Source organism: Modestobacter roseus, from assembly GCF_007994135.1.
Lineage (GTDB): Bacteria > Actinomycetota > Actinomycetes > Mycobacteriales > Geodermatophilaceae > Modestobacter > Modestobacter roseus.
Window position 1 is genome coordinate 1,890,121 of sequence record NZ_VLKF01000001.1, and the last position, 55,728, is coordinate 1,945,848.

56 protein-coding genes and 1 pseudogene (2 of these 57 cut by a window edge) are annotated in these 55,728 nt (G+C 73.9%); 22 read left to right on the forward strand and 35 right to left on the reverse strand.

What is annotated here, in order from left to right; all coding sequences use genetic code 11:
• From JD78_RS09015 to JD78_RS09060, 10 genes are all read right to left on the reverse strand, one after another.
• Window positions 1-396 carry the 5' end (the start) of a glycoside hydrolase family 127 protein gene (locus JD78_RS09015; RefSeq protein WP_153358823.1) on the reverse strand. 1,548 nt of this gene lie to the left of the window's left edge, so the window shows 396 of its 1,944 coding nt (coding positions 1-396); the start codon lies at window positions 394-396; its stop codon lies off the left edge, out of view.
• Window positions 397-399: 3 nt separating this feature from the next.
• Entirely contained in the window at window positions 400-1,218 is an 819-nt protein-coding gene (locus tag JD78_RS09020) for a carbohydrate ABC transporter permease (protein ID WP_153358821.1), read from the reverse strand.
• Complete coding sequence (locus JD78_RS09025) at window positions 1,215-2,192, reverse strand: carbohydrate ABC transporter permease (protein WP_153358819.1); 978 nt, start codon at window positions 2,190-2,192, stop codon at window positions 1,215-1,217. The genes JD78_RS09020 and JD78_RS09025 overlap by 4 nt, the downstream gene beginning before the upstream one ends.
• Before the next feature lie 35 nt (window positions 2,193-2,227).
• Window positions 2,228-3,484: a sugar ABC transporter substrate-binding protein gene (locus tag JD78_RS09030; RefSeq protein WP_153358816.1), complete on the reverse strand. Its 1,257-nt coding sequence runs from the start codon at window positions 3,482-3,484 to the stop codon at window positions 2,228-2,230.
• Window positions 3,485-3,557: 73 nt separating this feature from the next.
• Window positions 3,558-4,598, reverse strand: coding sequence for a LacI family DNA-binding transcriptional regulator (locus JD78_RS09035; RefSeq protein WP_153358814.1), 1,041 nt, complete (start codon window positions 4,596-4,598; stop codon window positions 3,558-3,560).
• A 183-nt stretch (window positions 4,599-4,781) separates the two neighbouring features.
• Window positions 4,782-5,552, reverse strand: coding sequence for a MerR family transcriptional regulator (locus JD78_RS09040; RefSeq protein ID WP_153358813.1), 771 nt, complete (start codon window positions 5,550-5,552; stop codon window positions 4,782-4,784).
• A gap of 25 nt (window positions 5,553-5,577) precedes the next feature.
• Complete coding sequence (locus tag JD78_RS09045) at window positions 5,578-6,342, reverse strand: ABC transporter permease (RefSeq protein ID WP_153358812.1); 765 nt, start codon at window positions 6,340-6,342, stop codon at window positions 5,578-5,580.
• Window positions 6,339-7,115 carry an ABC transporter ATP-binding protein gene (locus tag JD78_RS09050; RefSeq protein WP_153358811.1) on the reverse strand — a complete coding sequence of 259 codons (777 nt, stop codon included), beginning with the start codon at window positions 7,113-7,115 and terminating at the stop codon, window positions 6,339-6,341. Before JD78_RS09050 ends, JD78_RS09045 begins: the two co-directional genes overlap by 4 nt.
• Window positions 7,116-7,244: 129 nt before the next feature.
• Window positions 7,245-8,342 (reverse strand): maleylacetate reductase, encoded by a 1,098-nt coding sequence (locus JD78_RS09055; protein ID WP_153358810.1) that lies wholly within the window; start codon window positions 8,340-8,342, stop codon window positions 7,245-7,247.
• Window positions 8,339-9,235 (reverse strand): intradiol ring-cleavage dioxygenase, encoded by an 897-nt coding sequence (locus JD78_RS09060; RefSeq protein ID WP_153358809.1) that lies wholly within the window; start codon window positions 9,233-9,235, stop codon window positions 8,339-8,341. Before JD78_RS09060 ends, JD78_RS09055 begins: the two co-directional genes overlap by 4 nt.
• Before the next feature lie 133 nt (window positions 9,236-9,368).
• Between JD78_RS09060 and arr the strand changes: the two genes are divergently transcribed.
• Entirely contained in the window at window positions 9,369-9,800 is a 432-nt protein-coding gene (arr, locus tag JD78_RS09065) for an NAD(+)--rifampin ADP-ribosyltransferase (protein WP_153358978.1), read from the forward strand.
• 6 nt (window positions 9,801-9,806) lie between these two features.
• On the opposite strand, the gene JD78_RS09070 is transcribed toward arr, so the two are convergent.
• From JD78_RS09070 to JD78_RS09090, 5 genes are read right to left on the reverse strand one after another with little or no spacing between them, the layout of a single operon-like run.
• The gene (locus tag JD78_RS09070; RefSeq protein WP_153358808.1) at window positions 9,807-10,313 is read right to left on the reverse strand and encodes a hypothetical protein; all 507 of its coding nucleotides are present in this window, start codon (window positions 10,311-10,313) and stop codon (window positions 9,807-9,809) included.
• A 19-nt stretch (window positions 10,314-10,332) separates the two neighbouring features.
• Window positions 10,333-11,649: an ABC transporter permease gene (locus tag JD78_RS09075; RefSeq protein WP_208104058.1), complete on the reverse strand. Its 1,317-nt coding sequence runs from the start codon at window positions 11,647-11,649 to the stop codon at window positions 10,333-10,335.
• The gene (locus JD78_RS09080) at window positions 11,646-12,368 is read right to left on the reverse strand and encodes an ABC transporter ATP-binding protein (protein ID WP_166521097.1); all 723 of its coding nucleotides are present in this window, start codon (window positions 12,366-12,368) and stop codon (window positions 11,646-11,648) included. Before JD78_RS09080 ends, JD78_RS09075 begins: the two co-directional genes overlap by 4 nt.
• On the reverse strand, window positions 12,365-13,969 hold the full coding sequence (locus JD78_RS09085; RefSeq protein WP_208104059.1) for an efflux RND transporter periplasmic adaptor subunit: 1,605 nt from the start codon (window positions 13,967-13,969) through the stop codon (window positions 12,365-12,367). Before JD78_RS09085 ends, JD78_RS09080 begins: the two co-directional genes overlap by 4 nt.
• 1 nt (window position 13,970) lies before the next feature.
• Window positions 13,971-14,966, reverse strand: a complete 996-nt coding sequence (locus JD78_RS09090) for a hypothetical protein (protein WP_153358807.1) — start codon at window positions 14,964-14,966, stop codon at window positions 13,971-13,973.
• Between the two features lie 233 nt (window positions 14,967-15,199).
• On the opposite strand from JD78_RS09090, the gene JD78_RS09095 reads away from it, so the two are divergent.
• From JD78_RS09095 to JD78_RS09115, 5 genes are all read left to right on the forward strand, one after another.
• The gene (locus JD78_RS09095; protein WP_153358805.1) at window positions 15,200-15,595 is read left to right on the forward strand and encodes a DoxX family protein; all 396 of its coding nucleotides are present in this window, start codon (window positions 15,200-15,202) and stop codon (window positions 15,593-15,595) included.
• A gap of 94 nt (window positions 15,596-15,689) precedes the next feature.
• Window positions 15,690-16,202 carry a peptide-methionine (S)-S-oxide reductase MsrA gene (msrA, locus tag JD78_RS09100; RefSeq protein WP_153358804.1) on the forward strand — a complete coding sequence of 171 codons (513 nt, stop codon included), beginning with the start codon at window positions 15,690-15,692 and terminating at the stop codon, window positions 16,200-16,202.
• 219 nt (window positions 16,203-16,421) lie between these two features.
• Window positions 16,422-17,270: an alpha/beta fold hydrolase gene (locus JD78_RS09105; RefSeq protein WP_153358803.1), complete on the forward strand. Its 849-nt coding sequence runs from the start codon at window positions 16,422-16,424 to the stop codon at window positions 17,268-17,270.
• Entirely contained in the window at window positions 17,263-17,850 is a 588-nt protein-coding gene (locus tag JD78_RS09110; RefSeq protein ID WP_228395041.1) for a TetR/AcrR family transcriptional regulator, read from the forward strand. The genes JD78_RS09105 and JD78_RS09110 overlap by 8 nt, the downstream gene beginning before the upstream one ends.
• Complete coding sequence (locus tag JD78_RS09115; RefSeq protein WP_153358802.1) at window positions 17,847-18,269, forward strand: DUF4260 domain-containing protein; 423 nt, start codon at window positions 17,847-17,849, stop codon at window positions 18,267-18,269. Before JD78_RS09110 ends, JD78_RS09115 begins: the two co-directional genes overlap by 4 nt.
• Window positions 18,270-18,285: 16 nt before the next feature.
• Here the strand turns inward: JD78_RS09115 and JD78_RS09120 are convergent, their stop codons facing one another.
• The gene (locus JD78_RS09120) at window positions 18,286-19,314 is read right to left on the reverse strand and encodes a helix-turn-helix transcriptional regulator (RefSeq protein ID WP_153358801.1); all 1,029 of its coding nucleotides are present in this window, start codon (window positions 19,312-19,314) and stop codon (window positions 18,286-18,288) included.
• A 98-nt stretch (window positions 19,315-19,412) separates the two neighbouring features.
• On the opposite strand from JD78_RS09120, the gene JD78_RS09125 reads away from it, so the two are divergent.
• Complete coding sequence (locus JD78_RS09125; protein WP_153358800.1) at window positions 19,413-19,844, forward strand: VOC family protein; 432 nt, start codon at window positions 19,413-19,415, stop codon at window positions 19,842-19,844.
• 78 nt (window positions 19,845-19,922) lie between these two features.
• On the opposite strand, the gene JD78_RS09130 is transcribed toward JD78_RS09125, so the two are convergent.
• Together JD78_RS09130 and JD78_RS09135 are read right to left on the reverse strand one after the other, a co-directional pair.
• The gene (locus JD78_RS09130; protein ID WP_153358798.1) at window positions 19,923-20,669 is read right to left on the reverse strand and encodes an alpha/beta fold hydrolase; all 747 of its coding nucleotides are present in this window, start codon (window positions 20,667-20,669) and stop codon (window positions 19,923-19,925) included.
• 29 nt (window positions 20,670-20,698) lie between these two features.
• On the reverse strand, window positions 20,699-21,052 hold the full coding sequence (locus JD78_RS09135; protein ID WP_153358796.1) for a nuclear transport factor 2-like protein: 354 nt from the start codon (window positions 21,050-21,052) through the stop codon (window positions 20,699-20,701).
• Window positions 21,053-21,115: 63 nt separating this feature from the next.
• On the opposite strand from JD78_RS09135, the gene JD78_RS09140 reads away from it, so the two are divergent.
• The 4 genes from JD78_RS09140 to JD78_RS09155 all read left to right on the forward strand — a co-directional run bounded on the left by JD78_RS09140 (window position 21,116) and on the right by JD78_RS09155 (window position 26,007).
• Window positions 21,116-21,928 (forward strand): MerR family transcriptional regulator, encoded by an 813-nt coding sequence (locus JD78_RS09140; RefSeq protein ID WP_208104060.1) that lies wholly within the window; start codon window positions 21,116-21,118, stop codon window positions 21,926-21,928.
• A gap of 114 nt (window positions 21,929-22,042) precedes the next feature.
• Window positions 22,043-23,779, forward strand: a complete 1,737-nt coding sequence (locus JD78_RS09145) for a DUF429 domain-containing protein (RefSeq protein ID WP_153358793.1) — start codon at window positions 22,043-22,045, stop codon at window positions 23,777-23,779.
• Window positions 23,780-24,020: 241 nt separating this feature from the next.
• Window positions 24,021-25,667 (forward strand): RCC1 domain-containing protein, encoded by a 1,647-nt coding sequence (locus tag JD78_RS22570; RefSeq protein WP_166521098.1) that lies wholly within the window; start codon window positions 24,021-24,023, stop codon window positions 25,665-25,667.
• A 184-nt stretch (window positions 25,668-25,851) separates the two neighbouring features.
• Window positions 25,852-26,007, forward strand: coding sequence for a Zn-dependent oxidoreductase (locus JD78_RS09155; RefSeq protein WP_153358791.1), 156 nt, complete (start codon window positions 25,852-25,854; stop codon window positions 26,005-26,007).
• A 229-nt stretch (window positions 26,008-26,236) separates the two neighbouring features.
• On the opposite strand, the gene JD78_RS09160 is transcribed toward JD78_RS09155, so the two are convergent.
• The 4 genes from JD78_RS09160 to JD78_RS09175 form a co-directional block, all read right to left on the reverse strand.
• Window positions 26,237-27,124 (reverse strand): LLM class flavin-dependent oxidoreductase, encoded by an 888-nt coding sequence (locus JD78_RS09160; RefSeq protein ID WP_208104061.1) that lies wholly within the window; start codon window positions 27,122-27,124, stop codon window positions 26,237-26,239.
• Between the two features lie 614 nt (window positions 27,125-27,738).
• Window positions 27,739-28,194: a nuclear transport factor 2 family protein gene (locus JD78_RS09165; protein WP_153358790.1), complete on the reverse strand. Its 456-nt coding sequence runs from the start codon at window positions 28,192-28,194 to the stop codon at window positions 27,739-27,741.
• A 220-nt stretch (window positions 28,195-28,414) separates the two neighbouring features.
• Entirely contained in the window at window positions 28,415-29,347 is a 933-nt protein-coding gene (locus JD78_RS09170) for an NADP-dependent oxidoreductase (RefSeq protein WP_166521099.1), read from the reverse strand.
• Between the two features lie 67 nt (window positions 29,348-29,414).
• On the reverse strand, window positions 29,415-30,269 hold the full coding sequence (locus tag JD78_RS09175; RefSeq protein WP_153362636.1) for a helix-turn-helix domain-containing protein: 855 nt from the start codon (window positions 30,267-30,269) through the stop codon (window positions 29,415-29,417).
• A 227-nt stretch (window positions 30,270-30,496) separates the two neighbouring features.
• Between JD78_RS09175 and JD78_RS09180 the strand changes: the two genes are divergently transcribed.
• The 5 genes from JD78_RS09180 to JD78_RS09200 are packed head-to-tail and all read left to right on the forward strand — an operon-like array spanning window position 30,497 to window position 35,464.
• A complete protein-coding gene (locus JD78_RS09180) occupies window positions 30,497-31,441 on the forward strand; it encodes an NADP-dependent oxidoreductase (RefSeq protein ID WP_153356323.1) in 945 nt (314 codons plus the stop codon).
• Between the two features lie 46 nt (window positions 31,442-31,487).
• Window positions 31,488-32,438: an alpha/beta hydrolase gene (locus JD78_RS09185; protein WP_153356320.1), complete on the forward strand. Its 951-nt coding sequence runs from the start codon at window positions 31,488-31,490 to the stop codon at window positions 32,436-32,438.
• Window positions 32,439-32,491: 53 nt separating this feature from the next.
• Entirely contained in the window at window positions 32,492-33,034 is a 543-nt protein-coding gene (locus JD78_RS09190; RefSeq protein WP_153356318.1) for an SRPBCC family protein, read from the forward strand.
• A gap of 38 nt (window positions 33,035-33,072) precedes the next feature.
• Window positions 33,073-34,146, forward strand: a complete 1,074-nt coding sequence (locus JD78_RS09195) for an alkene reductase (protein ID WP_153356315.1) — start codon at window positions 33,073-33,075, stop codon at window positions 34,144-34,146.
• Window positions 34,136-35,464, forward strand: a complete 1,329-nt coding sequence (locus tag JD78_RS09200) for an FAD-binding oxidoreductase (RefSeq protein WP_166521100.1) — start codon at window positions 34,136-34,138, stop codon at window positions 35,462-35,464. The genes JD78_RS09195 and JD78_RS09200 overlap by 11 nt, the downstream gene beginning before the upstream one ends.
• Window positions 35,465-35,546: 82 nt before the next feature.
• Here JD78_RS09200 and JD78_RS09205 read toward each other — a convergent pair whose 3' ends face one another.
• The gene (locus JD78_RS09205) at window positions 35,547-36,230 is read right to left on the reverse strand and encodes a TetR/AcrR family transcriptional regulator (RefSeq protein ID WP_153356309.1); all 684 of its coding nucleotides are present in this window, start codon (window positions 36,228-36,230) and stop codon (window positions 35,547-35,549) included.
• An 80-nt stretch (window positions 36,231-36,310) separates the two neighbouring features.
• Between JD78_RS09205 and JD78_RS09210 the strand changes: the two genes are divergently transcribed.
• Both JD78_RS09210 and JD78_RS09215 read left to right on the forward strand, forming a co-directional pair.
• Window positions 36,311-37,054 carry an SDR family NAD(P)-dependent oxidoreductase gene (locus JD78_RS09210; protein ID WP_153356306.1) on the forward strand — a complete coding sequence of 248 codons (744 nt, stop codon included), beginning with the start codon at window positions 36,311-36,313 and terminating at the stop codon, window positions 37,052-37,054.
• The gene (locus tag JD78_RS09215) at window positions 37,051-38,415 is read left to right on the forward strand and encodes an FAD-binding oxidoreductase (protein ID WP_153356303.1); all 1,365 of its coding nucleotides are present in this window, start codon (window positions 37,051-37,053) and stop codon (window positions 38,413-38,415) included. Before JD78_RS09210 ends, JD78_RS09215 begins: the two co-directional genes overlap by 4 nt.
• 355 nt (window positions 38,416-38,770) lie before the next feature.
• Here the strand turns inward: JD78_RS09215 and JD78_RS09220 are convergent, their stop codons facing one another.
• On the reverse strand, window positions 38,771-39,454 hold the full coding sequence (locus JD78_RS09220) for an SDR family NAD(P)-dependent oxidoreductase (protein ID WP_153356300.1): 684 nt from the start codon (window positions 39,452-39,454) through the stop codon (window positions 38,771-38,773).
• Window positions 39,455-39,592: 138 nt separating this feature from the next.
• Between JD78_RS09220 and JD78_RS09225 the strand changes: the two genes are divergently transcribed.
• A complete protein-coding gene (locus JD78_RS09225) occupies window positions 39,593-40,450 on the forward strand; it encodes a helix-turn-helix domain-containing protein (RefSeq protein ID WP_153356297.1) in 858 nt (285 codons plus the stop codon).
• Between the two features lie 357 nt (window positions 40,451-40,807).
• On the opposite strand, the gene JD78_RS09230 is transcribed toward JD78_RS09225, so the two are convergent.
• Window positions 40,808-41,344 carry a TetR/AcrR family transcriptional regulator gene (locus tag JD78_RS09230; protein WP_153356294.1) on the reverse strand — a complete coding sequence of 179 codons (537 nt, stop codon included), beginning with the start codon at window positions 41,342-41,344 and terminating at the stop codon, window positions 40,808-40,810.
• Between the two features lie 91 nt (window positions 41,345-41,435).
• Between JD78_RS09230 and JD78_RS09235 the strand changes: the two genes are divergently transcribed.
• The gene (locus tag JD78_RS09235) at window positions 41,436-42,155 is read left to right on the forward strand and encodes an SDR family NAD(P)-dependent oxidoreductase (protein WP_153356291.1); all 720 of its coding nucleotides are present in this window, start codon (window positions 41,436-41,438) and stop codon (window positions 42,153-42,155) included.
• Between the two features lie 185 nt (window positions 42,156-42,340).
• Here JD78_RS09235 and JD78_RS22875 read toward each other — a convergent pair.
• Window positions 42,341-42,436: pseudogene (locus JD78_RS22875) on the reverse strand (hypothetical protein); the annotation flags it as partial.
• A gap of 76 nt (window positions 42,437-42,512) precedes the next feature.
• Here JD78_RS22875 and JD78_RS09245 point away from each other — a divergent pair.
• Complete coding sequence (locus JD78_RS09245; RefSeq protein ID WP_153356289.1) at window positions 42,513-43,502, forward strand: amidohydrolase family protein; 990 nt, start codon at window positions 42,513-42,515, stop codon at window positions 43,500-43,502.
• Window positions 43,503-43,718: 216 nt separating this feature from the next.
• Here JD78_RS09245 and JD78_RS09250 read toward each other — a convergent pair whose 3' ends face one another.
• The 4 genes from JD78_RS09250 to JD78_RS09265 all read right to left on the reverse strand — a co-directional run bounded on the left by JD78_RS09250 (window position 43,719) and on the right by JD78_RS09265 (window position 48,082).
• Window positions 43,719-44,666 (reverse strand): fumarylacetoacetate hydrolase family protein, encoded by a 948-nt coding sequence (locus tag JD78_RS09250; RefSeq protein ID WP_153356287.1) that lies wholly within the window; start codon window positions 44,664-44,666, stop codon window positions 43,719-43,721.
• 17 nt (window positions 44,667-44,683) lie between these two features.
• Complete coding sequence (locus tag JD78_RS09255) at window positions 44,684-45,637, reverse strand: MBL fold metallo-hydrolase (protein ID WP_153356284.1); 954 nt, start codon at window positions 45,635-45,637, stop codon at window positions 44,684-44,686.
• Window positions 45,634-47,055, reverse strand: coding sequence for an amidohydrolase family protein (locus tag JD78_RS09260; protein ID WP_153356281.1), 1,422 nt, complete (start codon window positions 47,053-47,055; stop codon window positions 45,634-45,636). The genes JD78_RS09255 and JD78_RS09260 overlap by 4 nt, the downstream gene beginning before the upstream one ends.
• 100 nt (window positions 47,056-47,155) lie before the next feature.
• The gene (locus JD78_RS09265) at window positions 47,156-48,082 is read right to left on the reverse strand and encodes a LysR family transcriptional regulator (RefSeq protein WP_208104062.1); all 927 of its coding nucleotides are present in this window, start codon (window positions 48,080-48,082) and stop codon (window positions 47,156-47,158) included.
• Between the two features lie 128 nt (window positions 48,083-48,210).
• Here JD78_RS09265 and JD78_RS09270 point away from each other — a divergent pair, with 128 nt between their 5' ends.
• Complete coding sequence (locus JD78_RS09270) at window positions 48,211-49,182, forward strand: quinone oxidoreductase family protein (RefSeq protein ID WP_153356274.1); 972 nt, start codon at window positions 48,211-48,213, stop codon at window positions 49,180-49,182.
• A gap of 82 nt (window positions 49,183-49,264) precedes the next feature.
• On the opposite strand, the gene JD78_RS09275 is transcribed toward JD78_RS09270, so the two are convergent.
• The 5 genes from JD78_RS09275 to JD78_RS09295 form a co-directional block, all read right to left on the reverse strand.
• The gene (locus JD78_RS09275; RefSeq protein ID WP_153356271.1) at window positions 49,265-50,221 is read right to left on the reverse strand and encodes a VWA domain-containing protein; all 957 of its coding nucleotides are present in this window, start codon (window positions 50,219-50,221) and stop codon (window positions 49,265-49,267) included.
• A complete protein-coding gene (locus JD78_RS09280) occupies window positions 50,218-51,183 on the reverse strand; it encodes a DUF58 domain-containing protein (protein ID WP_153356268.1) in 966 nt (321 codons plus the stop codon). The genes JD78_RS09275 and JD78_RS09280 overlap by 4 nt, the downstream gene beginning before the upstream one ends.
• A complete protein-coding gene (locus tag JD78_RS09285) occupies window positions 51,180-52,487 on the reverse strand; it encodes an AAA family ATPase (protein WP_153356265.1) in 1,308 nt (435 codons plus the stop codon). The genes JD78_RS09280 and JD78_RS09285 overlap by 4 nt, the downstream gene beginning before the upstream one ends.
• 174 nt (window positions 52,488-52,661) lie before the next feature.
• The gene (locus tag JD78_RS09290; protein ID WP_228394881.1) at window positions 52,662-54,044 is read right to left on the reverse strand and encodes a C40 family peptidase; all 1,383 of its coding nucleotides are present in this window, start codon (window positions 54,042-54,044) and stop codon (window positions 52,662-52,664) included.
• Window positions 54,045-54,346: 302 nt separating this feature from the next.
• Window positions 54,347-55,728, reverse strand: the 3' portion of a protein-coding gene (locus JD78_RS09295) for an AMP-binding protein (RefSeq protein WP_153356262.1). 157 nt of this gene lie beyond the right edge of the window; 1,382 of the gene's 1,539 nt are visible here — the last part of the coding sequence; its start codon lies off the right edge, out of view; the stop codon is at window positions 54,347-54,349.

Genomic DNA, 55,728 nt, shown 5'->3' on the forward strand with positions numbered 1-55,728 from the left:
GTTCAGGTAGCCGTCCTCGTCCTGCGCCGCAGCGACCCGGGCGGACAGTGCCTCGAACAACTCGCCGGGGGCCGGGTCGCCCGTGCGTCCGTGCTCCCAGGCCAGGGCCTCCATGAGCTTGTAGACCTCGGAGTCGGAGAACTGCCAGCCCGGTCGCGGCCCGTCCGTCGCGTCCTCCGCGACCCGGTCGAAGTTCGCCAGCCAGCCCAGCCGTTCCATCCAGTCCAGGCAGTGCTGGAAGGTGGCGGTCGCGTTGGCGTGCTGCATCCGCCCCCAGAAGCCGGAGCCGGCCAGCTGCAGTTCCTTCAGCCCGGCCCCGCGGCGGGTCGACCGCCGGGGCACGACCGGCTGCGCCGCGGTCCGGTCGCTGGACGTGTGCGTGTCGTGGTGCGTCACCGATCAGTCCTTCACCGCGCCGGCGGTCACGCCGGCAGCCACGTAGCGCTGGGCCACGACGAGCAGGAGGGCGGCCGGGATCGAGGCCACCACGGCAGTCGCCATGATCGAGTTCCACTCCGTCGTGTTGTTGCCGATGTACCGGTAGATGCCGAGGGTGATGGGCACGTGGTCGCCGTTGCGGTTCAGGGTCGAGGCGAAGATGAAGTCCGACCAGGCCCAGAGGAAGGCGAACAGCGACACGGTCAGCACCGAGTTCCGGCTGACCGGCAGCACGATCGACCAGAAGGTGCGCCAGGTGCCGGCGCCGTCCATGGTCGCGGCCTGGAGCAGTTCCTTCGGGATGCCGGACATGAACGCCGTGAAGAGCAGGACCGCGAAGGGCACGGCGATCGTGGTGTCGGCGACGATCAGCCCCCCGAGCGTGTTGAGCGCACCCAGCCGGACGTAGATCGCGTAGAACCCCATCCCCATCACCACGGCGGGGATCATCTGGGCGACCAGCAGCAGGAAGTTCAGCGTGCCGGCGCCCCGCAGGCGCAGCAGGGCCAGGGCGTATCCCGCCGGCGCGGCGATCAGCAGGGTCAGCACGACGCACCCGAACCCGACGACCAGGCTGGTCGCCAGCGCCGGCAGCTGTTCCTGCAGGACGTTCGCGTAACCATCGAGCGTCGGGTTCCACGGGAACCAGTGCGGTGGGTCGCGCCGCAGGTCGCTGGTCCTCGTGAGCGAGACGTTGACCATCCAGTACACCGGGAAGAGCATCACCGCGGTGAACAGCAGCCCGAGGGCCGCCTTCCACGACCACCGCGTCCGGGTCATGACCGCTCCTGACGACGTTGGGTCCAGAGGTAGACGAACCCCAGGACGAGGGCGAGGAGGATCAGCAGGTTGCCGACCGCGGCGGCCGGCGAGAAGTCCGGGCGCCCGGTGCCGAATGCCTCCCGGTAGGACCACACGGCCAGGGTCGTCGAGACGTTGCCGGGGCCACCGGTGGTCATGATCCAGATGACGTCGACGACCTTGAGGGTGTAGACGAGCCCGAGCAGCACCGTGATGGCCGAGACGGGGCGAAGCAGCGGCAGGGTGATGTGCCGGAACTGCTGCCAGGCGGTGGCGCCGTCCAGGGAGGCCGCCTCGTAGGTCTCACCCGGGATGTTCTGCAGCCCCGCGTAGAGGATGACCAGGTTGAACGGGATCCCCAGCCAGATGTTGGCGATGATCACCGAGACGAGCGCCCACTGGGGTGAGGTCAACCAGTTGATCTGACCGACGCCGAACGCTCCGAGGACCGAGTTCACGATGCCGTTGTCGCTGGCCAGCATCCACGCCCAGGTGGACGCGGAGACGATCAGCGGCAGCAGCCAGGGCACCAGGAACAGGGCACGCAGGAGCTCCGACAGCGGGAAGTGCTTGCGGAAGAAGACCGCGAGGCCCAGCCCGATCGTGTACTGGAACGCGATGGACACGAAGGTGAACAGCGCCGTGTTGAGCAGCGCCCTGGGGAAGTCGCCGGACCCGAGCACCTGCGCGTACACGTCGAAGCCGACGAACTCGGCGTTCCCCTGCACGAACGCGCGGATCGTGTAGTCGTGCAGGCTCAGATCGATGTTGCGGTAGAGCGGATAGGCGTAGAACAGCAGCAGGTAGGCGATCAGTGGCGCGGCGAACGCGATCGCCGCCCACTGGGTGCTCCGCACGCGGCGGCGCCGCGGAGGCGGCGGGGCGGCCGGCTCGACACCGGCCGCCCCTGCCTCCCCGCCCGCGGTGCCGAGCGCCACGGGGGTGGATGGCATGCTCGCTCCGATCTGGTCAGAGGGCGGCTAGGACCTCAGTTGGTGCCCGACTCGGCGTCCTGCTGGGCCTCGGCGAGGGCTGCCTCCGGGGACTGCACCCCGGACAGCGCCTCCTGGACGGCGGTCCAGAGCGCCTCGGAGACCACCGGGTAGTCGGTGCCCAGACCGTCGCCGGTCCGGCCCCGGGCCTCGCGGACGGCGTCCACCCAGACCTCCAGGTCCGGGTTCTCCGCGAGCAGCTGCTCCTGCCCCTCGTCCGTCGGCGGGATGTAGTACGCGAAGGTGGTGGCCGTCTCGACGAACCCCTCCGGGGTGGTCATGCACTCGACGATCTGCGTGGTGGTCTCGTAGCGGGCGTCGTCGTCCTGGACCGGGGCGACGATGAACTCGCCACCCGTGGGCGCCGGAGCCGCCCCGCCGTCCTGCGCCGGCAGCTGGATGATGCCGGTCTCGAAGTCCGCCTCGGCCGCGCTGTTGACCTGCCAGGTGCCGTTCTCGGCGAAGGCGAAGTTCCCGGTCAGGAACTCCTCCCACACCGTGTTCTGCGAGTTGTTGATCACCGAGTTCGGTGCGTAGCCGGCGTCCAGCCACCCCTTCCAGAGCTGCAGGGCAGCCAGCGCCTCGGGCGAGTCCAGATCACGCAGGTCCGCCCCCGCGCCCCAGAACCACGGCAGGAACTGGAAGGAACCCTCCTCGGTACCGATGCCGGCGAACGTGATCCCGCCTGCGCCGGTCGCGGTGACCGCCTGCAGCGCGGCGGTCAGGGAGTCCCAGTCGGTGATGCTCGCCGGATCCACGCCGGCGGCGTCCAGGACCCCCTTGTTGTAGTACAGCGCGAGCGTGTTGGCGCCGATCGGGATGCCGTAGGCCTCGCCGTCGACGACCCCGGCGTCGAGGAGGTTCTCCTCGATGCCGGCGGGGTCGAAGCCCAGCTCGTCCATCGTGGTGAGCATCCCGGTGTCCGCCAGGGTCGAGACGGCGGGGTTGTCGAGCAGGATGACGTCGGGAGACGTCCCCTCCTGCGCCGCGAGCAGCGCCTGGTTGGTCAGCTGGGTGGTGTCGTAGGCGGTGCGCTCGATCGCCACGCCGGCCTCGTCGCCGCACGCCTGGACCCGCTGGGCCCAGGCCGAGCTGTCGTTGTGCTGCGGGTAGGGGTCCCACCACGTGTAGGTCGAGTCCGATGCCGTCCCGGACCCGGCGTCGTCCGAGGACGAGCAGGCGGCCGTACCGGCCAGCAGCAGCGTCGTCAGTCCGGCGACACACGCACGACGGGAGTTGAGGTGACGCGTCATTGCGGATTTCCTCCTTGGTGTGCCGACGGCTCCTGGCTGGCCGCCGGGCTGGCTGGGTGGTGGTGCCGCCCGATCAGCGGCCGTGCCCGGTGGCCGCGGCGCGGGGAGCGGCGACGCTCCCCCGGTCGACGAACTCGGGATCGACGAGGCGGACGACGTGGCCGCCCACCGCCTCGTTCGACTGCTCGATGCGCCGGACGAGGTGGTCCACGGCCATCCGGCCGAGACGGTCCGGCGCGCTCTCGATGAACGAGAACGGCAGGGAGAAGGACTTGGCGAACTCGTCGGAGTACCGGCCGATCACCGACAGGTCACCGGGTGAGCCCAGACCTCGGGTGTGCAGGACCGTCGGCAGTGCCGCCGCGGCCGCCTCGTTGTTCAGCAGCAGGCCGGTCGCGTCGGGGTGCGCGTCCAGGAGGGCGTTCAGCTCGGCCCCGATGTGCGGCTGCTGCGAGGAGCCGAAGACGGCGTGCACGGTGATGCCCCGCTGCCGGGCGTGCTCGACGGCCGCGTTCCGCAGCCGCCAGACGTAGGCACCGCCCCGCTCGACCACGTGCTCGGGCTGGGAGACCAGGATGAGCTCCCGGTGGCCGAGCCGGTGGAGCCGCTCGACCATGAGCCGGCCGGTCGCCTCGAAGTCCAGGTCGAAGACGTCGACCCCACGCGGGTCTCCGGGCAACCCGACCAGTGCACCGGGCTGCCCGGCGCTGCGCAGGATGTCCAGCCGGTCGTCGTGCTCGGCGACGTTGAGCAGCACGACGCCGTCGACCATCCGGGAGTCGGTGATCCGGCGGAGAGCCCGGGTGCCGTCCTCCTCGGTGACCAGCAGGATGTCGTACCCGAGCTCCCGCGCGGAGTCCGAGACCCCGAGGATGTACTGCATCATCGCCGGCGCGAACTCGTCGCGGAGGAACTGCGCGAGCAGCCCGATGACCATGGTCTGCGACGTGGCCAGCGCCCGCGCCCCCGCGTTGGGCGTGTAGCCGAGCTCGCGCACGGCAGCCGCGACGCGCTCCCGCACCTCGGTCGAGATCGACCGCTTGCCCGAGAGCGCGTACGACGCCGTGCTCCGTGACACTCCCGCGACACGGGCGACGTCCCCGATGGTGGCCACGCTGCCTCCACTGTCGAACCGGTTCGACGTTCGAACCGGTTCGACTATGACACGTCGTCCCGATCCGCGGCAAGGACCTGATCGGACTGCCCACGCCGGACTGACCACGCCGGTCCGGGTCGCGCGCTCGCCGGCTCCACCACTGCCCCCGGCAGCGGTGGAGCCGGACCGGGGAACGACCGGTCAGGCCGGCGGGCAGGTGCGGTGGATGTCAGTCCAGCCGGTGTATCCGCGCCGCTGCAGGATCTGCAGCAGCCGCGCCGCCCACGGGAACGACTGCACGAACGCCGCGTCCAGCAGGGCGACCAGCTCCTCGCTGATCGGCTGCTCCTCGGCACCGGCGGAGACGGCGGCCGCCTGCGCGAGGAACACCTCCACCCGGTCGGCGAGCTCCGGCAGCCTCGGGTCGTCGGGCCCGCAGTCGGCCAGCTCCCCGATGTCCAGGTAGAGGCGGCGCAGCGTCGGGTCCTCGAGTTGGCGGTGCTTGATCGCCATCATCGGCTCGACCTGCTCCGGCACCTGGGCCGCGATCAGGATCCAGCTGTCCCGCTCGATCTCGACCAGCCGCTCGGGGAAGCCCAGCTCCCGCATGCGGTCGAGGTAGGCGACCGCCACTGGAGGCAGCACCAGGCTCTCCCCCGCGGTGAGCTGGGCGACCCGTGCCCGGTGCCGCTGCCGGTCGCGGATCTCGGCGCGCAGGCGGCGGTCGACCGCCTCGACCGCCGCCGCGAACTCCGCCTCGCCGGCCGTCAGCAGCTCGCGCACCCGCGCCAGCGGCACCCCGGCCTCGGCGAGGGTCCGGATCCGGATCAGCTCCACGACGGCCGCGGCGTCGTAGCGCCGGTACCCGGAGGAGTCCCGCTCGGGCTCGGGCAGCAGCTCCTTCGCGTGGTAGTGCCGGACGGCGCGCACCGTCACCCCGGCGTAGGACGCGAGCTGGCTGATGGTCAGCACGGGCCTGTCCCCTCCCTCGTCGTCGTCAGCCGATCTTCCGCCGGTAGGTGCGCATCGCGAGCAGGTAGGCCACCAGCAGGAGGCCGACGCACCAGGCGACGGCGATCCACCCGTCGTCGCCGACCGGCTGCTCGGCGAACAGGTTGCGCAGCGTGTTCACGATCGGCGTCACCGGCTGGTGCTCGGCGAACCAGCGCACCGGGCCGGGCATGCCCGCGGTGGGCACGAACGCCGAGCTGATGAACGGCAGGAAGATCAGCGGATAGGAGAACCCGCTGACCCCGTCGAGGGAGGTCGCGGTCAGTCCCGGGATGACCGCCAGCCAGGTGAGCGCCAGCGTGAACAGCACCAGGATCCCGAGGACGGCGAGCCACGCGAGCGGCCCCGCGCCGGTGCGGAAGCCCATCGCCACGGCGACGAGGACGACGAGCACCAGCGAGACCAGGTTCGCCACCACCGAGGTCAGCACGTGGCCCCAGAGCACCGCCGAGCGGGCGATCGGCATCGACTGGAACCGCTCGAAGATGCCGCTGGCGACGTCGGTGAAGAGCCGGAAGGCGGTGTAGGCGATCCCGGAGGCGATGGTGATGAGCAGGATCCCGGGCAGCAGGTAGTCGACGTAGGACCCGTCGCCGACCTCGATCGCGCTGCCGAAGACGTAGACGAACAGCAGCAGCATGGCGATCGGCGTGACCGCCGTGGTGATGATCGTGTCCGGGCTGCGCAGGACGTGCCGCAGCGACCGCTTGAGCAGCGTCGTGGTGTCGCGGACGACGTAGGTGGTGGTCATCGCTGCGTCCCCTCCTGCTGGTCGCCGCCGACGATGGCCAGGAAGACGTCCTCCAGGGACGGCTGCTTCTCCACGTACTCGACGGTGGCCGGCGGGAGCAGCTGCCGGAGCTCGGCGAGGCTGCCCTCGGCGATGATCCGGCCCTGGTGGAGCACGGCGATCCGGTCGGCGAGGTGCTCGGCCTCGTCGAGGTACTGGGTGGTGAGCAGCACCGTGGTGCCGCGGCCGGCGAGCTCCCGGACGGTCGCCCAGACCTCGAGCCGCGACTGCGGGTCCAGCCCCGTCGTCGGCTCGTCGAGGAAGAGCACCGGCGGCTCGCCGATGAGGCTCATCGCGATGTCCAGGCGGCGCCGCATGCCCCCCGACCACGTCGACACCCGGCGGCCGGCCGCGTCGGTCAGGTCGAACCGGGCGAGCAGGTCGTCGGCCGTCCGGCCCGGGTCGGGCAGGTGCCGCAGCTGGGCGACGAGCACCAGGTTCTCCCGCCCGGTGAGGAGCTCGTCGACGGCGGCGAACTGCCCGGTGAGGCTGATCGAGCCACGCACCTGCGCGGGCTGGGTGGCGACGTCGTAGCCGTTGACGGTGGCCGTCCCGCCGTCGGCCCGGAGCAGGGTGCACAGGATGCGCACCGTCGTGGTCTTGCCCGCGCCGTTGCTGCCGAGCAGGGCGAGGACGGTGCCGGCGGGGACGGTCAGGTCGACGCCCCCGAGCACGGTGGAGTCGCCGTAGGACTTGGTCAGCCCGGCGATCTCGATGGCTGGTGAAGTGGTCATGGCGGCAGCGTCGGGCCTTGACGCTGCGTCAAGGTCAAGCCCCGGTCACCCCGTCGCAGCACTGTGCGCCCACTGCCCGTTCCCGAGCCGGAGTGGGCACGGGGCGCACAGTGCCCAGGTCGTCAGGCGTCAGCGACGGGTCGCGGCCGGCGACCCCTCGGGCGCGCTCGGCGGCGCCCCTGCCCAGGCGGCCCGGAGCAGCCGCTCGACGCCGTCGCGGGTGACCGGCCGGGGGTTGGCGCCGCCGCCCGAGACGGCCAGCTCGGCGATCCGCGGGACGTCGTCGGCCGCCATGCCCAGCTCGGCCAGCGACCGCGGCGCGCCCAGGCGGCCGGCCAGCTCCCACAGCTCCCGGGCCGGGTCGTCCACCCCGCCCAGCGCGCCACCCAGGGCCCGCACCGCCTCGGCCGCCGCCGGCCCGTTGTACGCCAGGGCGTGCGGCAGCACCACGGCGTGCGTCGGGCCGTGCGGCAGGTCCAGCGCCCCGCCCAGCACGTGGCACAGCCGGTGGTGCAGCGACATCGTCGTCGCGCCGAGCACCGCGCCGCACAGCCAGGCCCCGTACTGGGCGCCGGCCCGGGCGTCCCGGTCGGTTCCGTCCGCGACGACCCTCGGCAGCGCCGCGACCAGCGCCCGCACCCCCTCCGCGGCCATCAGCGACACGAGCGGGGTGGTGTCCGGGGCGTAGAGCCCCTCGACCGCGTGCGCGATCGCGTTCAGCCCGCTCACCACCGACGTCGACGCCGACAGGCCCAGGGTGAGCTCGGCGTCGTAGACGACGGTCCTGGGCAGCACCCGCGGGTCCCGGCCGGTGCGCTTGCGGCCGCCCTCGGTCAGCCCCCACACCGGGGTCATCTCCGAACCGGCGTAGGTGGTCGGGACGGCGACCAGCGGTGGACCGTCCGCCAGCGCGACCGCCTTCCCCAGCCCGATCGCCGAGCCACCGCCCACGGCCACGCAGCCGTCGGCGCCCAGCTCCGCCACCCGAGCGGTGGCCCGCCGGGCGACCTCGACCGGCACGTGCATGCGCGCCTCGGCGACCACGCCGGCCGCCCGCTCCCCCAGCCCGGCCGCGACCGCCCGTCCGGTGGCCTCCTGCCCCGGGGTGCAGAGCACCACGACCCGGGTCATCCCCAGCGCCGCGACCTCCTCGGGGAGCCGGGCCAGCGAGCCCGCGCCGAAGACCACCCGCATCGGCAGCGCCTGGTGGGTGAACGGCCCGATCACGGGGCGCCCGGCTGCACCCGGTCGTCCCGCAGCAGCGACAGGTCGACGGTCAGCGTGCGGAACGGGTTGGTCAGGCCCAGCTCCGCCGCCCGGGCCGGGTCGTCGACCTCGGGCACCTCCCGGACCAGGCTCTCCTTCACCCCGAAGACCGCGTCGGAGTCCAGGTAGGGGCTGTCGGCGACGAACACGTGCGTGGTCACCGTGCGGTGGCCGGGTGCGGCGACGATGACGTGCAGGTGCGCCGGCCGGTAGGGGTGCCGGCCGGTGGCGGCGAGCAGCTGCCCGACCGGCCCGTCGTCGGGGATCGGGTAGTACCGCGGCACCACCGAGCGGAACCAGAAGCGCCCGTCGCCGTCGACGGTGAACATGCCGCGCAGGTTGCCCGCCGGCTGCACGTCGGGCTGCTGGACGTCGTAGAAGCCGTCCTCGTTGGTCTGCCAGACGTCCACCGAGGCGCCGGCCAGCGGCTCGCCGCCGGGGCCGGTCACCCGGCCGGACACCAGGCAGGGGGTGCCCTTGCCGTCCAGGGCGATGTCGTCGCCCAGCGCCCGCGGCGGGGACTCGACCACGTGGAAGGGGCCCAGCACCGTCGACTCGGTCGCGGTGCCGCCGCTGCGGTGGTTGATCGTCTCCACCAGCATCGAGACACCCAGCACGTCGGAGAGCAGGATGAACTCCTGGCGGACGTCGTCGCTCAGCTGACCGGTGCGGGTCAGGAAGTCGATCGCGACGGCCCACTCCTCCTCGGTCAGCTCGACGTCCTTGACGAAGGCGTGCAGGTGCTGGACGAGCGAGGTGAGCACCTGGCGCAGCCGCGGGTCCGGGGTGTCCGCGAAGCTGGCGGCCACGACCTCGGCCGAGTGCTCCTCGCTGAACAGTCCGCTCGTGCTCACGCCTGCACCTCCGACCGGCCGGGCGACGCGCTCACGTGGCCCGGGTCATAGGCTAGCCAGGCCTCCCGGGACCGGAGCAGAGTGGAACACCGTGACGCCCGACCAGGAGCCGACCGGCGCGGACCGCCTCGCCGTGACCTACGAGCACCACGACCACGTCCCGGGCCCGTTCTTCCACGGGACGAAGGCGGCGCTCGACGCCGGCGTCGAGCTCGTACCCGGCCGGGGCTCGAACTTCCAGCAGGGCCGGGTGTCGAACCACGTCTACTTCACCGCGGTCGTGGAGACCGCCGTCTGGGGTGCGGAGCTGGCGACGGCGCTGGCCGGCACCGGCGAGCGGGGGCACGTCTACGTCGTCGAACCGCTGGGCCCCTTCGAGGACGACCCGAACGTCACCGACAAGCGCTTCCCGGGCAACCCGACGCAGTCCTACCGCACCCGCCACCCGCTGCGCGTCGTCCGCGAGCTGGACGACTGGACCGGTCACGACCCGGCCACGCTGGCCGGGATGCTGGACCACCTGGCGCGGCTGCGGGAGCAGGGCCTGGACGTGATCGAGGACTAGCCGCAACTAGTCGATCGGCCCGCTGGGCCAGCGGCCGCACAGGGAACCCGGGCCGGACAGCGGTGCCGCCGGCGCGCCGGGGGCGGAGACCGTGAGGGCCGCAGCCGGAGGGCAGGGACCGTCCGTGTCCGCGATGGCGACCGCTGCCCCGCCGGGCAGCGCGTCGACGGGGATGGTGACGTCGACGGTCGCCGTCGACCGGTCACCCGTGGCGTCGATCCGGGTGAGCTCGATGGACCGGTCGGCCTGGAGGAAGAGCACTGCGGCGTCGGTCCAGGGCTGCTCCACCTCGCCGCTGCCGTCGTCGCAGCCGGACCGCAGCCATTCGCCGGAGACGGTCACCGTCTCACCCGGGGCGGCGGTGGGCTGGGAGATGGACACCAGCGGGCCGACGCACGAGGCGGCGGCGTTGCCGCCCATGACACCCGAGCAACCGCTGGTGGTCAGGGCCAGCGTGACGACCAGGAGTCCAGCCCGGGTGACCATCGCGTGCGGGTGCCCGTCGTTCCTCATGGCCGGTCCCCGCGCCATCTCAGGTGCCGCCGCGCAGCGCGTCGACCGGTTCGATGGCGGCGGCCCGGCGGGCCGGGAGGCCACCGGCGACCAGCCCGAGCACGGCGCCGAGCAGGGCGCCGCCGACGGCGATCCCCGGGTCGATCACCGGCGTCCAGTCGCGCACGACGGAGATGCCGATGACGGCGAAGACGCCGAGCGTGGCGCCGATGAGCCCGCCGAGCAGGCCGATGACCACCGACTCGGCGACGAACTGGCCGGCGATCTGCCGCCGGGTGGCGCCGATCGCGCGGCGCAGCCCGATCTCGCCGACGCGCTCCATCACCGACAGCATCGTGACGTTGGTGATCCCGACGCCGCCGGCGAGCAGCACGATGACCGACAGGATGACGAAGACGCCGTTCACGTCGGCCTGCACGTCGCGCCCCAGCTCGGAGCGGCCGTCGGGGGCGCTGACCTCGAGGCTGTCCGGTTCGTCGGGGGCCAGCGCCAGCGCCGCCTGGGTGCGCAGCTGCGGCCCCGCGCCGATGGCGATGCGGGCCCGGGCGTCACCGGGAGCGCGCAGGCCGAGGTCGGCCCGTGCCGTGCCGGTGGGCACGAGCACCGCGTTGAGCAGCTCGGCGCGGACGTCGAAGGAGTCGACGACGCCCAGCACGGCGTAGGCGATGCCGTCGATGAAGATCGACGGCTGGGTGTCGACCCGGAGCACGCCCAGCCGTTCGGCCGCCCGCGCACCCAGCACGACGACGCGGTCGGCGCGTGCGTCGTGGCCGGCGTCGAGGAACCGGCCGGTGGCCAGCCGCCCGCCGACGGTGTCCAGCAGGTCCGCCGAGGCCGCGTAGACCGGGGGCGCCGCGGTGGGCGGCTGCGACGGGTCGTTCACCGGCACGGCCGTGATCACCGCCTCGGGCAGCGGCACCTCGGTGAGCAGCGCGGCCGACTCGACGCCGGCCAACCGCTCCAGCCGGGCGACCGAGTCCCAGGGCAGCGTGCCGGCGGCGACGGTCGTGCCGCCGCGGGTGTCCGCGGTCGACGGGGTGACGACGAGCTGGGTGGCCGCGGTGCGGTCGAACTGCCGGGCGATCTGACCGGCGGCGGTCTGCGCGAAGCCGATGGTGGCGATCAGCGCGGCGATGCCCAGCACGGTGCCGACGATCGTCGTCACCAGGCGCCCGGGGCGGGAGCCGATGTCCGCGGTCGCCTCACCGAGCAGGTCGCCGAAGCGGAAGCGGTCGGCCGGGTCGACCGGCCGGATGCCCGGCGTACCCGCCGCGGGCCGCGAACGGCGCAGCCGGGCCGGGACGCGCAGCCAGGCCGGGCGCCGGGCGCCGGTCACCCGACCTCGCTCACGCGGCCGTCGGCGAGCCGGATCCGGCGGGAGGCCCGCCGGGCCACGGCGCCGTCGTGGGTGATCACCACGAGGGTCAGCCCGTCGGCGTGCAGCTCCTCGAACAGCGCCATGATCTCCGCCGACGTCGTCTGGTCCAGGTTGCCGGTGGGCTCGTCGGCCAGCAGCACCCGCGGACGGGAGGCCACCGCGCGGGCCACCGCCACCCGCTGCCGCTCACCGCCGGAGAGGGTGCCGGGCAGGAATCCGATGCGGTGGTCCAGCCCGACCCGGTGCAGCGCCTCGCGGGCGCGTGGCTCGCGCTCGGCGCGGGGCGTGCCGTTGTAGAGCATGGGCAGCAGCACGTTCTCCAGCACGGTGCGCCGGGACATCAGGTGGAAGGCCTGGAAGACGAAGCCCAGCTGGCGCGCCCGCACGGCGGCGCGCTCGTCCTCCCCGAGCGCACCGGTCAGCACCCCACCCAGGCGGTACTCCCCCACCGTCGGCCGGTCGAGCAGGCCGAGGATGTTGAGCATCGTCGACTTGCCCGATCCGCTGGGGCCGATGATCGAGACGTACTCGCCGTCGGCGACGGAGACGCTGACGCCCTTGAGCGCCTGCACCTCCGGCGGGCCGGGGAACGACCGGGTGACGTCGCGCAGTTCGATGGCCGGGACCGTCCCCGGGGTGGTCGCCGGCAGCGGTTCGGTGGCCGGCGCCGCCGTCATCGGCCGACCACGACCAGGTCGCCCTCCGCCAGGTCGCCGTCCGCGGGCCGCACCTCGACCGCGCCGTCGGCGGCCAGTCCGGTCTCAACGGTCACCAGGTGCGTCTCGGCCCGGGCACCGTCGCGGGGGTCGCCGTCGACGACCTCGACGCGGGACTCCCCACCCGGACCCGCGGTCAGCGCCGCCAGCGGCACGGAGAGGACGTCGCCCTCGGTGGCGCCGACCGGGATGCCCACGCGCACGTTCGTGCCCTGCAGCTCGGTGACCTGCTCCGGGGTGAGCGGCGCCGGTTCCAGCGCCACGGTCCAGCGGGCGTCCTCGCCCTCCCCCGGGGTGACCTCGGTGATCGTCGCCGCGTGCTCGCCGCCGTCGGGCAGCTCGAACGAGGCGGGCATCCCGGCGCTGAGCAGCCGGGCGTCGGCGGTGGCCACCGTGCCCGACAGCGCCAGCGTCGCGCCCGACACCGTCATGGCCGCACCGTCGAGCACCGACCCGCGCTTCGCCGCCACGGCGTCGACCCGCCGGGGCAGCTGCGCCAGGTAGAGGACCTCCCCGGCGGGCAGGACCGGGAGCACCGCCTCCCGGGCGGCGGCGAGGTCGTCGCGGGCCTGGTCGAGCTGGTCCTGCGCGGCGGCGAGCTGGGCGCGCTGCGCCGCCGTGTCCGGCGCGGCGTCCAGTTCCCGGCGCCGCAGCTGGGCCAGGGCCAGGGTGTCGCGCAGGTCGCCGATCACCACCCGGTCGTCCGGGGTGGTGGCCTGGGCGGCGTCCAGGGCGCGCTGGGCGCTGGCGACGGCGTTGTCCGCCTCGCGCACGTCGACGGCCGACGGTCCGCCCTGGGCACCCGCGAGCTCGACCTGCGCGGCGGCCACCGCCTGCTCCGCGCCCCGCACGGCGTCCTGCGCGGCGCCCACCCCCTCGGCGGCGCCCTCCTCGGGCTCCGGCCGCGGGTAGCCGGCCTGGGCGTAGAGCTCGGTGACCGCGGCGGCGGCGCGCTGGTCGAACACGGCGTCCGCGGGGTCACCGGCGTCGATGCCGACCGCGCGCATGGCCTCCTTGAACTGGACGACGTCCGGCCCGGAGACCCCGATCCGCAGGGTGCGGTAGGCCGGCAGCTCACCGGGCAGCACGACGACCGGCCGGCCGGCCACCTCCAGCGCGACCGCCAGCGGGCCCAGCTCGGCGCCGGTCTCCGGCACCTGCCCGGTGACCACCGCCGGGCCGGAGATGGCCGAGGTGTCCAGGGTGACCTCGACGGAGTCCGCGTACCCGATCTCGCCGCGGATCGTCACGTCGTTGCTCAACGCGCCGAACTCGACGGGCACGGTGACCAGACCGGGCGTGGGTGCCTGCGCCGCGGCGGGGTCGGGTGCGACCACGAAGCGGCCCACCACCAGCCCGGCGACCAGCGCCACCACCGCCACCGCGGCGGTGATCCACAGCGGTCGGTTGCGCTGGAGGGACGCCGGCCAGGTGAGGCGCCGCCCGCGGCGCCCGCCGGTCGCCGCCGCCCCGTCCGCCGCTGCGTCGTCCGGGCCGACGTCGTCCGGGCCGGCGGCCCGGGCGACGACGTCGAAGTGGCTGGTGTTCTCCCGTTCGCTCACGTCAGTCCTGCTCGGCGGCGGCCTTCATGGCCTCCAGCTCGCTCTCGTGGTCGTCGACGAACTGCTGCTCCGCCTCCCGGTTGACCTCGGCGGCGCGGTCGCGGTAGTCGGTCTCCTCCCGGCAGTCCAGGTCCGCGAGAGCCAGCTCGACCTCGCGCTCCGCCAGCGCGTCGCGGGCGGCCTCGTCGGGTTCGCCGGACACCTCGCCGTCCTCGGTGGGCACCATCTCCTCGTAGATCGCGTTGAGGTCCTCGTAGATGGAGTCCTGCGCCTCGTACTGGGTCGCGAAGCCGCCGTGGCCGGCCGCGTCCATGCAGGCGGCCCACTCGGCCTCCAGCTCGGTCATGCCCGGCCAGGACGACATCCCCTCGTAGAACTCGTTCATCGCGTCGAAGAGCGGCTTGAACTCGTCCGACTGGGAGACGTCCTCGCCCTCCACCTCGTGCTGCGCCGCCCCCTGGCACCCGGCGGTCTGCCAGTCGTACTCGTACGAGCCGTCCTCGCCGATCTCCTCCTCGGTGGGCTGGGGACCGTAGAGGGCCTCGTAGAACGCGGCCTGCTCGGACTCCGACAGGCTCATCACGTAGTCGCCGTTCGGGTCGACGTACTCCTCTTCCGGCTGGACCGGCTCCTCGCTGAACGGGGAATTGACCGCGCCGTAGCCGTACTGGCTGACCCACTCGCGGTCGTCGGGTTCCCACTCGGTCCCGTCGCCACTGGAGAACGACGACGACTGGGTGTCGGGGGTGTACTCGAAGCCCTGCTCCTGCATGCACTGCGCGACGAGCTCTTCCCGCTCCGCCTGCTGCTCGGTGAACTGCTGCTCCTGCTCCTCGGGAGAGAGGTCACCGCCGTAGACGGCGTTCATGTACTCGGCGAGCGGGGACTCCTGCTCCGCGGCCGCGGGATCGTCCTCCGATCCTCCCGAACAACCGGCCAGGACCACGGCCAGAACGGTGAATGCCGACAGAGCGGCCGAGGTGCGGCGAATGCGCATGAGATCTCTCCCTGGGGGCTGTTGGCGCAGACCGTAGCGGGCATGGGCGACCTTCCACGCCATTCCCGAGTCGGATATCTCGCGTCGGTTCCTACGACCTGCGGATGACGCTGTCCGGGGCGCTGACCAGGGGCGGGTTTCCCCTGCGGCCCCCCGCGGGGAGACAGCGGACCTGCCCGTCGGAGGCGCCGCACCCGCGCTGCCGCCGTCCCGACCCGACCCGTGGAGGACCCGTGACCGACCAGAACCGCCTGCGCTCCATCGCCCGCATCGCCCTGGGGTCCACGCTGGTGTTCGCCGGCACCAGCCACCTGACGTTCGCGCGGGAGGAGTTCCGCGCCCAGGTGCCGCCGTGGGTGCCGCTGGACGTGGACGACGTGGTGCTGATGTCCGGCGTGGTGGAGGTGGGCCTCGGCGCGATCCTGGTCGCACTGCCCCGTGAGCAGCGCCGGATCGGCGCGCTGGCTGCGGCGTTCTTCACCGCGATCGTGCCGGGGAACGTCGCCCAGTACACCCAGCACCGCGACGCCTTCGGGCTGGACACCGACGCCAAGCGGGCCCTGCGCCTGCTCGGTCAGCCGGTGCTGGTGGCCTGGGCGTGGTGGTCGACGCGCACCCGCACGCCCTGATCTCGCGAGCCAGCCGTGCGCCCCGGTGCCCGGGAAGCACGGACGCCCCTCGCGGTGTTCTGCTGTCGACGACCGATCGAAGAGGAGAGACACGTTGAGCACAGAGACCGCGATCCTCGCCGGCGGCTGCTTCTGGGGTGCCCAGGACCTGCTGCGCAAGCGTCCCGGGGTGATCTCCAGCCGGGTGGGCTACTCCGGTGGCGACACCCCCAACGCCACCTACCGCAACCACGGTGACCACGCCGAGGCCGTCGAGATCGTCTTCGACCCCCAGGTGATCTCCTACCGCGAGCTGCTGGAGTTCTTCTTCCAGATCCACGACCCGTCGACCAAGGACCGGCAGGGCAACGACGTCGGCCGCAGCTACCGCTCGGCGATCTACTACACCTCCGAGGAGCAGCAGCGCGTCGCCCTGGACACGATCGCGGACGTCGACGCCTCGGGCATCTGGCCGGGGAAGGTCGTGACCGAGGTCGAGCCGGCCGGCGACTTCTGGGAGGCCGAGGAGGAGCACCAGGACTACCTGCAGAAGATCCCGTTCGGCTACACCTGCCACTTCGTGCGGCCGGACTGGGTGCTCCCCCGCCGCGAGGCGCACACCGCCTGAGCCCGGCGACCGCGGCCGGCCCGACTCCTCCGTCGGGCCGGCCGCGTCGTCACGCCTGGACCTCGATCATCCGGCTCGCTGTCCCGATGGGTCACGACTGTCTTCCCGGCGCCGTCGACGGCGCAGGGCAAAGGTGCGGACAGTTGACAGGTCGGCTAATGCTGCTAGCTTCTAGCTAACGCAGTAAGCCACTGCGGCATCGCATGCCGGGAGGCAGCCATGACCGAACACCTGACGCTCGACGGCGGCACCCTCGCCTACGACCTGACCGGGACAACCGGGCCGCTCATGGTGCTCGCCCACGGCATGGGCGACAGCCGGGAGGCCTTCCGGTTCCTCGTCCCCACCCTGGTCGAGGCCGGCTACCGGGTCGCCGCGGTGGACCTGCGCGGCTGCGGTGAGTCCAGCGCCGCGTGGGCGTCCTACACGCGCACCGACATCGCCGGCGACCTCCTCGCGCTGGTGCGCCATCTCGGCGGCCCGGCCGTGCTGGTCGGCCACTCCATCGCCGGTGGCGCGGTCACCATCGCCGCCGCAACGGCACCGGAGCTGGTCACGGCGATCGTCGAGCTGGCGCCGTTCACCCGCAAGCAGTCGATGAGCCTCCGCGATCTGCGCGTCGCCTCGTACCGCCGCGGCATGCGCCACCTGCTCGGCACCACCCTGCTCGGCAGCACCAGACAGTGGGCGAAGTACCTCGACGTCGCCTACCCCGGCCCCAGGCCGGCCGACTGGGACACCCGGCTCGGCCAGATCACCGCGATGCTGGCCGAGCCGGGACGGATGAAGGCCATGCAGGCGATGGGCAGGACCCCGCCCGTCGACGCCGGGGAGCAGCTGCGCAACGTCCGCTGCCCGGTCCTGGTCGTCGAGGGCAGTGCCGACCCCGACTGGGCCGCACCGCAGGCCGAGGGCGAGGCCATCATCGCCGACCTGCCCACGGGGCTGGGCAGGCTGGTGATCATCGACGATGCCGGGCACTACCCGCACGTGCAGTTCCCCGCCGAGGTCGCCACCGCGGTGCTGACCTTCCTGGTCGGCACCTCCCAGGACGGCGACCGTGCCTAGGGCCGGGCTGGGCACGGCCGCGGTGGTCGCGGCCGGCGCCGATCTCGCCGACGAGATCGGCTTCTCCGACCTGACCATGGGCCGACTCGCCGAACGGGTCGGGGTCCGCACCCCCTCGCTCTACAAGCACGTCACCAGCCAGGAGGACCTCAACCGCCGCATCGCGGCCCTCGCCCTGGACGAGGCCGCCGAGGCGATCGGCGCGGCCATCCAGGGCCTCGCGGGCCGGGACGCCCTACGGGCCGCAGCCCGCGCACTGCGCGACTTCATCCTCGCCCACCCCGGCCGGTACGCCGCCACCATCGGCATGGAACCCACCAGTCCCGACGACCCGATCGCCCTGGCCGCCGCGAGGTTGCTCGCGCCCTTCACGGCCGCGCTCCGCGGTTACGACGTCGCGCCGGCTGACACGACCCATGCCCTCCGGGCGCTGCGCAGCATCTTCCACGGCTTCGCCACCATCGAGGCCGCCGGCGGCTTCCAGTGGTCCACCGGCACCGACGAGAGCTTCGAGTGGCTCATCGACCTCGTCGACCTCGGGCTGCGCGCACGACCCGCAGAGCGGACACCCCGCGCATGACCGGCACCGTCGTCCCGACCGCCACGTCACCGGGCGTGGTCACCGGCCGGCCCCGGGCCTGGCTGCAGGCCGAGGGCATCGCCCTCGCCGCCGCCGGCCTCATCGCCCACGGCTCCACCGGTGCGCCCTGGTGGCTGGTCCCGGCGCTCTTCCTGGTGCCCGATCTGGCGATGCTCGGCTACCTCGCCGGCGACCGCGTGGGCGCCTGGACCTACAACCTGTCGCACACCGCACCCCTGGCGGTGGTGCTGCTGGCCGCCGGCCTGGGCTGGGACGTCGCCGCCCTCACCGTCGCCGGCGCCGTCGGCCTGGTGCACGTCGGGCTCGACCGCGCCCTGGGTTACGGCGTCAAGTACGACGACGGCTTCGGCCACACCCACCTGGGCATGAAGGGCCCCGCCGGCCCGGACCGCCCCTGAGCGGCCGGGCAGACGGTCAGGGCCAGCCCGGGCGGTCGGCACCGGCGACTGCCGCCCGGGCACAGCGGTCGGACAGCGTGCCGAACGCCTCCGCGAGAGCCGCCGGGCTGACGGCGTCGACGTCCGTGTCGTAGCGGGCGACGGCAGCGGCGAGGCCCACCCAGGACCAGGCGCCGAGGGTGAGCCGGCAGCGGTCGGGGCCGAGCGGCTCGACCACGCCGTCGTGGGCGAAGGGGGCCACCCGGGACGCCGGCAGACCGAGTTCGACGGTGCCCGTGCACGGCCAGCTGTCGGCGTCGCTGGTGCTGCCCTTGAAGACGCCGTTGACGAAGGCGGCGAGATCGCCACCGGGCAGCTCCCGCGGGGTGAAACGGGGCCCCGTCGGGGTGCGCGGGGTGATCCGGTCGCAGCGGAAGGTCCGCCAGTCGGCCCGCTCGAGGTCGAAGGCGACCAGGTACCAGCGGCCGCTCCGGGTGACCAGGTGGTGTGGTTCGGCTCGCCGGGGCGGGACGAGCGCATCGCGGGGGCCCTCGGGGTCGGCGGCGGAGTCGTGATCTGCGGAGGCGTAGTCGAACCGGACCACCTCGCGGGCGCGGATGGCCGCCGTCAGCGCGACCAGCACCGCCGGGTCGACCTCGGGAGCCGCGCCACCGGGAACGGGCGTCACCTGGACGGCGTCGACCCGGTGCCGGAGCCGGGCGGGCATCACCTGGCGGACGGTGGTCAGCGCGCGGGCCGCGGCCTCGCCGATGCCCGCCCCGCTGGCGGTGGCCAGTTGCAGCGCCACGGCCAGGGCGACGGCCTGGTCGTCGTCGAACAGCAGTGGCGGCAGGTCGGCGCCGGCATCCAGGCGGTAGCCACCGTCGGGCCCCTTGAACGCCTGGACCGGATAGCCCAGCTCGCGGAGGCGGTCGACGTCCCGGCGCACGGTGCGCGGGCTGACGTCGAGCCGCTCGGCCAGGGTGCTGCCCGGCCAGTCCCGGCGCGCCTGCAGCAGGGACAGCAGGGTCAGCAGTCGGGACGAGGTGCCGTTGCGGTCGGACATGTCCTCATCATGCCCGAGAAGAGGACCGATCCTGACCGCTACTGCTGTGAAGGTGTCTCCATCGCCACCAAGGGGGTGGCTGGAGCGAGGAGCACGACATGAGCGTCACCACCACCACGCACCTCAACTTCCGCGGCCAGGCCCGCGAGGCACTGGACTTCTACGCGTCCGTGTTCGGCGGGGAGGTCATGGCCTTCACCTTCGCCCAGGGCGGGGACGAGCGGGACACCGCCGACGGCGCGGTGGCCGAGCAGATCAAGTGGGGCGGCATCCAGGCCCCCAACGGGTTCGCGGTCATGGCCTTCGACGTGCCGCCCGCACGCGCCTACGACGCCGGCACCGACGCCGTCTACGTGTCGGTCCGCGGCACCGACCCCGAGGAGATCACCGGCTACTGGAAGGCGCTCGTCGACGGCGGCACGGTGCGGGCCGAGCTGGCCCCGGCCGGCTACGCCCCGCTCTACGGGATGGTCACCGACCGCTTCGGGGTGACCTGGGTGCTCGACGTCCTGCCGCCCTACAACGGCTGACGGTGACCGGGGACGGGCAGCCGACGCCGCCCGTCCCCGGCACGTGCCTCCTCGATCCGGCCACTGCTCGCCGTGCGCTCAGGCGGCCGTCGTGCGGACGGCCTCGTCGATCAGCCGGGCCACGACGTCCGGCCGGGAGACGGTCACCGCGTGCGAGGCGTCCACCTCGACGACGTGCGAGGAGGCCCGCTCCGCCATGAACCGCTGGGCCTCTGCCGGGACGGCGAGATCCTGCAGCGTGACGAGGGTCCAGGACGGGACGGTCTTCCAGGCCGCCTTCGTCGCCTCGTCCGCCAGGGCGTCGGCGGTGATGGGCCGCTGGGTGACGGCCATCAGCGCGGCGACGTCCGCCGGCACGTCCGCGGCGAAGACCGGCCGGAACTGCTCCTGCTCGATGTAGAGGTCGTCGACGGGCTGCCCGTCCTCCCCCCGGACGGGCACCGGGCGCAGCGCCGCCCCGAGCTCGTTGCCCGGGAACTTCCCGGCCAGCTCACCGGTGCTCTCCCCCTCGTCCAGCAGGAAGCTGGCCACGAACACCAGCGCCTTCACCCGCGGGTGCCGGTCAGCGGCCTCGCTCATGACGCTGCCGCCGTAGGAGTGACCGGCGAGGACGATCGGCCCGTCGACCGAGTCCAGGACGTCGCGCAGGAGCACGGCGTCGCCGCGCAGTGAGCGGAGCGGGTTGGCCACCCCGATCACCCGGTGGCCGTCCTGCTGGAGGTGGGCGATCACGCCGTTCCAGCTCGACGAGTCGGCGAAGGCGCCGTGGACGAGGACCACGGTGGGCGTGGTCTCGGGGTGGGTCTCGAGCGTGCTGCTGGTCATGGTCCTGCCTCTCCGTCCGCGGGCGGTCGTCACGGCGCGATGACGAGCTCGACGATGGAGTCGCCGTCCACCACGAAGCGGTAGCGCAGGTCCACCACCCCACCGGGGAAGTCCCCTTCGAGGTGGTGGACGGCGACCCAGTGCGCGTCGTCGGTGCGCTCCGCGGCGACGAGGGTGCTGGTGTACGTGTAGTCCGCCCCGGCCTTGGTCAGGAAGCCGCGGATCTCCTCGGTCCCGCGGTAGGTGATGCCCTCGTCGACCACCACGGCGGTGGGTGAGAAGGCGCGGAGCGCGGTGTCCGTGTCGAGGGCGGCGTGCGCGGCGAGGTAGCCGCGGACGGCGGCCGGGAGCTGGTCGGGCTGGATGCTGGTCGGTGTGGTCATGTCCGCACGGTGCGACCTCCCGGTGCGGGAAGGTCAAGCACTGGACCCTCCCCCGGGGAGAGGGTGCAGAGTGCACGCGTGCTGGCGATCGGCGAGTTCTCCCGGCTGACCCACCTGAGCGTGCGGACCCTGCGGCGGTACCACGACGCCGGCCTGCTGGAGCCCGCGACGGTGGACGAGGTGACCGGCTACCGCTGGTACAGCGCCGAGCAGATCCCGATCGCCCAGGTCATCCACCGGCTGCGCGACCTCGACGTCCCGCTGCCGGACGTCCAGCGCATCCTGCGTTCCCCCGATCCGCGCACGCGCGCCGGCCTGGTCGCCGACCACCTGCAGCGGATGGAGTCGGAGCTGGACCGCACCCGCGCAGCGGTGGCGTCCCTGCGCCGGTTGCTGCGGCCGGAGCCACCGTCGCTGGACGTCGAGCTCCGCGCCGTCCCGGCGACGACGGTGGCCGCCGTGGCGGAGGACGTGGACCGCGACCACGTGCTCGCCTGGTACGCCGGCGCCATGGCCGAGCTGGACGCCGTGGTCGACGACCCGGCCGGCCCGCCGGGCGGGTTGTACGACAACGCGCTCTTCGAGGCCGGTCGCGGGCACCTCCTGGTGTACCGGCCGACGGCGGAACCGCCGCGCAGCGGCCGGGTGCACCCGGTGACCCTGCCGGCCGTCGAGCTGGCCGTCACCACGCACGTCGGCGAGCACGACGACATCGACGTCACCTACGGCGAGCTCGGCACCTGGGTGGTGGGCAACGCGCTCGCGGTGGCCGGGCCGGTGCGGGAGACCTACCTGGTCGGCCCCCGCGACACGCCCGACCCGCCGGCCTGGCGCACCGAGATCGGCTGGCCCGTCTTCCGCGTCGCCCCGCGATGACCGGTCGGCTCGACACGGCTCAGCCCGGCGCGGGTCGGGGAACCGGGCGTCGCGTCGGGACCGCCGTCGGGCGCCGTCCGACCGAACCGGGGGCGGGCAGGGCAGGCTGACCCCGTGCACCACATCGGGATCGACCTCGCCTGGGGGCTCAAGCAGCCCACCGGCCTCGCCGTGCTGGACGACGCCGGCCGGCTGGTGCACATCAGCACGGTGCGCACCGACGAGCAGATCGAGAGCGCGCTGGCCCCGTTCTCCGCCGGCCCGTGCATCGTGGCGATCGACGCCCCGCTGGTGGTCACCAACGCCACCGGCAACCGGGCCGCCGAGCGGGCGCTCAACGCCGACTTCGCGAGGTTCCAGGCCGGGGCGCACCCGACGAACACCGGCAAGCCCGAGTTCACCGACGGGGACACCCGGGGCGGGCGGATCGGCCGGCGCCTGCGACTGGACCTCGACCCCCGCTCGGGCCGCGACCGCCGGGCGATCGAGGTCTACCCGCACGCGGCGACGGTGGCGCTGTTCCGGCTGGGCCGCACGCTGAAGTACAAGAACAAGCCGGGCCGGGAGCTCGAGCAGATGCGGACGGAGCTGCTGCTCCTGGTCGACCTGCTGGGCGCGGTGGTCGAGCTCGACCTCGGTGCACCGTTCGCCGGGCTGCGCCAGCAGGTGCAGGCCGCCACGCGCAAGAGCGAGCTGCGGGTGGTGGAGGACCAGGTCGACGCCGTGGTGTGCGCCTACGTGGGGTGGATCGCCGTCCGGCGGCCGCAGGAGGTGACCACCTACGGCGACGCGGCCGGCGGCGCCATCGTGACCCCGACGCTGCCGCCGGACCTGCAGCCCGGCCCCCGGGTCGCCGCACCCCCGCCCGACCCGGTGCAGCAGGCCATCCAGGCGTACGCCGACGGCCGGCCCGAGACCCTGGTCGCCGGGGCACACGCGCTCGCGCTCATCACCGGGCTGCTCGACGACGCCGGGATCAACTACCTGTCGGTGACCGGCCGGACCAAGACCATCGCCTCGTTCGCGGAGAAGGCGGCCCGCACGGTCGACGGCGTGCCCGCCTACCCGGACCCGGCACGGGACATCACCGACCAGATCGGCGTGCGGGTGATCACCTACGTGCAGAGCGACGTGGAGGCGGTCGCCGAGCTGCTGTCCGCGCAGGTGCGGGTGATCGACGACCGCGACATGGGTCGGCGGACCGCGCAGCAGGGCCGGTTCGGCTACGCCAGCCGGCACCTGCTGATCGGCGTGGACCCGGGCCGTGCGGCCGAGCTGCCGGAGCTGGTCGGCCGCGTGGTCCAGGTGCAGGTGCGCACGGTGCTGCAGCACGCGTGGGCCGAGTTCGAGCACGACATCCGCTACAAGGGCACCGTGCCGGCCGAGCACGCCTCCGAGTTCGACCGCCGGTTCACCCTGGCCGCCGGGCTGCTGGAGCTGGCCGACCGGGAGTTCACCGCGATCCGCGACCGGCTCCGGGCACCGGTTCCCGCCGACGAGGCCGACGACACCGACCCCGACGACCCCCGGATCGCGCCCCGCGAGCTGGCCGCGTTCCTGGCCGGGCAGTACGCCGACGCAGGCTGGTCGCGACCGGACCACTACACCTGGATCTCCGGCCTGCTGCTGGAGCTGGGCGTGACCAGCCTGGTCGAGCTGGGCGAGGTGCTGCGCGGCGTCGACGACAGCGGCATCACCGCCCGGATGGACTACCGCTATCCCCCGGGTGCCGTGCGCCGGCTGGATGACACGCTGCTGGCCGGCTTCGGGCAGCGGTACGTGGAGCTGCACGGCAACGCCGACCGGCGGACCGCGCTGACCACCCGGCTGCAGCGGCTCACCGGCGGCTGACCGGTACCCCGGCCCCCGATGCGCCATCCAGGTCCTGACCGCCGGCCGACCGAGCCCCCGCGACGTCCAGCAGCACTCTGATCGATTCCGGGTGTGCCCTGCCGATAGAGACCAGGTGATGTGGCCTGCGATCGGTGTCCGAGCTCGACGCGTCGCTCTGGTTCTTCTCGGGTCGGCGGCGATCGGTGCCGGGCTGGGGGTGGTTCCGGCCGGCGCCGCGCCGGTGGGTGTTCCCGTCCCGATGGACGTCGGGTCGGTCTCGGCCTGGGGCGACAACAGCTACCGGCAGACCACCGTGCCCGCCGGGCTCACCGACGTCACCGCCATCGCCGCCGGCGCGGTCCACACGGTGGCACTGAAGGGCGATGGCACCGTCGTCGCCTGGGGCGCCACCTGGTCCGGCCAGACCGACGTGCCGGCCGGGCTCACCGACGTCACCGCCATCGCCGCCGGGTTCGGCCACACGGTGGCGCTGAAGTCCGATGGCACCGTCGTCGCCTGGGGCAGCAACGACCACGGGGAGTCCACCGTGCCGGCCGGACTCACCGGCGTCACCGCCATCGCCGCCGGCGGAGCCCACACAAAGGCGCTGAAGTCCGATGGCACCGTCGTCGCCTGGGGCAGCAACGCATACGGGGAGGGCACCGTGCCGGCCGGACTCGCCGACGTCACCGCCATCGCCGCCGGCGGAGCCCACGCAGTGGCGCTGACGTCCGATGGCACCGTCGTCGCCTGGGGCAGCAACGACTACGGAGAGGGCACCGTGCCAGCCGGACTCGCCGACGTCACCGCCATCGCCGCCGGCGAGGCCCACACAGTGGCACTGACGTCCGATGGCACTGTCACCGCCTGGGGTGCGAACAACTCCCGGCAGACCGACGTGCCGGCCGGGCTCACCGACGTCACCGCCATCGCCGCCGGCTCGGGTCACACCGTGGCGCTCACGTCCGATGGCACCGTCACCGCCTGGGGCGCCCCCTGGTCCGGCGAGACCGACGTGCCGGCCGGGCTCACCGGCGTCACCGCCATCGCCGCCGGCGCGGTTCACACCGTGGCGCTGTCCGAGACCGGGGCGGCGCCGGTGCTCACGGCCGCCAGCCCGCCCACCACCGGGACCGTGGACGCCGCCTACCCGGACTACGCCTTCATCGCCACCGGCAACCCGGCCCCCACCTTCACCGTCGCCTCGGGCGCCCTGCCCGCCGGGCTCGCCCTGTCCCCCTCCGGAGCCCTGACCGGCACGCCCACCGGCGTCGGCGCCTCCACGTTCACCGTCGCAGCGAGCAACGGCGTCGGCTCACCGGCGGTATCGGTCCCCCTCACCATCACCGTCGCTGCCACCCCTGACACCAGCCCACCCGTCACCACCCCACCCGTCACCACCCCGCCTGGGACCACCCCGCCGATCAACACCCCGCCGGTGACCGCCCCGCCCTTCGTCCCGCCGGCCACACCGCCCGCCGGGAACGGACTGCTGCGGGTCACCGCCGACGGGTCCCCCATCACCAGCGCCGCCACCGGATCAGCCATCACGCTCACCGCCACCGGCTACGCGCCCGGTCGCACCGTCACCCTGGTGGCCTACTCCACCCCCACCGTGCTGGGCACGACCACCGCCGACGCAACCGGCACCGCCACCTTCACCAGCTCCCTCCCCACCAGCCTGGCGGCTGGCCGGCACACCCTGGTCGCCTACGGCACCGCCCCCGACGGCACCGCCCGAGCCACCACCGCCTCCCTGACCATCACCGACCCGCACGCCAGCGGCCACGGCCTCGCCTCCACCGGCACAGACCTCGGCCTGCTGCTCCCGGTGAGCATCGCCCTCCTCCTCGCCGGGGCCACCGTCCTGCTCCTCACCCGCCGCCGCGCCACCACCGCCGGCTGACCCCGAGGCGTCTCCAGCCGCTGACGGAGCACAGCCAGCACCACGCCGTGCGGTTCCGCCAAGTCCGCGGTCCGGGCGCCGAGCCGTAGGCGCCCGCCTCAGGAGCGGGTCACTCGGCCCAGCGCGTCCGCGAGCACATCGGGCGGCGCTCGGCCACGTACCGCCGCCCCCCAGCGTCCTCCACATGCGTGCTGTCCAGATCACCGAGTTCGGTGGCCCCGAGGTCCTGACCGTCGTCGACCTGCCCGACCCGGCCCCCGGGGACGGCGACCAGCTGTACGAGGTGAGCTCGGCCGGCGTCAACTACGCCGACACCCACCACCGGCTGTCGCGCAACTGACCTGACTGGGGCGGCACACGCGCCGGACGATGACCTGCGGTGGATCCCCGCCGCACCGGGCCGGCACGCGCGGTCGTCCGCTCGCATCCGTCGTCGTGCGCACCGCGCTGCTGTACCGGTCGCTGCACGACCTCAGTGACGCTCGCACCCTGGGATGAGCCGGGGGCGGCGGTGGCTCAGCAGCGGCCTCCGCCCTCCGGGGTGCCAGGCGCCCGACCCAACGCGGTCCTCACCGGAGCCGTGCGGTCGCCAGGGCCTCGCGGACCGCAGGTGCAACCTCTTCGGCGAACCGGGCGTACTGCCGATCGTGGTCTTCGAGTGGCCACAGGACGAACCCGTTCATCCCCACCTCCGCCACGAGGTCGACGAGGCGCTCGACCCAGACGTCGACCGGCTCGTCGAAGGCCCCCGAGGACGACGTGGAGGAGACGCGGCCGGCGATGTTGTAGACCTTGCGCAGGCCGGACGGGTCCCGGCCGGCCTCGGTGGCCGCGGCGTCGATGCGCGCCACGGCAGCCGGCAGCGCGTCCAGGCCCATGTAGGTGTAGGAGGGCAACCACCCCTGGGCCCTGGCGCCGGTGAGGGCGAGCATCCGCGGGCCGTAGGAGCCGAGCCACAGCCCCAACGAGGGGCTCGGTGCGGGTCCCGGGTGGACGCCGGCCAGTTCGTAGAACTCGCCGCGCACCCGGACGCTGCGCTCCCCGCTCCACATCGCCTGGATGACGTCGATCGCCTCGCGCAGGGCGGCGACCGCCTCGGCCGGTCGCCGACGCGGGCCGCCCATCGCCGCGATCGGGTCCCACAACGCACCGGCCCCCAGACCCAGCTGCACCCGGGATCCGCTGAGCCGGTCCAGGGTCGCGGCTGCCTTGGCGAGCACCGCGGGAGGTCGCAGCGGCAGCGAGATGACGGTCGGGACCAGGGTGACCGAGGTCGTCCGCGCCGCCAGGAAGGTGAGCAGCGTCCAGGTGTCGTCGAAGGCGTGCTGGTAGGGGTGGTCCTGGATCGTCAGGAGGTCCAGCCCCAGCCGGTCGATGAGCGTCGCCTGGTGCAGTGAGCGACCGACCGGCAGGGACAACGGGTCGACGTTGGCTCCGAAGAGCACGGGCAGTGGCACGGAGGTCTCCTTGGTGGTCAGTGGCTCCGGTCGGTGAGGTGGCGGGGTGGACCGGTCGCGTCCGGTCTCGCGGAACATCCCCTCGATGCCGGCCGGGGTGGTGACAATCAGCAGATCGACCTCCTCCGACGTGGTCCGGTAGGAGTGCGGCACCTTCCCGGGCAGGGACGGTGCACGGGGTGGGACGGCGCCTCCCCCCTGCTGACGTCGAAGCGCCCGACCATGAGCCGGCCGTCGGTGGCCGTGCCGTCGAGCAGGACGGACAGGGTGCTGCCCCCCGAGCCGCTCCAGCTGCTGGTGCTACCCGGGTCGTACGAGGTGGGCCGTGCTCATCGCTGCCTCCGTTCCGGTGGGTGGCTGTCCGTGATCGAGCGGACGTCCGCGGACGTCGATCGCCCGCGGCTGGTGCTGGCGGTCCCGGAGGGCATCAGCCGGACGAGGTCACGGCGCCAGCGGGGTGGCGGCGGCAGCCGGTGCTGCCCGTGGGCCGTGCCCCGGCTGCTGCCGCTCGGTCCCCAGCCGATGACGCCACCACCCGGTGACAGGCGTGCGCTGCCTCCTGCACCGACGCCGGACGTCGGAGCGGTGAGGGCCTGGGGGGGGGCTCCGCTCTCCTACTGCCCGATGCCCAGGGCGGCGAAGGGGACCGGGTTGGCGTACTCCCGCACGTCGACCACCTTGCCGTCGACGATGACCAGGCGGAACACGTAGGTGTTCTGGTAGGTCAGCTTCCGTGCGCTGGTCAGGATGTCGCTGCGCGCCTCCAGGAACACCGTGCGGCCGTCGGTGGCCACCGTGAGCTCCTTGTCGAGCAGGCGGATGGAGTCGAAGTTCGCCACCACCGAGTCGAGGTAGCCCACGACCTGGTCCTTGCCGCTGAAGACGAACCACGGCTCAGGAGTGCCCTCGATGGACAAGGGGATGGTGAGGCTGACGCCGTCGTCGAGCAGGTCCGCCAGCGTGTCGCGGTCCCTGGCCTCCAGGGCGCGGAAGTAGTCCTCGGCAGTCGTCTGGACGGCGGTTCCCGACTCGGAGGTGTCGGTGGCCGGTGGGGTGGTCGGCTCGGTCATGGTGTCTCCCTGCTGGTGGGCTGATGGGTTGCGGGCGTTGCGGGGTGCCGCCGCACGAGGCGGCGGGCGAGTCGTCCACGCTCGACGCCGGTCGGCCGTCGTCCGCACGACGGGGTGGTCCGGCGCCGGCGGGAACCGGTGGTGCCGTGGAGTCGCGCATCGGTTGCCGCCGAGCAGTCGCCGGTCGGCGGACCGACGTGCTCGAGTCCGGCGGATGGGCTCAGGCGGGCTGGACGACGACCTTGCCCTCGATGCGCCCGGTGGCGGCCTCGGCGTGCAGGGCGGGGAGCTCGGTGAGCGGGACGCGGCGGGTGACCTCGACGTGCAGGTCGCCGCTGTCGACCAGGGACACCAGCTCGGTGAGCCGGTCCCGGTTGGGGAGCACGAACACCGTGGCCGCGGTGACGCCGCGGGCCTCGTCACCGGGGGTGGCCATGAACGCGGTGGTGCTGACCACCTTGCCCCCGTCGCGGACCACGGCCACCAGCGCGGCGAACTGCTCGGGCTCGATGGGCGCCAGGTTGACCAGCACGTCCACCGGCTCCTCGACCGCGCCCAGCACGTCGGTGGTCGTGTGGTCGATGACCTCCTCGGCGCCGGCCGCCCGGACGGCGTCGCTGCTGCGCGGGCTCGCGGTCGCCACCACGTGCACCCCGGCCCGGGCGGCCAGCGCGACGGCGTACTTGCCGACCACACCCCCCGCACCGTTGATCAGCACCCGCTGCCCGGCGGCCAGCTCGCCGTCGTCGAACAGCGCCTGCCAGGCCGTCAACGCCACCGACGGCAGCCCCGCCGCATCCGGCAGCGGGATGGTCGTGGGCGCCGGGACCAGCGCCTCGGCCGGGGCGATGACGTACTCCGCCGCTCCCCCGTCGCGCTCCATCGGCAGGAACCCGATCACCGCATCCCCCACCCGCAGACCGCCCACCCCGTCCCCGAGCGCATCCACCGTGCCCGAGACGTCGTAGCCGGGCACGTGCGGCAGCACGACCGGGATCGGCAGGAAACCGGCGCGCATGCCCGCGTCGGCGGCGTTGAACGCCGAGCCCGCCACCCGCACCCGCACCTCACCGGCACCGGGGACGGGCTGGTCGACGTCCTCGTACCGCAGCACCTCGGGACCGCCGACCTCGTGGAAACGCACTGCCTTCATCGCTGGACCTGCTCTCTGTGGGGTGTGCCGTTGCGGACAACACCCAACGTGGCAGGTCCCGGCGCGATCAGCCTGGGCCGGACTGGCCCACCCTGATCACCGCCGGCCCCTCCACCGCACCGAGGACCTCCCCCAGCCGGGCCGCATCCCGCGACCCCGGCGCCGCGGTCAGCATCACCGCCGCCAGGTCATCACCGGGGATCGCGATCAGGTTCCCGGCCAGCGTGAGGGAGTCCCCGTCGGACTGGACGAACCTCGCACTGCTCTCGTACGCCACCACCGGACGCGGCGCCCGCCACAGCGCGTCGAACCGCCGGCTCCGGGCCCGCATCTCATCCACCATGCCCGCCAGCGCGGCATCACCGGGGTACCGCAGCAACGCGGCCCTCAACTGGGCCACCTGGATCACCTCGTGCGCGGTCGCGTCCGCGTCGGACTGCTGGAAGGCAGCGAACGGGTGGCAGAAGATCCGCCAGGCCACGTTCCAGTCCCACCGCTCCCCGGGCAGGTCCCAGTGCTCCAAGGCCAGGAACCCGCTGTTGACCGCGACCACGTTCATCGCCGCATCCGTGACGATCATCGGGGTGTCGGCGAACCGCTCCAGCAACCGCGTCGCCCCCGGCCCGAGGTCGGTCGGCACCGCCCCGTCCGCGGCCGCGTACCCCGCCAGCGCGCAGAGCCGCTCGTAGTCCGCCCGGCTCGCCCGCAGGGCCCGGGCGATCGCCCGCACCACACCCGCCGAAGGATGACTCCGCCCCTGCTCCAGCCGGCGCACGTAGTCCGCGGACATCCCCGCGAGCTCACCCAGCTCCTCCCGCCGCAACCCGGGCACCCGCCGCCCGCCCACCGGCAACCCGACCGCCCCCGGGTCCGTGCCCTCCCGCAGCTGGCGCACGGCCGCACCGAAGTCCTGACCTGCCACAGCGCCAGTCTGCCCTGAGAACCCGCGCAGTCGATGTTCCTCGGCCGCGAGACCCGACCGGGTGACGTCAGGGTGGGCCAACTCGGCCCAGGATGACCGCGCCGGAACCTGCCACGTTGGGTGACGTCCCCAGCACTGCGGCTCTGACGACCACCTCCGGGCGGCCGTGCACCGCGGAGTGGGACGCCACCGACGACACGGCACGTCCAGCGAAAGCAGGTCCAGCGATGAAAGCGGTGCGCTTCCACGCGTTCGGCGGCCCCGACGTCCTGCGCCACGAGGACGTCGACGTCCCCACCCCCGGCGCGGGTCAGGTACGGATCCGCGTCGCCGCCACGTCGTTCAACGTCGTCGACACCACGCTCCGTGCCGGTGGCATGCAGGGCCGGACGCCGGTGCGACTACCGCACACCCCTGGCGTCGACGTCGCCGGCACGGTCGAGGCCCTCGGTCCGGGCGTGGACGCCGTCGCGGTCGGCGACCGGGTCGTCGGGCTCCTGCCGATGACAGCGGGCGGGGCTGCCGCGGAACACGTGATCGCGCCGGCCGAGCTCCTGACCGGGGTGCCCGGGACGATCGCGTTGACCGACGTGGCCGCGCTGCCGCTGGTCGGCCTGGCCGCGTGGCAGGCGCTGTTCGACCACGGCGGGCTGACCGCTGGACAGCGGATCCTCATCAACGGCGCCGGCGGCGGTGTCGGCGGGTACGCCGTGCAGCTGGCCAAGGAGGCCCGCGCCCATGTGGTCGCCACGGTCGGGCCACGCAGTGCCCCGCGGGTCACGGCCGCAGGGGCCGACGAGGTCATCGACCACACGCTCACCGACATGACGGCGGTGGTGAGCGAGCCCGTCGACCTGGTGCTCAACGTCGCGCCGATCACCCCGAGGCAGCTGGCTGCGCTGATCCCGCTGATCCGCGACGGCGGTGCACTCGTCAACACGCCTGTCCGGCTGCCTGCCCCCTCCGACGACGAGCGCGGTGTCCGCGGCATCGACCTCATCGTCCGCAGCGACGCCGACCAGCTCGCCGACCTGGTCGCCCGGGTGAGCACCGGCGAGCTCGTCATCGACATCGCGCAGCGCATCCCGCTGGCCGACCTGCCCGCCCTCCACGCCCGAGCCGCCAGGTGCTCGATGCCGGGCAAGGTCGTCGTCCTCCCGGCCGGCGCCTGACCACCCCACCAGTCCTGACCGATCAACCCCCACGAAGGAGACAGCCATGTCCATGACCCTCGATCCCGAGATCGCCGCCGCCCTGGCGCCGATGGCCGCAGCGATGGCCGAGACCCCGCCGCCGGCGGTGGGCGACGTCGCAGGGCGGCGCGCCCTGTGGGAGCCGATCCTCGCCACCGCGGGTACCGCGCAGCCGATCCCCGCCGACGTCACGACCAGCGACCACGTCGCGACCGCTGAGGACGGCGCGCAGGTCACGATGCGCTGGTACGCCAAGGACGGGGTGTCCCCGGGCTCGGCCGTGCTGTTCCTCCACGGCGGCGGCTACCTCTTCGGCCACATCGACCACTTCGACGGGCCGGTCTCCCGCTACGTGTCCGCCAGCGGCGTGCCGATGCTGTCCGTCGAGTACCGCCGCGCGCCCGAGCACCCGCACCCCACGCCGCTCGAGGACGCCCACACCGCGCTGCGCTGGCTGCACGAGCACGCCGCCGAGCTCGGCGTCGACCCCGACCGGATCGGCGTGATGGGCGACAGCGCCGGCGGCGGCCTGGCCGCGGCGCTGTCGATCCTGAGCCGCGAGCGCGGCGGCCCGCCCATCGCCCGGCAGATCCTGCTCATGCCGATGCTGGACGACCGCACCACCACGCCCGACCCGCACATCGAGCCGTACCTGGTCTGGTCCTACGCCGACAGCCGCACCGCGTGGCCGGCGCTGCTCGGCGCAGCCGCCGGCGGACCCGACGTCCCGGCCACGGCAGCACCGGCCCGGCTCGAGGACGCGTCGGGGCTGCCGCCGGCCTACATCGAGGTGGGCCAGCTCGACGTCTTCCGCGACGAGGACCTGGCCTACGCGACCACGCTCAGCCGGGCCGGGGTGCCCGTGGAGTTCCACCTGCACCCCGGCGCCCCGCACGAGTTCGACTCCATCGCCTTCGGGTCCGACGTCGCCCGGCGGGCCGTCGCCGACCGCGTCCGGGTGCTCCGGTCGATCTAGCCGGGCGCGCGCACCGGCACACCCCACCCACCACCCAGGAGGAGCACGTCGCCATGCCGCTCATCACCGCCCACGACCGCACGGTCCCGGTCACCGTGCAGACCCGCAGCACGCTCTCGCCCGCGGACGCGTTCCGCTTCGTCGTCCCGATCGACCTGTCCCTCGTGTTCACCGGCTGGGGTCCCTTCCCGGGCATCAGCGGGGTGGCGGACCAGACCGCGGCGTGGGACCACGCCGGCCCGTCCCGGAGTCCCCGGTTCACCGACGGGACGACCGCCCGGGAGACGCTGACGGAGTACGACGAGCCGTCGTCCTTCGCCTACGAGGTCACCGGGTTCACCAACGTCCTGCGCCACCTCGTCGCGGGGGTCCGTGGCGAGTGGACCTTCGCTCCGGACGGGACCGGCACCCTCGTCCGCTGGACGTACGAGTTCCTGCCGCTCCCCCACCGCGACCTCCTCGTGCGCCGCGTCCTCGGCCCGCTGTGGCGCAACTACATGACCGCCGGTGTGGTCGCGTCGGCGCGCGCCGCGGAGCGGATCGACCGCGAGGAGCGCGCCCGGCCGGCCGGCGCAGCCCTGTCCCCACGCCCGTGACACATCCCCCGCACACCCCCGATGAGACGAGAAGACAGATGACCCTCTGGGAGCCCCTCACCGTCGGCAGCATGCAGCTGCCGCACCGCCTCGCCATGGCGCCGATGACCCGGGACCGGTCCCGGCCCGACGGCGTCCCCACCGAGCTCAACGTCGAGTACTACCGCCAGCGCGCGTCGATGGCGCTGATCGTCACCGAGGGCACCCAGCCCTCCGCGGACGGGCAGGGCTACCTGCTGACCCCCGGCATCCACACCGACGCGCAGGTCGCCGGCTGGCGCGAGGTCACCGACGCGGTGCACGACGCCGGTGGTCGCATCGTCGCCCAGCTCATGCACACCGGCCGCATCGCGCACCCCGACAACACCCCGCACGGCCGGCAGCCGGTCGCCCCGTCGGCCGTCCGCCCGGCAGGCGTGATGTTCACGGCCTCGGGGCCGCAGGAGATGCCCACCCCCCGGGCGCTGACCACCGCCGAGGTGCCCGGCGTGGTGCAGGAGTACCGCCACGCGGCCTCGGCGGCCATCGCCGCCGGCTTCGACGGCGTGGAGGTGCACGGCGCCAACGGCTACCTGGTCCACCAGTTCCTCTCCGACAACGCCAACCAGCGCACCGACGCCTACGGCGGCTCGATCGCCCACCGCATCCGGTTCGCCGTCGAGGTGGTCTCGGCGGTCGCCGACGAGATCGGCGCCGAGCGCACCGGCCTGCGCATCTCGCCGAGCAACCCCTACAACGACATCGTCGAGACGGACCCGCACGGCCTCTACTCGGCCCTGCTCGCCGCCCTGGCGCCGATGGACCTCGCCTACCTGCACCTGATGCACTCCGGCGACGAGGAACTGCTGCACGACCTGCGCCGGGCCTGGCCGACCGCGCTCCTGCTCAACCGGGCCGGCGCCGACCTCGACGCCCGCGTCGCCGACCTGGACGCCGGCCGCGCCGACGTCATCACGGTCGGTGCCATGGCGCTGGCGAACCCGGACCTGCCGGCCCGGGTGCGGGCCGGCGCACCGCTCAACGCGCCCGACCCCGGCACCTTCTACGGCGGCGACCACCGCGGCTACACCGACTACCCCACGCTCGAGGAGGCCACCAGCCGTGCTCGTTGACGCGGCCACCGACGGCTACGCCGCAGCGACCCGACCGCACAACTCCTCCCGCGAGCAGAGGCCCGCCCGGGTGGCGGTCATCGCCCGGCCCGAGGACGTCGCGCCCGCCCTCGCCGAGGTCGCCGCACTCGCACGGTCGACAGGCACGCGGCTCGAGGTCGTACCGCAGGCGACCGGCCACGGCGCGGGCGCGCCGGTGGACGACGGAGCGGTGCTGCTCGACACGTCGGGGCTCACCGACGTGTCGATCGACCCGGCATCGCGCGTCGCCGTGGTCGGCGCCGGCGCGACCTGGTCTGCCGTCAACGCCGCCGCCGAGCGGCACGGCCTGCTCGGGCTCGCCGGCTCGGCGCCCAGCGTCTCGGTGTCCGGGTACACCTTCGGCGGCGGCATCGGGTGGCTGGTCCGCCGGGACGGACTGGCCAGCGGCGCTCTCCGCGCCGTGCACTACGTCGACGGCAGCGGTCGCTCGCGCACCGCTGCCGACGACGCCCCCGACGAGGTCGACCGCGCGGCGATGTGGGCCTTCCGCGGGGCGGGCGGGGTCGGGATCGCGCACACCCTCGAGTTCGACCTCGCGCCCGCGCCGGACCTGCACGCCGGGGCGCTGCTCTGGCACGCCGATGCGCTCCCGGAGCTCATCGCTGCCTGGGCGAGCACCATCGGGGCACTGGGCGGCACCGTCTCCTCGAGCATCGGGGTGCTCCACGTGCCACCGATGCCCCCGTTCCCGACGGAGCTGCACGGGAAGGTCGCCGTCCACCTCGCGATCGCCGATCCCGACGGCCCGGTCGCCGCGGCCCCGCTGCTCGACGCCATGCGCGCGGCGGCGGAGCCGGTCTCCGACAGCTGGGGCCCGACCGACGCCGCGGGCCTGTCCCGGATCCACCTCGATCCACCGGTGGCGACCCCGGCCATCGGTGACGCGCGGTGGCTCGACGCGTCCACGCCGGGGATCGCCGCAGAGCTGCTCGCGACCGCGGCAGCGGACGACGCCGCGATCGTGATGATGGAGATCCGCCACGTCGCGGGGGCACCGGCCCGCCGTCCGGGAGCCGTCGTCGCCCCTCCGGGCGACTTCATCCACCACGCGGTCGCACCGCTCACCCTGTTCCCCCGGGACCGGATCGAGACCGCCTTCGCCGGTGCGCGAGCCGTGTGGTCGACCGCCGATGCCGGCTCGACACCGGGCTCGTGGGTCGAGGGCGCGGCGCACGTGCCGGACGCGCTGCCGGCCGACGTCCGCGCACGGGCCGCGGCGATCGCCGACACCGTCGACCCGGGTGCCCGCATCCGCCGGTCCCGCCTGCTCGGGTGACACCGGGCGACGGTCGTTCCCAGCGCTGCTGACCGGCCGTCGCCGCAGGGCGGACCCACGAGAGCCTCCTCGGACGACCGGGTCAGGGGTGCGCAGCCCGTGCGGTGACCTCTCTCAGCTCCTGCAGCGTCATCGCCGGCACGGGGAGGGGCGTGGGACCGTCCCGGCGGCCCCGGAGGCCGTCCAGCACGAGGCCGACGGCCCGCCGGTGCAGGCCGGGCACCGTGGGGCCGCCCAGGGTCGCGCCCGCCTGGACCATCGCCGTGACCAGCTGCACGTCGGTCACTCCGACGTCCGGGCGGAGGTCGCCGTCGGCCTGCGCCCGCCGCACCACCGGCTCCAGTCGTGCCACGACGAGGGCATCGGTGTCCCGCAGCACCCGCGCCAGCTCGGTCGGGCCGGAGCCGCGTGACCACCCCAGCGGCGCGCCGAAACCACCGAGGACGAGCTCGCGCAGACCGCGGTCCCCTGCCAGGACGTCGGCCGACGCGGTCACGAAGTGCACGAGGCCGCTCCAGGCCGACTCCTTCTCGGCCGCCTGGTGGGCCGTCTCGGGGCCGAGGGCGAGCGCATCGCGGTAGGCGCCGAGGATCAGGTCGTCCTTCGTCCCGAAGCGCCGGTAGAGGGAGGCGACACCGGTCCCGGCCCGCGCAGCCACCTGCGCCTGGGTGACGGTCAAGCCGCGCCCGGAGAAGAGCTCGCGCGCCGCCGCCACGAGCCCGTCGCGCAGGGCGTCGGCGCGAGAGGTGGCTGGCTGGGTCGACACCCGGCGAGCATAGCGGAATAGCTGTTCCGCAGCCGTGGTTCCGCCAGCCGTACGAGGACGACGACGGCTGGGAGGCCACCATGAACGAGGACCTGCACGGGCGCACCGTGCTCCTCGCCGGAGCGACCGGAGGCGTTGGCGAAGGGACGACCCGGTCCCTGCTCGCCCACGGCGCCCGCGTCGTCGCGATCGGCCGCGACGAGGAACGGCTGGCCGGGCTCGCCGACCGCCTGGGTGACACCGGCACCGGGGAACTCGTCCTGCACCGGACCGACGTGACCGCCGCCGACAGCAGCGCCGTCACCCGGGAGCTGCGTGCCGCCTTCGGCACCGTCGACGGGGCGGTCATCTCCATCGGCACCCCCGGTGGGCGCACCCGGGGCAGCGTCCTGGACATCACCGACGCGCACTGGGCGGAGATGGTGGAGGGCAACCAGACCGCCGGGTTCCGCGCGCTGCGCGCCCTGGTGCCACTGGTCGCCCCGGACGGCGCGGTGGTCAGCCTGCTCGGGGCCAGCGCCGAGATCCCGTTCCCCGGCAACCCGCTGATGGGTGCGACGAACGCAGCACTGCGCTCGCTCGTGCAGACACTCGCCGTGCAGCTGTCGGGTTCGGGGCCCCGGGTGTACGGACTCGTCCTCGGCGTGGTGCGGACGAGGGCCCGGCAGTCCGTCGGGATCGACGACCCCCGCTGGCTGACCGGGGAGCAGGTAGGTGACGCGGTGGGAGAGCTGCTGACCGCCGGCGCGCCCGGATCCGACGAGCCCCTGCACCACCTCATCGACCCCGTCACGGGGCTCACCGTGCGGTCGTCCCGGTCATGAACGGGTCCCGGACCCCGACCGCCCGGGCAGCACACCCGCTCCCCGACCGGCTCCGCGACCTGGCCACGGCACCGGGCGACCCGGACTACCAGCGCCTGCGCCACACCTACTCCCACCGCGGCAGCCCCGCCCTCGTGCTGGCGGTGGAGACCGACGAGGACGTCGTGGCGGCGCTCGCCCACGCCCGGGAGCGCGGCGGGCCGCTGTCGATCCGCAGCGGCGGGCACGGGATCAGCAGCCGGTCGACCAACGACGGCGGCGTGGTCATCGACCTCTCCTCCATGCACGCGGTCGAGGTGCTCGACCGGGAGCAGCGGCTCGTGCGCGTCCAGGCGGGCGCGACCTGGGGCGAGGTGGCCACCCAGCTCGCACCGCACGGCCTGGCCATCACCTCCGGCGACTCCGGCGACGTCGGCGTCGGCGGCCTGGCCACCACCGGGGGGATCGGCCTGCTCGGCCGGCGCTTCGGGCTGACGATCGACCACGTCGTCGGCGCGACGGTGGTCACGGCCGACGGCCAGGTGCTGCAGGTCGACGCCGACCACCACCCGGACCTGTTCTGGGCGATCCGTGGTGCGGGCGGCAACGTCGGCATCGTCACCGAGTTCACGATGCGCGCCGCCGTGGTCCCCGCCGTCGCGCACGCGACCCTCGCCTACGACGCCCGGGACGCCGCGGCCCTGCTGGAGGGGTGGGGAGCCGCGATGGCGAGTGCGCCACGGGACGTCACCGGCTTCCTCTACCTGTTCGGCGGGGGCGGCGGACCGGCATCGGCGATGGCCAGCATCGTCGTGACCACCGCGGACGCGGACACGGCGCAGCGCCTGCTGGAACCCTTCGCGCAGGTCGCGCCACTGCAGGGGGCCCGGGCCACGCTCGCCCGCTACGACGCGGTCGTCCAGCGGAGCGGCGCTCCGCACACCGGCAGCGGTGGCAGCGTGACCAGGTCGGCGCTGGTCCCCGCGCTCGACACCGTGACGGCCCGGGTGCTGGCCGGCCTGCTGGACGGCGGCGCCGCCGACGGCATCCAGCTCCGCGCCCTCGGTGGCGCCATCAACGACGTCCCGGCCGAGGCCACCGCCTTCGCCCACCGCCAGCAGGCCTTCTCCGTCATGGCAGTCACCTCCCCCGCCCGGAGAGCCGACCTCTGGGCAGCCTGGGAGGAGGTGCGCGACCACGCGGACGGGCTGTACCTCAGCTTCGAGACCGACGACGACCCGCGACGGATCATGGACGCGTTCCCGCCCGCGACGCTGACCCGGTTGCGCAGGATCAAGGCGCGCTGGGACCCCGACGACGTCTTCTCGCACAACTTCGACGTCGCTCTCGGGGCGGTTCCCGGCGCCCCGGAGGGCAGCTGAGGTCGCGGTCCGGTGGGCGCGGGTCAGCCGCCGACCCGGGCGCCCGCGCCACCCCCGCGGCCGACCACCCGCAGCGGCTGGAGGCGGAGCTCGACCGGACCCGCGCCGCGGTGGCGTCGCTGCGCCGGCTGCTCCGGCCGGAGCCGGCCCCGTTGGACGTCGAGCTCCGTGCGTCCCGGCGACGACGGTGGCCGCGGTCGTGGACGACGTGGCGCACCAGGAGGTGCTCGCCTGGTGCGCCGGCGCGGATGACCCCGCGCTGAGCGGCCCGCCCGTCGGTCCTGGGCGGCGACCAGCGCCCAGGACGCGACCTCCGCGGCGTGCGCAGCGCGCCCGGCCCGCTGATCGGACCTGCTCACCAGGGCAGTGCGCCGGCCTCGTCCTGGAAGGTCCCCGTCGGGCCGTCCGGGCCCTGGGTGGCCAGCCGCACGACGACCCGGGCGCTCTCCTCCACCGGGCGCCCGATGCCGAACGCCGCGGTCATGTCGGTCGCGGTGGGGCCCGGCTCGAGGGCGTTGAACCTGATGCCCGGGTGCGCCTTGGCGTACTGCAGGGTCAGCATGGTCGCCGCCGCCTTGGACGCCGAGTACAGCGCGAGCGGCAGACCGAACTCCGCGCGCTCGGGGTTGGTGACCGCCCAGAACGACCCGGCGCTGCTGGAGAGGACGACGACGTTCGGGCTCGACGACCTGCGGAGCAGCGGAAGCGCCGCCTCCGTGACGCGCACGATCCCCACCGCGTTCGTGTCGAAGGAGCGGAGCGCCGCCGGGCCGTCGAGCCCGGTCTCCAGGACGCCTGCGTTGTGGACCAGCACGTCGAGGTGGTCTTCTGCCGCGCCGACCTCCGCCAGCGCGCTGCCGACCGACGCGTCGTCGGTGACGTCCAGCTGGACGGATCGCACACCGATCTCGGCAGCGGCCTTCCCGCCGCGCTCGACGTCCCGCGCGCCGAGGTAGACGGTGTGCCCCAGCTGCACGAGCTGCCTGGCGGTCTCGAACCCGATGCCCTTGTTGGCACCGGTGATCAGGGTGACGGTCATGACGTCCTCTCGGGAGATGCTCGGCCGAACAGCCGCTCGGGACGCTAGGAGCCGGGAGCGGGGTCATCCAGAGCTCTCCGCAGCCTGGGGTCCGGCAGGACCCTCGCTGATCGCCACCAGCGGCCTAGGGTCGCGGGCGTGGACGAGTCGGCGAATTCGCTCGGGGCCTTCCTGCGGGCCAGGCGCGAGCTGGTGACACCCCAGCAGGTGGGCATCCCGGACGCCGGGGTGCGGCGGGTGCCGGGGCTGCGGCGGGAGGAGGTCGCCCTGCTCGCGGGCATCAGCGCCGACTACTACCTCCGGCTGGAACGGGGCCGGGACCGGCACCCCTCGCTGCAGGTGCTGGAGGCCATCGCCCGGGTCCTGCAGCTCGATGACGACCACGTCGCCCACCTGCTGACGCTGGTCGCGGAGGTCCCCCGGCACCGGCGGCGCCGGCCGCGCACGGAGACCCCGCCGCCGGGGGTGCTCACACTGCTGGGCTCTCTCGTGCAACCCGCCTTCATCGAGGACCGCTACTTCGACGTCGTCGCCGCGAACCGCATGGCCACCGCGCTCTCCCCCCGGCTCGCCGCCGGCGGCAACCAGCTGCGGGCGCTGTTCGTGGACCCGGCCGAGCAGGCGCTGCACCCGGACTGGGAGCGGGTCACGGAGTGCGTCGTGGCGAACCTCCGGCAGGCCGTCGGCACCGACGTCGACGACCCCCGGTTCATCGAGCTCACCGGCGAGCTGACGCTGGCGAGCCCGCGGTTCCGGCAGCTGTGGGCGCGGCACGAGGTGAGCCGGCAGTGGGGTGCACCGATCCGGCTGGACCACCCCCAGGTCGGGGAGATGACGCTCAACCGGGAGCGCCTGGCCATCAGCGGGACCGACCACCTGATGCTGGTCGTGTTCCACCCGGACGCCGGCTCGGATGCCGCGGACAAGCTCGCGCTGCTGGCCTCCGCCACCCTGCCCACGTCGGACCGCGAGCACGACACCGCGCCGCATCCCTGACGCCTGGAGCCACCCGGATCGGGTTCGCCCGCGCCGATCGTGGAGGACGTGATGTCGACCCGTACGTCCTGGAGCAGCCGTCAGGCGCCGAGACGACAGCCCCGGCGCCGGTGGGCCCGCGTGCTCGGGTGGAGCCCCGGCATCCTGGGCTGCCGGGTCAGGCGGCTCGGTCGTCGCGGTCGCCGGCCTCGGACGCGGTGCGGTGCGGTGCGCGAGTCGTCTGCACCGTGCATCGGGGAGAGCGCTCACCGCGTTCTCCACTGCCGCACCGCAGACGTCCGGTGCCCCGTGACCCGCGCGGGATCGACGTGACGCGCATGCACTCCGCCCACGCTCGTGTTCGTGGGCGGTGCCGTGTCAGGCGAGTGGAGCGAGCCATGCGTCGACCAGGGTGGTGACCTGTTCGTCCTCGAGGTCCGCGAACGGCGAGAGGTCGAGGAAGTGCCGTGCGATGGTGATGCCGAGGATGCTCGAGACCATGACGGCGGCTCGGAGCTCGGCGTCGTCGCCGGCCATCGCGCCAGCGAGGTTCGTCACCCGCTCCTGCAGGTACTCGCGCATCACTGCGGCCGCCTCGGGCGAGGTGAGCATCGAGCGCATGAGGGCCCGTGTTGCCGGCGGTATCTCGCGGAGCCTGGCACCGAGGACCTCGGCCAGGTGCGCAGGCACACCTTCCCCGGTCAGGTCCGCCGCCGGGCGCACCGCCAGGGAGAAGAGAGCCTGCTTCGACCCGTAGTGCTGGAGCACGAGCGACGGGTCGACCCCCGCGCGCCGGGCGATGCCACGGATCGTCGTGCCGTCCTCGCCATGCGTGCCGAACTCCAACTGCGCCGCCTCGAGGATGCGCGCCGCCGTCGCCGCCCGCCGGTCCGATCTCGTCTGACCCGTCTGCATCCACTCACTCTACATGCGTTGAGCTGAGTGCTAGAGTCACTCAACGGACGGTGAGCGAGAGGCTCGACGGCGACCGGGAGGGACGCGGACCATGAGCGGAGCGACACGAACGAGCACGCCGAACCGGAGGGTGCTCGTCATCGGAGCATCACGCGGACTGGGAGAGGCGATCGTCGAGACGTACGTCGCACGCGGTGCCCAGGTCGTGGGAACGGCGCAGGACGATGGCCCATCACCGCTGCACGACTTCGCGCGCAGGAACGGCGGCGCGGTGGAGATCGAGAAGATCGACATCACCGTGCGGGACCAGATCAGCGCCCTGCGGGAGCGCTTGGACGGTCGGGCCTTCGACCTGCTGTTCGTCGTCGCAGGCATCTCGCTGGCTGCGCAGGACGCGGTCGGTGCGGACATCGACACCGGCGACTTCGAACGGATGATGGACACGAACGTCCTCGGCGTGATGCGCACTGTCGAGACGCTGCAGGATCTCGTGGATGCGTCGGGGACCATCGCCGTCATGTCCTCCGGACAGGGCAGCGTCTCCGGCAACATCGACGGCGGGTTCGAGGCGTACCGGGCGACCAAGTCCGCGCTGAACCAGATGTTCCGCAGCTACGCCGCCCGGCATGCCGGCGAGCAGAGGGCGCTGCTCCTGATGGCGCCCGGATGGGTGAAGACCGGTCTCGGCGGCCCGAACGCGGTGCTCGAGATCAGCGACAGCATCCCCCCGCTCGTCGACACGATCGACGCGCAGCACGGCGCACCGGGCCTGCAGTACCTCGACCGGCACGGGGAGAGCGTTGCGTGGTGACCCTGTTCGCCTCGGGGACAGTCGAGCAGCCGGACGGTGAGGACGCCGAGCGGGTGCTCGGCGGCACCCTGCTCGTCGTTGCCCGACAGCTGGACGGCGACGGCGGACAGCGCCGCCCTGGAGCCGTCGTGCTGCGTCACGAGCGAGGCGACCCCAGCCGCCGCGGCGATGCCGCGGACAGTCGCCCCGTCGATGCCCCGGGTCGCGAACTCCTGCCGAGCGGCGTCGAGGCTGAGCCGCGCCGCGCGGGCGCGCTCGGCGTCTCGTGCGGCTCCGGCCACTCCCCCGCTCTACAGATGGTGAGCGAAACTGTTAGGTTTTGACTCAACAAGCGTTGAGCAGAATCGAGGAGTCGACATGACGGTGATCGCGATCGAGGAGCACTGGGGTCTCCCCGCCCTGACGGCGGCAGTGCGGGCGCTCCCGGAGGACCGGGCGGACGAGAGCCTCGTGCTCGACGAGATGGGCGACAACCTGGAACACCTCCACGACATCGGCGATGCCCGGATCGCCGTGATGGACGCCCAGGGCATCGACGTGTCCATCCTGTCCCTGGCACCCCCCGGGACCCAGCCACTGGACCCCGCGGACGCAGCGCGGTTCGCCCGGCAGGCGAACGACATCGCCGCCGAGGCCGTCCGTCGGCACCCGACCCGGTTCCGGGCGTTCGCGACCTTGCCGACGGCCGACCCCGCTGCGGCGGTCGCTGAGCTCGAGCGTGCAGTCGACCTGGGCTTCGTCGGAGCGATGGTCTACGGGCGCACCGGCACCGTGCCCCTGGACGACCCGCGCTACGACGACCTGCTCGCTGCAGCAGCGAGGTCGCACCAGCCGATCTCCATCCACCCGCAGATCCCGCCGGTCGCGATCCGCCGGGCCGCCTACAGCGGCTTCGACCCGATGACCGACCTCGGGCTGGCCACGTTCGGGTGGGGCTGGCACCTCGAGGCCGCGCTCTCCGCACTGCGGCTGATCGTCCGCGGCACGTTCGACCGGCACCCCGACCTCCAGCTGGTGCTCGGACACTGGGGCGAGCTGCTGCTGTTCTGGTCCGACCGGACCGACAGCCTGGCCCGCGTCGCAGGCCTGGACCGGAGGGTGTCGGAGTACATCCGGTCCAACGTGCACATCACCAGCTCCGGGATGCTCGACCCCACGCTGCTCCGGCACGCCTTGGAGGTCACCACACCCGACCGGCTGCTGTTCTCCACCGACCACCCCTTCCACCGGCCGACCCGGGCGGACATCGACCGGTTCCTCGCCGAGTTCCCCACCGACGAGGCCCGCCAGGCGTTCACCGCCGGCAACGCCCAGGCCCTGTTCAGGATCAGCCCGCCGGGGGCCTGACCCTCGACACCGCCGTCGGGGTGGCACCCACCAAGCCCTCGCCCCGGACCCGGTGGCGAGCCGGGACGACAGCACCCGGCCGGTGATCGACCGGCTGGGGCCGGACCGGTTCGCGAGCACTCTCAGCGGGGGACGAGGACGTCGTCCCCCGCGCTGGCAGGCTGGTGCAGAGCGAGGTCTCGACACGGCGTCCAGGACCAGCCGACGCCCGACGCGTCACGGGTGACGCCGCGCCGACGCGACGGGCACCGGAGCGACACCCTCGACGACCCGCGTGGTGATGCTGCCCAGTTGCTCGACCGAGACCGTGACGACGTCGCCCGCCCGCAGAGGTGGGTGCGCGTCGAGACCGGAGCGCTCCCAGAGTTCGGCCAGACAGCCGTTCCCACAGGTGCCCGAGCCGAGCACGTCCCCCGGCCGGACCTCGGACCCCCGGGATGCGTAGGCCACGAGATCACCGAACCCGAAGGCCATCGACGACCACCGGTCCTCGCCGAACCGCACCCCGTTGACGTCCACGGTCATCGCGAGGTCGAAACCGGACCCCGTCCGCCAGGGCTCCACCTCGTCCGGCGTCACCAGGACCGGCCCGAGGGTGGTGGCCGTGTCCTTGCCCTTCACGGGACCGAGCCGGACCTCCATCTCGGCGAACTGCAGGTCCCGAGCGGACCAGTCGTTCATGATCGTGTACCCGGCGATGTGGGACTCGCCGTCGGCGGGGTGGACGTCCCGGCCGGTGCGTCCGATGACCGCGGCGACCTCCAGCTCGAAGTCGAACAGCTCACTGCCGGGCGGCACCGGCACGTCGTCGTGCGGGCCCCGGACCGCATAGGGACTGGTGAAGTAGAAGGCAGGCGCCTCATACCAGCGGTCGGGCACCGTGGCCCCGGCTCCGGCCAGCCGGACGGTGCCGGCGACGTGTTCCTCGAACGCCATGAAGTCGCGCACGGTGGGTGGATCGGGCAGGGGCGCCCGCAGCCGCAGGCCGGCGTACGGCCGGACCGCCGCCGGGGACGCCAGTGCCCGCTCCCCCGCCTCCGCCAGGCCCCCCTCGGTCCGCAGCAGACCGAGCAGGGTGGTGCCCGCGGGGAGGGCGTGCACCTGCTCGCCGGCCAGCACGCCGACCCGGTCGCCGTCGTCCTCGGCGTAGGTCACGAATCGCACCGGACCTCCTCGGGCCGTCAGACGGAGGTGGCCATCGGGCCACCGAGCCAGGCGACCGCGTCCCCCAGGGCGGCCATCAGGTCGAACGCGCGACCGCCCCGGTCGGCGTACACGCGGTGCAGGTTGAGCACGAGGCGCTCGGCGTCGGCCCAGGCGCCGAACTCGCCGAGGTCGGCGTCCCGGGCCGTCTCCAGCGGCGTCCGCCCGGCGGCGAGTCCCTGTTCGCCCAGGGCGAGCACGAGCCGGTAGTAGCGGCGGTGCTCGTCCAGCACCCGGTCGACGTCGCCCCCTGTCAGCACCGGGCCGTGCCCCGGGACGACGACCTCCGGGTCCAGGGCGGCGAGCCAGTCGACTGCGGCCAGCGCGCCGGGCACCGAGCCCATGAACACCAGCGGCGTCAGCCCGGCGAACACCAGGTCCCCCGCGAAGAGCACCCGCTCGTCGGGGAGCCAGGCGATGAGGTCGCCGGTCGTGTGCGCCGGGCCGCCGGGGTGCCGCAGCTGCACCGCCCGTCCGCCGACGTGCACGGTCGTCGCGGCGGTGACAGCGACGTCGGGCAGCCGACGCTGCACCGGCCCCCAGTCCGGCACGGGCGCCCAGAACGGCGGGCAGCCGTCGATCACCGGATCGACGCGCAACCCCTCGCGCATCGCCTCGTGGCCGAGGAGCACCGTGGCGGTCGGGAGCAGGCTGTTGCCGTACGTGTGGTCACCGTGCTGGTGGGTGTTGACCGCGAGCCGCACCGGGGCGCCGTCCGTCGCGCGATCCACGGCGCTCAGGAAGCGGGACGTCCGCTCGGCGGTCGCGCAGGTGTCGACCACCAGCACCGCGCCGTCCCCGACCACGGCGCCGGCGTTGTTGATCCACCAGGACCCGTCCGGCTGCACCCAGGCCTGCGTGCCCGGCCGCACCTCGACCAGGCGCGCCGTGTCGGGCGCGGCCGCCGGGTCCCGGCGCGCCGAGGCGCTCATGCGGCGAGGTTGGCCGCGACCAGGGCCAGGACGGCGTCGAAGCTGCCGGGCGGGGTGGGCGGCAGCACCGGCACGGCCGCCCGCACCCTCGCCAGCACCTGGTCGGCGGAGACATCCGCGTCCGCCAGGAGGCGGGGCAGGTCGACCCCGGTCATCACGCCGTCCCGCTTCACCGCCCGGCCGGCCACGAGCACCGTGCGCACGTCGGATGTGCTGGTCTGGAAGAGCAGCGTGCCGGCGGCGTCGACGTGCGGGTGCTGCGAGGTGCCCGGGCCACCGACGACGATCAGGTCGGCCTGCTTCCCCGGCGTCAGGCTGCCGATGCGGTGCCCCAGGCCGATCGCCTCGGCGGCGTTGACCGTCGCCCAGCGCAGCGCCTCGACGGCGGTGGTCGTCACCCGCTCCGGGTCCCGGCCGGCGAGGTTGTCGGCCTCGGTGTCGGCCCATCGCTTGAACCCGAGCCCCTGCCGCAGCTGGCTGAACAGGTCGCCGCTGTTGAGCGAGATGATGTCGCAGGACAGGGTGGGGGCCAGGCCGTGCCGCTCGCAGGCGGCGAAGACGGGCCGGCCCATGCCCATGTTGAGCTCGGTCTCGACCGAGATGGACACCTTGGCCCCCGCGCGGGCCAGCAGCTGCCACTCCTCGTCGGACAGCGTGTTGCAGTGCACGTGCACCTGGTCGGGGCCGAGCAGCCCAGCAGCGTCCAGCTCACGGATGCCGCTGGGCATGCTCCAGACGCAGCCGGTGTGGGCCACGATCAAGGCCTGGCGTTCGCGGGCGGCGCGCACCTCCGCGGCGGTGGCCGACAGCGGCACCAGGCCCATCTCGTTGAGCGCCACCCCGAGGGTGAGCAGCCCCGAGTCGGAGGAGAAGTGGGTCTCGGCGATCCGGGCGAAGTCGGCCAGCCGGGCACCGTGGTCAGGGAAGTGCTGCGGTGCCATCGGGCTGCTGTCGAAGAAGCCGTAGCCGAACACCGCACGGATGCCGGCGTCGCGCAGCCCGGTCACGGCGGCGTCGCCGTGGTCGGGGGTGTTGTTGCAGTGCGAGAAGTCGAGGATCGTCGTGACCCCGGACTCCAACGCGTCCACGGCGCCCAGCAGGTTCCCCAGGTGCACGTCGGCGGCGGTGTAGGCCGGCGAGACCGCCAGCCGGATGCCGTAGAAGTAGTCCGCGAGGACCCAGTCCGCGCACAGCGCCCGCAGCTGCGTCTGCCAGGTGTGCCGGTGGGTGTCGATCAGCCCGGGGGCGATGATGTGCCCGGTCGCGTCGATGAGCTCCGCGTCGACCTCACCCAGGTCGGGCGCCACGGCGGTGATGACGCCGTCCTCGACGAGCACGTCACCCGAGGGCAGCTCGCCGATGGCCGGGTCCATCGACAGGACGTGCCCGCCGCGGACGAGTGTGCGCTGAACAGTCATGGAGTGCTCCGAACGACGCCGGTGTCGCACGGCCGGGTGGCCGTCGTGCGCCCACTCGACCAGCGCTCGGCGGTGCGATCATCAACCGGATCCGTTGCGATCAGACGAGCAGCCCGGTGCCCGTCAGCCGGCGGACCGCTGCTGCCGCCCGCCGGAACGCGACCACCTCAGGGCGTCGGTCACCGCTGCGCACGGACACCGCGACCTCCACGGCGGGCCCGTCCACCGGGACGAAGCGCACATCCGGCCGCGGGTAGTAGTCCGCCGCCGCTGCCCCGTGGACGCAGACGCGCCCGCTGATCGCGACCGCGGTGGGGATCGCGGAGGGCTGCCGGACGGCGGGTGCGCCTCGCTCCGCGGCACCGCCCACCCAGGCCCGGAGCGACGGCTCCCGGCTGGCCACCTCCACCCAGTGACAGTCGGCCAGGTCCCCTGCGGTCAGCCGGGCGGCATCAGCCATCGCCGAGGTGGCCGGCACGACGGCCACCCGCGGCGAGGACAGCACCGGCTCGAACTCCAGCCCGTCGATCTCACCGACGTGCTGCACGAGCCCCACGTCCACCCGGCCGCGGCGCACCGTGTCGTACTGGTCGGCCAGGTCCAGCTCGTGGTGCTCGAGGACGATGGCCGGCAGCTGGTCGTGGACCGCGCCCCGCAGCGCCCCCCACCGGTCCCCGGCGCCGAAGCCGAGGACCCCGACCCGGAGGGGTCCCCCGCCGCCCGAGGGCCGCTCCGCGGTCTGGTCGTACAGGGCGTCCACCTCGGCCAGCACCACGCGGACCTGTGCGACGAACCGCTCCCCCGCCGGCGTGATGGCGACCCGTCGGCTGGTCCGGTCGAACAGCCGCGCGCCGACCTCCCTCTCCAGCCGCTGCACGTGCTGGCCGAACGGCTGGGCCGCGATGAAGTGACGGCGTGCGGCCCGACCGAAGTGCAGTTCCTCGGCGAGCGTCACCACGTACCGCAGGGTGCGGATGTCCATCAGCTCTCCACCCGTCGACGCACCGGCCTCGATGCCGGATCGCACCTGCACCGAGGCTAAGGGCACTGAGCCACGTGCGACGCGGTGTCGTACCCCACGAACCGGGTGGACTGAGGTCCGGGCGGTCCCATCGGCCGCAGCTGCTGCCGCGAGGGGGCAATAGCCTCACCGTCATGCGTGCTGTGCAGATCATCCGCTTCGGCGGCCCTGAGGTCCTGGACGTCGTGGACCTCCCCGATCCCAACCCGGCGGACGGCGAGGTGCTCTACGAGGTCAGCTCCTCAGGGGTCAACTTCGCCGACACCCACCAGACGGAGAACAGCTACCTCGCCCCGCAGGAGCTGCCGCTGGTCCCCGGCGCGGAGTTCGTCGGCACCCCGGCCGGCGGCGGCCAGCGGGTGGTCGGGCTGCTGGCCGGCGGCGGCTACGCCCAGCGGGTCGCGGCAAACCCCCGGCTGACCTGGCCGGTGCCCGACGGGGTCACCGACGAGCAGGCCCTCGCCGTCGTTCTGCAGGGCGCCACCGCCTGGCACCTGCTGCGCACCTCGACCCACCTCTCCCCCGGTGAGTCCGTCGTCGTCATCGCCGGCGCAGGCGGCGTGGGCACCCTGGCGATCCAGCTCGCCAAGCACTGGGGCGCCGGCCGGGTCATCGCCACCGCCTCCAGCCCGGAGAAGCGCGCGCTGGCCGAGTCCCTCGGCGCCGACGCCACCGTCGACCCGGCGCTGGCCGAGGACGACCCGAAGACCTTCACCGCCGCCCTGCGCGAGGCCAACGGCGGGCAGCGGGTCGACGTCGTCCTGGAGATGACCGGCGGCAACGTCTTCGACGGGGCCTTCTCCGCGCTCGCCCCGTTCGGCCGGCTCGCCGCCTACGGCACCGCGGGCCGGGTGCCGCCGAAGCCGGTGAACCCGCAGTCGCTGATGGGCACCAGCCGGGCGGTCATCGGCTTCTGGCTGGCGCACTGCATGACCCGCCCGCAGATGATGGACGAGGCGATGACCGACCTGCTCCCGCTCGTCGCCGACGGCACGGTGCGCCCGGTCAGCGGCGGCCGGTACCCGCTGACCGCCGTCCGCGAGGCCCACCAGGACCTGCTGGCCCGCCGCACCACCGGCAAGCTCGTCCTCGACCCGGCCCGGTGACTCCCGAGGCATAGGAACCTCTGCACCCGGTTTCCGCGCGAGAACCGGGTGCAAAGGCTCCTGTGCCTGGGTGGGACGGGCGCTACAGCAGGCGGTTGGTCCAGAGCAGCGAGCCGACGACGCCGAGGAGGGCGAACAGCAGCCCGCCGCGGACGAACCACGGGCTGACGTCCTGCAGCTCGGTCGTGTAACCGATCTGGCTGCCCAGGTCCTCGTACACCGCCTCCAGCTCCTCCGCGCTGGCCGCCTGGCTGTAGTCACCGCCGGTCTCGTCGGCGATCTGCTCCAGCGTCGCGCGGTCGACCGGCACCGGCACCACCTCGCCGTTGAGGTCGAGGGTGCCGTAGTCGGTGCCGAAGGCGATGGTGGAGACCGGCACCTCGGCGGCGTTGGCGGCGTCGATCGCCTGGGTCTCGTCGCGGCCCATGGTGCTGTAGCCGTCGGACAGCAGGACGATCCGCGCCGGCGGCACGGACACGCCCTCGGACTCCAGCGACGCCTGGTAGTTGGTGATCGCGGTCAGCGAGGTGAAGACGGCGTCACCGATCGCGGTCGCCTCGGCCAGCTCCAGGTTGTCGATCGCCGTGCGCACCGCGCCGCGGTCGGTGGTCGGGGTGACCAGCGTGCTCGCGGTACCCGCGAAGGCGACCAGCCCGAGGTTGATCCGCTCGGGCAGCACGTCGACGAACTCCTTGGCCGCGGTCTGCATCGCCTGGAACCGGTCGGGCTCGACGTCGGTGGCGCGCATCGACAGCGACACGTCGACCGCCATCACCACCGTCGCCCGCTCCCGCGGCACCCGCACCTCGGTGCTGGGCTGGGCCAGGGAGAACACCAGCACGCCGAGCCCCAGGGCGACCAGCCCGAAGGCGACGTGCCGCCGCCACCCGGGCCGCTTGGGCACCAGCGTGCCGAGCAGCGCGACGTTGGTGAACCGGGCGGCGTACCGCGCCCGGCGCAGCTGCAGCACCACGTACAAGCCGACGACGGCGAGCACGGCCAGCAGGGCGAGCAGCCACAACGGCGACTGCAGGGTCATCGGGATGCTCCTCCGGAGCCGGCGCGCCGGCGGTCGGCGACGAAACGGACGACGTCGGCCAGCCAGTCGCGGTCGGTGCGCAGCCGCAGGTGCGCCGCCCCCGTCCGGCGCAGCGCGGCCGCGATCTCGGCGCGCTGGGCGGCCGCGCCCTCGGCGAAGCGGCGGCGGAACTCCGCGTCGCCGGTGGGCACCTCCAGGGTGCGCCCGCTCTCCGGGTCGACGACGGTGAGCAGCCCCACGTCGGTCAGCTCCAGCTCCCGCGGGTCGACGACCTCGACGGCGAGCAGCTCGTGCCGCGCGGACAGCCCGCGCAACGGCCGCTCCCAGTCGGCGTCGCCCCGCACGTCCGAACCCAGGAAGTCGGAGACCACCACGACCAGCCCGCGGCGGCGCTGCGGCCGGCGCAGCAGCTCCAACGCCGCGGCCAGGTCACCGCGGCGCCCACCGGAGGCGCGCGGAGTCGCGACCACCGCGCGCAGCAGCCGGTCGGCGGCCAGCCGCCCCGGTGCCGCCGGGTAGCGGTCGACCCGCTCCCCGGTGGTCACGACCGCGCCGAGCCGGTTGCCGCCGCGCACGGTCAGGTGGCTGACCGCCGACAGCGCGGCGATGGCCAGGTCGCGCTTCTCGCACTGCCCGGTGCCGAAGTCCAGGCTGGCCGACAGGTCGACCACCGCCCAGGTCTCCAGCTCGCGGTCGGCGATGGTCTCCCGCACGTGCGGCACCTGGGTGCGTGCGGTGACCGGCCAGTCCATCCGCCGGACGTCGTCGCCGGGGTGGTAGCTGCGGGAGTCGCCCGCCTCGCTGCCCGAGCCGGGCACCAGGCCCAGGTGGTCACCCTGCAGCAGTCCGTCGAGCCGCCGGCGCACGGTGAGCTCCAGCCGCCGCAGCAGCACCTCGGAGTTGCCGCTGCCGAAGTGGGGTGGTGCGCCGCCGTCCGGCCGCGGCGGAGGGACGCTGGTCACCCGCGCTGCGGCCCGGTGCCGTCGGGCCGTTCACCCTGCGCCGCGGTCGAGCCGGTGCCCTGCCCCTGCTGGCCGTGGCCGTTGGTCGGCTGACCCCACGGCTGCGGCTGCGGCTGCGGCTGCGGCTGCGGCTGCGGCTGCGGCTGACCCCAGCCCTGCGGACCGGGCTGCTGCTGGGACTGGGGGTGCGGCTGGCCCCAGCCGGGCGGCGGGCCCTGCGGCTGACCGGCCGGCCCGAAGCCCGGGACCATCGGCCCGCCGGGCACGCCGGGTCCGAAGCCACCCGTCCGCTGCCGGGGGGTGACCTGCGGCAGCGGCACGCTCTCCACGATCCGCCGCACCACGTGGTCGGCCGGCACGCCGTCGGCCAGCGCGTCGTAGGAGAGCACCAGCCGGTGGCGCAGCACGTCACCGGTGACGTCGAGGACGTCCTGCGGCAGCACGTAGTCCCGCCCCCGGATCAGCGCGAGCGCGCGGCTGGCGCCGATGAGGCCCAGCGACGCGCGTGGGCTGGCGCCGTAGGACACCCAGCCGGCGACGTCGGGCATGCCGTGCTCGTCCGGGGCGCGGGTGGCCACCACCAGCCGGACGACGTAGTCGACCAGCGCGTGGTGGACGAACACCTCCGAGGCGGTCCGCTGCAGCCGCCGGACGTCGTCGGGGTCGAGCACCCGCTCGGCGACCGGCGGGACCGAGCCCATCCGGTAGATGATCTCCCGCTCCTCCTCCGGGCTCGGGTAGTCGACGAGCACCTTGAGCAGGAAGCGGTCGCGCTGGGCCTCGGGCAGCGGGTAGACGCCCTCGTTCTCGATCGGGTTCTGGGTGGCGAGCACCAGGAACGGGTCGGGCAGCTTGTGGGTGACCCCGCCGATCGACACCTGCCGCTCGGCCATGACCTCCAGCAGCGCCGACTGCACCTTGGCCGGCGCCCGGTTGATCTCGTCGGCCAGCACGAAGTTGGCGAACACCGGGCCGAGCTCGGTGTCGAAGGAGTCCTGCCCCGCCTTGTAGATCCGGGTGCCGATGATGTCGGCCGGCACCAGGTCGGGGGTGAACTGCAGCCGGGCGAAGTGCCCGCCGACGACGGTCGCGAGGGTCTCGACCGCCAGGGTCTTGGCCACCCCGGGCACGCCCTCGAGCAGCACGTGCCCGCGGGCCAGGAGCCCGACCAGCATCCGCTCGACCAGCCGGTCCTGGCCGACGATCACGCGCTTGATCTCGAAGAGCGCCCGCTCGAGCCGGGCGGCGTCGACGGCGGGCGGGGTGGGCTGCTGCTGGGCGGGCGCGCTGCTGGCGGCGGTCACCGGGCCAGTGTCCTACAACCAGCTGTGCGAGTCCCGGCACGCACCGGACGCCCGGGGTCGACGGCGCAGTGGAGAGACTGCCTCAGCGCTCACGGTGCTGCTAGCCTGACCCACGCGTCGGGCAGCTCCCCCCGTGGCTGCCCGACGCCCTTTCGCGTCCGGCCCCGGCCCCGCTCAGCCGGCCGGCCGCACCGCGCCGAAGTACGTCGAGCTCGACGTCCGCGCCGTGGAGACCTTCACGAACGAACCGCTGGTCGGCGCCTCGATCATCTGACCGTCGCCCAGGTAGATGGCCACGTGCACGATGTCCAGGTAGTTCGGGTTGGCGCTGCCGTCGTCCCAGAAGAGCAGGTCGCCCCGCTGCAGATCGCCCTTCGCCACGGTCTTGCCGCGGTTGAGCCAGTACTGGTCACGGCTGGTGCCGCCGATCCGGATGCCGGCCTGGGCGTAGGCGTACTGCGTCAGCCCCGAGCAGTCGAAGCCCCAGACGCTGGTGTCCGGCGAGATGCCGAAGCTGGGACCGTTGCTGCCGCCACCACCCCAGGAGTAGGGCACCCCGCGCTGGCTCATCGCCGCGGCGATGGCGGTCTCCACGGTCGAGCGCGACGGGTTGCCGACGGTGGTCACCGGCGGCGGCGCGGGGGCGGCCACGGGGGCCGGCCGGGACGACGAGCCACCGGACGACGAGCCGCCGGACGACGAACCACCGGAGGAGCTCCCACCGGAGGACGCCGGCGGGGCCGCGGGGCTCCGCGGCGCCGCGGCCGCCGCGCGGGCAGCGGCGTCACGCTGGGCCTGCACCTGGGCCTGGGCCTGGGCTGCGGCGCGGTCGTCCTGCAGCCCGGTGAGGGTCTGCTGGGCCGCACTGAGCTGCTGCTCGACGGCGTCCTGCTGCTCGGTCAGCGCGGCGGCCTGCGCCCGGGCGGCGATCTCCTGCTGCTGGGCCCCGGCGAGCAGGGTCGCGGCCTCCTGCTGCAGCCCGTCGGCCTCGCCGAGGGTCTGCTGGGCGACGGTGTCGGCCGCGGCGGACTGCTCCTGCAGCACGGTGAGCTGGGCGACGACGTCGGTGCGGTGCTCGCCGACCGCGTCGAGCAGCGCGGCCCGCTCCAGCAGCTGCGCCGGCCCGCCGGAGGACAGCAGGGCGCGGGTGCCGGAGCTGGTGCTGCCCTGGATGTAGCTGGCCCGGGCGAAGGCGGCGACCTCGGCCTCGCCCTGCGCCAGCGCGGCAACCGCCCGGGCCGCCTCGGCCGCGGCGGCGTCGGCGTCGGCGCGGGCCTGCTCGTAGGCGGCCTGCGCCTCCTCGTAGTCCTGCAGCGCGATCTGCGCCGCGGCGGACGCGGCGGCTGCCGCGGACTCGGCCTGGGCGAGCTGGGCGGTGATCGCCCCCACCTCGGCGGCGGCGTCCTGCCGCGCGCGCTCGGCGGCGCTGATCTGCGCGTCGGTCGGCGCGGCCGAAGCCGGCGCCGGGGCGACCAGCAGGCACACGGTCACCGCGGCGGCGATCCCGAGGGTGCGCGGCACCCGTCGTCGTCCACCCGTGCTGAGCTGCGTACGCACCGACCCGACTCCTCGCGTTGCCCGGCACCACGGATCGGCGCCGGTCTCGACCAGTCCAGGCACACCCGGGCGGGTGTGCTCTCGACCGGGTCATCGACCGGATCGGGTGAACGCCTTGAGCTCGCCGGGGTCCTCTCCCCCTACGGGGTGAGGCGCCGCCGACAGGTGCCGTGCTGGAACGGCCGTCGCGAACGACCGCCGTCCTCCCGCACCAGAAGGCGTCCCCCTGCACCGGCTTCCGCGCGGGGGGACGCCTTTCGATCAGGGAACCTGATCGAAGGCCGGGGCGACGGGGTCCTTCCTCAGTGGACCTTGCGGTCCTGCCCCTCCCAGAACGCCTCGCGGAGCTTGAACTTCTGCACCTTCCCGGTGGCGGTGCGCGGGATGGCCGGGCGGAACTCCACCCGCTTGGGTGCCTTGTAGCCGGCCAGCCGGGCACGGCAGTGCGCGATGATCTCGCCCTCGGTGGTCTCCGCGCCCTCGGCGAGCACCACCAGGGCGGTGACCATCTCGCCCCACTTCTCGTCGGGCACCCCGATCACCGCGACCTCGGCCACCGCGGGGTGGCTGAAGACGGCGTCCTCCACCTCGATGGAGGAGACGTTCTCCCCGCCGGTGATGATCACGTCCTTCTTCCGGTCGGAGATGGTCAGCACCCCCTCGGCGTCGACCGTGCCGCCGTCCCCGGTGTGGAACCAGCCGCCGTCCAGCGCATCGGCCGAGGCCTGCGGGTTCGCCCAATAGCCGGCCAGCACGGTGTTGCCCCGCGCCAGCACCTCGCCGCTCTCGCTGGTGGTGATCCGGGTGCCCAGCGCCGGCGCCCCGGCCCGGGACAGCGCCCGGGCACGCTCCTCGGGGTCCAGGCCGTCGTACTCGGCGCGGGGCCGGTTGACCGTGAGCAGCGGGGAGGTCTCGGTGAGGCCGTAGATCTGGTTGAACTGCCAGCCCAGCTCCTCCTCGACCCGGGCGATGGTCCGGGACGGCGGCGGTGCGCCCGCGACGACGATCCGCACCTGGTCGCGCCCGGGCACCGGGCCGTCCCACTCGGCGGCCGCGTCGAGCACCGCGTTCCACACCGCCGGTGCCCCGGCCATCAGGGTGACGCCGTGCTCCTCGACGCGGCGGAGGATCTCCGCGCCGTCGACCTTGCGCAGCACCACCTGGGTGCCGCCCAGTCCGGCCACCGTGTAGAGCAGGCCCCAGCCGTTGCAGTGGAACATCGGCAGCGTGTGCAGGTAGACGTCGCGATCGCTGACCTGCATGTGCATGCCGAACGTGACCGCGTTGAGCCAGACGTTGCGGTGGGTCAGCTGCACGCCCTTGGGCCGCGCCGTCGTCCCGCTGGTGTAGTTGATCGTGGCGGTGGCGTCCTCGTCGGGCTCGGCCCAGGGGCGCGGCTCGGCGTCCGGTCGCAGCAGCCCGGTGTCGTAGTCCTCGCCGAGCACGAACCGGTGCCGCGCTCCCACGCCGTCCAGGGTGGGGGCGAGCTCGGGGTCGACCAGCAGCACCTCGGCGCCGCTGTGCTCGACGATGTAGCGCACCTCCTCGGCCTGCAGCCGGAAGTTGACCGGCACCAGCACGCGCCCGGAGGACGGGACGGCGTAGAGCAGCTCCAGCAGCCGGGCGGAGTTGTGGCTGACCACCGCCACCCGCTCGCCCTCCCCCACGCCGAGCGCGTCGAGGC

Bases quoted from the DNA above. Each gene is read 5' to 3' on its own strand.
- JD78_RS09135 (WP_153358796.1), bottom strand. From the start codon at position 21,052: ATGACCACACCGACCAGCATCCAGCCCGACCAGCTCCCGGCCGCCGTC.
- JD78_RS09080 (WP_166521097.1), bottom strand. From the start codon at position 12,368: ATGACGGCGGCGCCGGCCACCGAACCGCTGCCGGCGACCACCCCGGGG.
- JD78_RS09125 (WP_153358800.1), top strand. From the start codon at position 19,413: ATGAGCGTCACCACCACCACGCACCTCAACTTCCGCGGCCAGGCCCGC.
- JD78_RS09025 (WP_153358819.1), bottom strand. From the start codon at position 2,192: ATGCCATCCACCCCCGTGGCGCTCGGCACCGCGGGCGGGGAGGCAGGG.
- JD78_RS09255 (WP_153356284.1), bottom strand. From the start codon at position 45,637: ATGAGCGCCTCGGCGCGCCGGGACCCGGCGGCCGCGCCCGACACGGCG.
- JD78_RS09115 (WP_153358802.1), top strand. From the start codon at position 17,847: ATGACCGGCACCGTCGTCCCGACCGCCACGTCACCGGGCGTGGTCACC.
- JD78_RS09245 (WP_153356289.1), top strand. From the start codon at position 42,513: ATGACGGTGATCGCGATCGAGGAGCACTGGGGTCTCCCCGCCCTGACG.
- JD78_RS09020 (WP_153358821.1), bottom strand. From the start codon at position 1,218: ATGACCCGGACGCGGTGGTCGTGGAAGGCGGCCCTCGGGCTGCTGTTC.
- JD78_RS09180 (WP_153356323.1), top strand. From the start codon at position 30,497: ATGAAAGCGGTGCGCTTCCACGCGTTCGGCGGCCCCGACGTCCTGCGC.
- JD78_RS09030 (WP_153358816.1), bottom strand. From the start codon at position 3,484: ATGACGCGTCACCTCAACTCCCGTCGTGCGTGTGTCGCCGGACTGACG.
- JD78_RS09235 (WP_153356291.1), top strand. From the start codon at position 41,436: ATGAGCGGAGCGACACGAACGAGCACGCCGAACCGGAGGGTGCTCGTC.
- JD78_RS09050 (WP_153358811.1), bottom strand. From the start codon at position 7,115: ATGACCACTTCACCAGCCATCGAGATCGCCGGGCTGACCAAGTCCTAC.
- JD78_RS22570 (WP_166521098.1), top strand. From the start codon at position 24,021: ATGGACGTCGGGTCGGTCTCGGCCTGGGGCGACAACAGCTACCGGCAG.
- JD78_RS09090 (WP_153358807.1), bottom strand. From the start codon at position 14,966: ATGCGCATTCGCCGCACCTCGGCCGCTCTGTCGGCATTCACCGTTCTG.
- JD78_RS09130 (WP_153358798.1), bottom strand. From the start codon at position 20,669: ATGACCAGCAGCACGCTCGAGACCCACCCCGAGACCACGCCCACCGTG.
- JD78_RS09275 (WP_153356271.1), bottom strand. From the start codon at position 50,221: ATGACCCTGCAGTCGCCGTTGTGGCTGCTCGCCCTGCTGGCCGTGCTC.
- JD78_RS09045 (WP_153358812.1), bottom strand. From the start codon at position 6,342: ATGACCACCACCTACGTCGTCCGCGACACCACGACGCTGCTCAAGCGG.
- JD78_RS09190 (WP_153356318.1), top strand. From the start codon at position 32,492: ATGCCGCTCATCACCGCCCACGACCGCACGGTCCCGGTCACCGTGCAG.
- JD78_RS09105 (WP_153358803.1), top strand. From the start codon at position 16,422: ATGACCGAACACCTGACGCTCGACGGCGGCACCCTCGCCTACGACCTG.
- JD78_RS09220 (WP_153356300.1), bottom strand. From the start codon at position 39,454: ATGACCGTCACCCTGATCACCGGTGCCAACAAGGGCATCGGGTTCGAG.
- JD78_RS09230 (WP_153356294.1), bottom strand. From the start codon at position 41,344: ATGCAGACGGGTCAGACGAGATCGGACCGGCGGGCGGCGACGGCGGCG.
- JD78_RS09260 (WP_153356281.1), bottom strand. From the start codon at position 47,055: ATGACTGTTCAGCGCACACTCGTCCGCGGCGGGCACGTCCTGTCGATG.
- JD78_RS09155 (WP_153358791.1), top strand. From the start codon at position 25,852: ATGCGTGCTGTCCAGATCACCGAGTTCGGTGGCCCCGAGGTCCTGACC.
- JD78_RS09210 (WP_153356306.1), top strand. From the start codon at position 36,311: ATGAACGAGGACCTGCACGGGCGCACCGTGCTCCTCGCCGGAGCGACC.
- JD78_RS09170 (WP_166521099.1), bottom strand. From the start codon at position 29,347: ATGAAGGCAGTGCGTTTCCACGAGGTCGGCGGTCCCGAGGTGCTGCGG.
- JD78_RS09070 (WP_153358808.1), bottom strand. From the start codon at position 10,313: ATGAGGAACGACGGGCACCCGCACGCGATGGTCACCCGGGCTGGACTC.
- JD78_RS09215 (WP_153356303.1), top strand. From the start codon at position 37,051: ATGAACGGGTCCCGGACCCCGACCGCCCGGGCAGCACACCCGCTCCCC.
- JD78_RS09195 (WP_153356315.1), top strand. From the start codon at position 33,073: ATGACCCTCTGGGAGCCCCTCACCGTCGGCAGCATGCAGCTGCCGCAC.
- JD78_RS09185 (WP_153356320.1), top strand. From the start codon at position 31,488: ATGTCCATGACCCTCGATCCCGAGATCGCCGCCGCCCTGGCGCCGATG.
- JD78_RS09120 (WP_153358801.1), bottom strand. From the start codon at position 19,314: ATGTCCGACCGCAACGGCACCTCGTCCCGACTGCTGACCCTGCTGTCC.
- JD78_RS09165 (WP_153358790.1), bottom strand. From the start codon at position 28,194: ATGACCGAGCCGACCACCCCACCGGCCACCGACACCTCCGAGTCGGGA.
- JD78_RS09270 (WP_153356274.1), top strand. From the start codon at position 48,211: ATGCGTGCTGTGCAGATCATCCGCTTCGGCGGCCCTGAGGTCCTGGAC.